General features: G+C 62.6%; 60 protein-coding genes (1 of these 60 cut by a window edge). 48 read left to right on the top strand and 12 right to left on the bottom strand.

Annotation, left to right across the window (positions count from 1 at the left end; genetic code table 11):
* From HH800_RS11670 to HH800_RS11655, 4 genes are all read right to left on the bottom strand, one after another.
* On the bottom strand, nt 1-590 hold the beginning of the coding sequence (locus tag HH800_RS11670) for a TonB-dependent receptor (protein WP_169861183.1). The gene continues 2,014 nt to the left of window position 1, outside the view; only the first 590 of its 2,604 coding nucleotides appear in the window; it begins with the start codon at nt 588-590; the stop codon falls past the left edge of the window.
* A gap of 98 nt (nt 591-688) precedes the next feature.
* Nucleotides 689-1,753 (bottom strand): FecR family protein, encoded by a 1,065-nt coding sequence (locus tag HH800_RS11665; RefSeq protein ID WP_169861182.1) that lies wholly within the window; start codon nt 1,751-1,753, stop codon nt 689-691.
* Nucleotides 1,746-2,294 (bottom strand): RNA polymerase sigma factor, encoded by a 549-nt coding sequence (locus tag HH800_RS11660; RefSeq protein ID WP_169863309.1) that lies wholly within the window; start codon nt 2,292-2,294, stop codon nt 1,746-1,748. The genes HH800_RS11665 and HH800_RS11660 overlap by 8 nt, the downstream gene beginning before the upstream one ends.
* A 277-nt stretch (nt 2,295-2,571) precedes the next feature.
* Nucleotides 2,572-2,967 (bottom strand): hypothetical protein, encoded by a 396-nt coding sequence (locus tag HH800_RS11655; protein WP_169861181.1) that lies wholly within the window; start codon nt 2,965-2,967, stop codon nt 2,572-2,574.
* Nucleotides 2,968-3,360: 393 nt separating this feature from the next.
* Here HH800_RS11655 and HH800_RS11650 point away from each other — a divergent pair, with 393 nt between their 5' ends.
* The 9 genes from HH800_RS11650 (at nt 3,361) to HH800_RS11610 (ending at nt 15,853) form a co-directional block, all read left to right on the top strand.
* Nucleotides 3,361-3,981 carry a hypothetical protein gene (locus HH800_RS11650; protein WP_169861180.1) on the top strand — a complete coding sequence of 207 codons (621 nt, stop codon included), beginning with the start codon at nt 3,361-3,363 and terminating at the stop codon, nt 3,979-3,981.
* Nucleotides 3,982-4,157: 176 nt separating this feature from the next.
* Nucleotides 4,158-5,096, top strand: coding sequence for a DUF7146 domain-containing protein (locus HH800_RS11645; protein ID WP_169861179.1), 939 nt, complete (start codon nt 4,158-4,160; stop codon nt 5,094-5,096).
* Between the two features lie 33 nt (nt 5,097-5,129).
* Nucleotides 5,130-7,121, top strand: coding sequence for a ParB/RepB/Spo0J family partition protein (locus HH800_RS11640; RefSeq protein ID WP_169861178.1), 1,992 nt, complete (start codon nt 5,130-5,132; stop codon nt 7,119-7,121).
* Between the two features lie 94 nt (nt 7,122-7,215).
* Nucleotides 7,216-7,584, top strand: a complete 369-nt coding sequence (locus tag HH800_RS11635) for a hypothetical protein (protein ID WP_169861177.1) — start codon at nt 7,216-7,218, stop codon at nt 7,582-7,584.
* Nucleotides 7,585-7,690: 106 nt separating this feature from the next.
* Nucleotides 7,691-9,979 (top strand): strawberry notch-like NTP hydrolase domain-containing protein, encoded by a 2,289-nt coding sequence (locus tag HH800_RS11630; RefSeq protein WP_419248222.1) that lies wholly within the window; start codon nt 7,691-7,693, stop codon nt 9,977-9,979.
* A gap of 104 nt (nt 9,980-10,083) precedes the next feature.
* A complete protein-coding gene (locus HH800_RS11625; protein WP_008832423.1) occupies nt 10,084-11,316 on the top strand; it encodes a site-specific integrase in 1,233 nt (410 codons plus the stop codon).
* On the top strand, nt 11,313-12,668 hold the full coding sequence (locus HH800_RS11620) for a tyrosine-type recombinase/integrase (protein ID WP_008832422.1): 1,356 nt from the start codon (nt 11,313-11,315) through the stop codon (nt 12,666-12,668). Before HH800_RS11625 ends, HH800_RS11620 begins: the two co-directional genes overlap by 4 nt.
* On the top strand, nt 12,665-13,669 hold the full coding sequence (locus HH800_RS11615) for a site-specific integrase (RefSeq protein ID WP_169861176.1): 1,005 nt from the start codon (nt 12,665-12,667) through the stop codon (nt 13,667-13,669). Before HH800_RS11620 ends, HH800_RS11615 begins: the two co-directional genes overlap by 4 nt.
* A 165-nt stretch (nt 13,670-13,834) precedes the next feature.
* Nucleotides 13,835-15,853, top strand: coding sequence for a strawberry notch C-terminal domain-containing protein (locus HH800_RS11610; protein WP_419248227.1), 2,019 nt, complete (start codon nt 13,835-13,837; stop codon nt 15,851-15,853).
* 67 nt (nt 15,854-15,920) lie between these two features.
* Here the strand turns inward: HH800_RS11610 and HH800_RS11605 are convergent, their stop codons facing one another.
* Complete coding sequence (locus tag HH800_RS11605; protein ID WP_169861175.1) at nt 15,921-16,883, bottom strand: MucR family transcriptional regulator; 963 nt, start codon at nt 16,881-16,883, stop codon at nt 15,921-15,923.
* Between the two features lie 164 nt (nt 16,884-17,047).
* On the opposite strand from HH800_RS11605, the gene HH800_RS11600 reads away from it, so the two are divergent.
* From HH800_RS11600 to HH800_RS11560, 9 genes are all read left to right on the top strand, one after another.
* On the top strand, nt 17,048-17,551 hold the full coding sequence (locus tag HH800_RS11600; RefSeq protein ID WP_169861174.1) for a hypothetical protein: 504 nt from the start codon (nt 17,048-17,050) through the stop codon (nt 17,549-17,551).
* Nucleotides 17,548-18,147, top strand: a complete 600-nt coding sequence (locus HH800_RS11595) for a hypothetical protein (RefSeq protein WP_169861173.1) — start codon at nt 17,548-17,550, stop codon at nt 18,145-18,147. The genes HH800_RS11600 and HH800_RS11595 overlap by 4 nt, the downstream gene beginning before the upstream one ends.
* Before the next feature lie 51 nt (nt 18,148-18,198).
* Nucleotides 18,199-18,903 (top strand): hypothetical protein, encoded by a 705-nt coding sequence (locus tag HH800_RS11590; RefSeq protein ID WP_169861172.1) that lies wholly within the window; start codon nt 18,199-18,201, stop codon nt 18,901-18,903.
* Between the two features lie 3 nt (nt 18,904-18,906).
* Nucleotides 18,907-19,182: a hypothetical protein gene (locus HH800_RS11585; RefSeq protein ID WP_169861171.1), complete on the top strand. Its 276-nt coding sequence runs from the start codon at nt 18,907-18,909 to the stop codon at nt 19,180-19,182.
* Between the two features lie 55 nt (nt 19,183-19,237).
* A complete protein-coding gene (locus tag HH800_RS11580) occupies nt 19,238-19,552 on the top strand; it encodes a hypothetical protein (protein WP_169861170.1) in 315 nt (104 codons plus the stop codon).
* Between the two features lie 11 nt (nt 19,553-19,563).
* Nucleotides 19,564-20,601 carry a DUF7221 family queuine tRNA-ribosyltransferase-like protein gene (locus HH800_RS11575; RefSeq protein WP_169861169.1) on the top strand — a complete coding sequence of 346 codons (1,038 nt, stop codon included), beginning with the start codon at nt 19,564-19,566 and terminating at the stop codon, nt 20,599-20,601.
* A 48-nt stretch (nt 20,602-20,649) separates the two neighbouring features.
* Nucleotides 20,650-20,898: a hypothetical protein gene (locus tag HH800_RS11570; RefSeq protein WP_169861168.1), complete on the top strand. Its 249-nt coding sequence runs from the start codon at nt 20,650-20,652 to the stop codon at nt 20,896-20,898.
* A gap of 98 nt (nt 20,899-20,996) precedes the next feature.
* The gene (locus HH800_RS11565; protein WP_169861167.1) at nt 20,997-21,275 is read left to right on the top strand and encodes an antitoxin of toxin-antitoxin stability system; all 279 of its coding nucleotides are present in this window, start codon (nt 20,997-20,999) and stop codon (nt 21,273-21,275) included.
* Nucleotides 21,272-21,556: a type II toxin-antitoxin system RelE/ParE family toxin gene (locus HH800_RS11560; protein ID WP_169861166.1), complete on the top strand. Its 285-nt coding sequence runs from the start codon at nt 21,272-21,274 to the stop codon at nt 21,554-21,556. The genes HH800_RS11565 and HH800_RS11560 overlap by 4 nt, the downstream gene beginning before the upstream one ends.
* Before the next feature lie 85 nt (nt 21,557-21,641).
* Here HH800_RS11560 and HH800_RS11555 read toward each other — a convergent pair whose 3' ends face one another.
* Entirely contained in the window at nt 21,642-22,523 is an 882-nt protein-coding gene (locus HH800_RS11555; RefSeq protein ID WP_169861165.1) for an AraC family transcriptional regulator, read from the bottom strand.
* Nucleotides 22,524-22,980: 457 nt separating this feature from the next.
* Between HH800_RS11555 and HH800_RS11550 the strand changes: the two genes are divergently transcribed.
* From HH800_RS11550 to HH800_RS11475, 16 genes are all read left to right on the top strand, one after another.
* Entirely contained in the window at nt 22,981-24,177 is a 1,197-nt protein-coding gene (locus HH800_RS11550) for a DUF932 domain-containing protein (protein ID WP_169861164.1), read from the top strand.
* 10 nt (nt 24,178-24,187) lie between these two features.
* The gene (locus HH800_RS11545) at nt 24,188-24,805 is read left to right on the top strand and encodes a hypothetical protein (RefSeq protein WP_169859721.1); all 618 of its coding nucleotides are present in this window, start codon (nt 24,188-24,190) and stop codon (nt 24,803-24,805) included.
* A gap of 101 nt (nt 24,806-24,906) precedes the next feature.
* Nucleotides 24,907-25,113 (top strand): hypothetical protein, encoded by a 207-nt coding sequence (locus HH800_RS11540; RefSeq protein WP_169861163.1) that lies wholly within the window; start codon nt 24,907-24,909, stop codon nt 25,111-25,113.
* Nucleotides 25,114-25,187: 74 nt separating this feature from the next.
* Nucleotides 25,188-26,060, top strand: coding sequence for a hypothetical protein (locus HH800_RS11535; protein WP_169861162.1), 873 nt, complete (start codon nt 25,188-25,190; stop codon nt 26,058-26,060).
* A gap of 77 nt (nt 26,061-26,137) precedes the next feature.
* On the top strand, nt 26,138-26,632 hold the full coding sequence (locus tag HH800_RS11530) for a sigma factor-like helix-turn-helix DNA-binding protein (protein WP_169861161.1): 495 nt from the start codon (nt 26,138-26,140) through the stop codon (nt 26,630-26,632).
* A gap of 55 nt (nt 26,633-26,687) precedes the next feature.
* Entirely contained in the window at nt 26,688-27,374 is a 687-nt protein-coding gene (locus HH800_RS11525) for a hypothetical protein (protein ID WP_169861160.1), read from the top strand.
* An 11-nt stretch (nt 27,375-27,385) separates the two neighbouring features.
* Entirely contained in the window at nt 27,386-27,898 is a 513-nt protein-coding gene (locus HH800_RS11520) for a hypothetical protein (protein ID WP_235682097.1), read from the top strand.
* A gap of 93 nt (nt 27,899-27,991) precedes the next feature.
* Nucleotides 27,992-29,077, top strand: a complete 1,086-nt coding sequence (locus tag HH800_RS11515) for a phosphoadenosine phosphosulfate reductase family protein (protein WP_235682096.1) — start codon at nt 27,992-27,994, stop codon at nt 29,075-29,077.
* 110 nt (nt 29,078-29,187) lie between these two features.
* Nucleotides 29,188-29,649, top strand: coding sequence for a hypothetical protein (locus tag HH800_RS11510; RefSeq protein ID WP_169861158.1), 462 nt, complete (start codon nt 29,188-29,190; stop codon nt 29,647-29,649).
* Between the two features lie 17 nt (nt 29,650-29,666).
* Nucleotides 29,667-29,987, top strand: coding sequence for a hypothetical protein (locus tag HH800_RS11505; RefSeq protein WP_169861157.1), 321 nt, complete (start codon nt 29,667-29,669; stop codon nt 29,985-29,987).
* Nucleotides 29,988-30,036: 49 nt separating this feature from the next.
* On the top strand, nt 30,037-31,704 hold the full coding sequence (locus tag HH800_RS11500) for an ATP-binding protein (RefSeq protein ID WP_169861156.1): 1,668 nt from the start codon (nt 30,037-30,039) through the stop codon (nt 31,702-31,704).
* A gap of 47 nt (nt 31,705-31,751) precedes the next feature.
* Nucleotides 31,752-32,096 carry a hypothetical protein gene (locus tag HH800_RS11495; protein ID WP_169861155.1) on the top strand — a complete coding sequence of 115 codons (345 nt, stop codon included), beginning with the start codon at nt 31,752-31,754 and terminating at the stop codon, nt 32,094-32,096.
* Nucleotides 32,093-32,299: a hypothetical protein gene (locus tag HH800_RS11490; RefSeq protein WP_235682095.1), complete on the top strand. Its 207-nt coding sequence runs from the start codon at nt 32,093-32,095 to the stop codon at nt 32,297-32,299. Before HH800_RS11495 ends, HH800_RS11490 begins: the two co-directional genes overlap by 4 nt.
* Before the next feature lie 51 nt (nt 32,300-32,350).
* Entirely contained in the window at nt 32,351-32,707 is a 357-nt protein-coding gene (locus tag HH800_RS11485) for a hypothetical protein (protein ID WP_169861154.1), read from the top strand.
* A gap of 139 nt (nt 32,708-32,846) precedes the next feature.
* A complete protein-coding gene (locus tag HH800_RS11480) occupies nt 32,847-33,815 on the top strand; it encodes a hypothetical protein (protein WP_169863304.1) in 969 nt (322 codons plus the stop codon).
* The gene (locus HH800_RS11475; protein ID WP_235682093.1) at nt 33,812-34,381 is read left to right on the top strand and encodes a hypothetical protein; all 570 of its coding nucleotides are present in this window, start codon (nt 33,812-33,814) and stop codon (nt 34,379-34,381) included. The genes HH800_RS11480 and HH800_RS11475 overlap by 4 nt, the downstream gene beginning before the upstream one ends.
* A gap of 93 nt (nt 34,382-34,474) precedes the next feature.
* Here the strand turns inward: HH800_RS11475 and HH800_RS11470 are convergent, their stop codons facing one another.
* Complete coding sequence (locus HH800_RS11470) at nt 34,475-34,870, bottom strand: hypothetical protein (RefSeq protein ID WP_169861153.1); 396 nt, start codon at nt 34,868-34,870, stop codon at nt 34,475-34,477.
* A gap of 143 nt (nt 34,871-35,013) precedes the next feature.
* On the opposite strand from HH800_RS11470, the gene HH800_RS11465 reads away from it, so the two are divergent.
* Nucleotides 35,014-35,217, top strand: a complete 204-nt coding sequence (locus HH800_RS11465; RefSeq protein WP_169861152.1) for a DUF5818 domain-containing protein — start codon at nt 35,014-35,016, stop codon at nt 35,215-35,217.
* 133 nt (nt 35,218-35,350) lie between these two features.
* On the opposite strand, the gene HH800_RS11460 is transcribed toward HH800_RS11465, so the two are convergent.
* Nucleotides 35,351-35,569, bottom strand: coding sequence for a hypothetical protein (locus HH800_RS11460; RefSeq protein ID WP_169861151.1), 219 nt, complete (start codon nt 35,567-35,569; stop codon nt 35,351-35,353).
* Between the two features lie 166 nt (nt 35,570-35,735).
* On the opposite strand from HH800_RS11460, the gene HH800_RS11455 reads away from it, so the two are divergent.
* The 6 genes from HH800_RS11455 (at nt 35,736) to HH800_RS11430 (ending at nt 41,308) form a co-directional block, all read left to right on the top strand.
* The gene (locus HH800_RS11455; RefSeq protein ID WP_169861150.1) at nt 35,736-35,999 is read left to right on the top strand and encodes a helix-turn-helix domain-containing protein; all 264 of its coding nucleotides are present in this window, start codon (nt 35,736-35,738) and stop codon (nt 35,997-35,999) included.
* A 21-nt stretch (nt 36,000-36,020) separates the two neighbouring features.
* Entirely contained in the window at nt 36,021-36,329 is a 309-nt protein-coding gene (locus HH800_RS11450; RefSeq protein WP_169861149.1) for an alkylphosphonate utilization protein, read from the top strand.
* Complete coding sequence (locus HH800_RS11445; protein ID WP_169861148.1) at nt 36,329-36,631, top strand: DUF167 domain-containing protein; 303 nt, start codon at nt 36,329-36,331, stop codon at nt 36,629-36,631. Before HH800_RS11450 ends, HH800_RS11445 begins: the two co-directional genes overlap by 1 nt.
* Nucleotides 36,632-36,638: 7 nt before the next feature.
* A complete protein-coding gene (locus HH800_RS11440) occupies nt 36,639-37,376 on the top strand; it encodes a YoaK family protein (RefSeq protein WP_169861147.1) in 738 nt (245 codons plus the stop codon).
* Between the two features lie 69 nt (nt 37,377-37,445).
* Nucleotides 37,446-38,960, top strand: coding sequence for a hypothetical protein (locus HH800_RS11435; RefSeq protein WP_169861146.1), 1,515 nt, complete (start codon nt 37,446-37,448; stop codon nt 38,958-38,960).
* The gene (locus tag HH800_RS11430; RefSeq protein ID WP_169861145.1) at nt 38,957-41,308 is read left to right on the top strand and encodes a hypothetical protein; all 2,352 of its coding nucleotides are present in this window, start codon (nt 38,957-38,959) and stop codon (nt 41,306-41,308) included. The genes HH800_RS11435 and HH800_RS11430 overlap by 4 nt, the downstream gene beginning before the upstream one ends.
* Here HH800_RS11430 and HH800_RS11425 read toward each other — a convergent pair.
* From HH800_RS11425 to HH800_RS11415, 3 genes are all read right to left on the bottom strand, one after another.
* The gene (locus HH800_RS11425; RefSeq protein WP_169861144.1) at nt 41,246-42,316 is read right to left on the bottom strand and encodes a hypothetical protein; all 1,071 of its coding nucleotides are present in this window, start codon (nt 42,314-42,316) and stop codon (nt 41,246-41,248) included. The two genes, HH800_RS11430 and HH800_RS11425, sit on opposite strands and share 63 nt — an antisense overlap.
* A gap of 157 nt (nt 42,317-42,473) precedes the next feature.
* The gene (locus tag HH800_RS11420) at nt 42,474-44,003 is read right to left on the bottom strand and encodes an MBL fold metallo-hydrolase (protein WP_169861143.1); all 1,530 of its coding nucleotides are present in this window, start codon (nt 44,001-44,003) and stop codon (nt 42,474-42,476) included.
* 303 nt (nt 44,004-44,306) lie between these two features.
* Nucleotides 44,307-44,975 (bottom strand): hypothetical protein, encoded by a 669-nt coding sequence (locus HH800_RS11415; protein WP_169861142.1) that lies wholly within the window; start codon nt 44,973-44,975, stop codon nt 44,307-44,309.
* Between the two features lie 135 nt (nt 44,976-45,110).
* Between HH800_RS11415 and HH800_RS11410 the strand changes: the two genes are divergently transcribed.
* The 4 genes from HH800_RS11410 (at nt 45,111) to HH800_RS11395 (ending at nt 48,953) form a co-directional block, all read left to right on the top strand.
* Entirely contained in the window at nt 45,111-45,650 is a 540-nt protein-coding gene (locus HH800_RS11410; protein ID WP_169861141.1) for a hypothetical protein, read from the top strand.
* Nucleotides 45,647-46,552: a DUF4238 domain-containing protein gene (locus tag HH800_RS11405; protein ID WP_169861140.1), complete on the top strand. Its 906-nt coding sequence runs from the start codon at nt 45,647-45,649 to the stop codon at nt 46,550-46,552. The genes HH800_RS11410 and HH800_RS11405 overlap by 4 nt, the downstream gene beginning before the upstream one ends.
* A gap of 814 nt (nt 46,553-47,366) precedes the next feature.
* Nucleotides 47,367-47,858: a DUF736 domain-containing protein gene (locus HH800_RS11400; RefSeq protein ID WP_169861139.1), complete on the top strand. Its 492-nt coding sequence runs from the start codon at nt 47,367-47,369 to the stop codon at nt 47,856-47,858.
* Nucleotides 47,859-47,939: 81 nt separating this feature from the next.
* Nucleotides 47,940-48,953 carry a DUF2493 domain-containing protein gene (locus HH800_RS11395; RefSeq protein WP_169861138.1) on the top strand — a complete coding sequence of 338 codons (1,014 nt, stop codon included), beginning with the start codon at nt 47,940-47,942 and terminating at the stop codon, nt 48,951-48,953.
* A 149-nt stretch (nt 48,954-49,102) separates the two neighbouring features.
* Here HH800_RS11395 and HH800_RS11390 read toward each other — a convergent pair whose 3' ends face one another.
* Complete coding sequence (locus tag HH800_RS11390; RefSeq protein ID WP_169861137.1) at nt 49,103-49,429, bottom strand: hypothetical protein; 327 nt, start codon at nt 49,427-49,429, stop codon at nt 49,103-49,105.
* 466 nt (nt 49,430-49,895) lie between these two features.
* Between HH800_RS11390 and HH800_RS11385 the strand changes: the two genes are divergently transcribed.
* The 3 genes from HH800_RS11385 to mobF are packed head-to-tail and all read left to right on the top strand — an operon-like array spanning nt 49,896 to nt 55,212.
* Nucleotides 49,896-50,198: a hypothetical protein gene (locus tag HH800_RS11385; RefSeq protein WP_025291971.1), complete on the top strand. Its 303-nt coding sequence runs from the start codon at nt 49,896-49,898 to the stop codon at nt 50,196-50,198.
* Nucleotides 50,195-52,243, top strand: coding sequence for a type IV secretion system DNA-binding domain-containing protein (locus HH800_RS11380; protein ID WP_066044456.1), 2,049 nt, complete (start codon nt 50,195-50,197; stop codon nt 52,241-52,243). Before HH800_RS11385 ends, HH800_RS11380 begins: the two co-directional genes overlap by 4 nt.
* Nucleotides 52,240-55,212: a MobF family relaxase gene (gene mobF, locus HH800_RS11375; RefSeq protein ID WP_066044454.1), complete on the top strand. Its 2,973-nt coding sequence runs from the start codon at nt 52,240-52,242 to the stop codon at nt 55,210-55,212. The genes HH800_RS11380 and mobF overlap by 4 nt, the downstream gene beginning before the upstream one ends.
* Nucleotides 55,213-56,173: the final 961 nt, after the last annotated feature.

The following is a 56,173-nucleotide window of genomic DNA, read 5'->3' as shown; positions in this document are numbered from 1 at the left end:
CGCAAATTCAGCGTGGAAGATGAGGTGACGTTTTCGGATTCGCCCTGACCACCTCCGGCTACGCCCGGATTCTGCCCACCAGAATAATTTTGCACAAGGCTACGAGCAAAAGAGCCCAGGTCGGAAATGCCGCGACTTTCGATCTCGCGTCTGGACGATACCGCAACCGGCGAAACCGGCTCACCACCACGAATTCTCGATCCGGTTACCACAATCTCACTCTGAGCCGCCGGACGATCCGTTAGATCCCCCGACGGCTCCGATCGCCCCCGAATGATGATGACATCCTTCCGGAACTGCGCGAGGAGATCGGAACCCTCCAGCAGCGCCCGAACGGCTTCATCAGCGCTGTAGGCACCGTGCAGCGCTGGGGCACGCCGTCCCATTATCGCCTCAGAAGTGAAGATGATCTCCTTGCCCGATTGCCGGCTGACGGTTTTGAGGGCTTCTCCAAGGTCGCCGGCCTCGATCCTATATTCGGCGCGGCGTTGCTCCTGGGCGAGTGCGGCGGCGCCCGGAACAAGCGTACCAATCGCCACCGCAGCAAGGAGTGCACAACGAAACCGTGACCGAGACCGCATCTGAACCATTCTTGCCCCCTTTGAAATTCCCGACAATCTGGCGGGAGTTTCAGGGAGCATCGCAACAAAACTGCAATCTACGGGGTAGGGGGTAAAAAAATCTCCGACTATCGCTTACGCAGAGTGATTTCGTCCGATCTGGTTCGTTCGACATCCAGATCGAACAACACCGCTAGGCGGTCCGCGACCTGATCGGCATTGTCCACGCGGAAACGCCCGCTGACCCTAAGAGCGCCAAGGCCAGGGTCCGCCAATCGGATCGAGGTTGCAGAATCCCTGTTCGCTTCGGCAACGACAGCGGACAATGGCGTGCGCTCATATTCCCGGATCAACGGTTGGTCCGGCTTGAGGACGACGGGTTCTACTACGGCTTTGCTCGTAATGCCCGGGAGCACCACCGACGTTATCGCCGCGAAGCTCAGCACTTCGCCGGGCTCCAGTCTCGCCACTGCGGCCACAGTGCCGCCGCCCTTCGCACCCTGCGGGCGCTCGACGTCAACCGCGCCTCGCAACAGGCGTACCGTGACGCGCTTGTCCCTGCCAAGAATGACATCGAACACCGTGCCACGCGCCGTCACGCTGCCGCCGCCCGCCAATACAATGAAAGGACGGCCTTCATGCGCAACCTCGAAACGCGCACGGCCGCGCTCGAGCCTCAGTTCGCGCCTGCTCTTGCTGAAGTCGGTCGCCAATTCGCTGCCTTCATCGAGCTCGACAACCGATCCGTCAGCGAGGCGAATGTTCCGCCGTCCGCCCACCACCGTATCGTAGAGGCCCCGTTCGGTGGCGGTGTGGACGTCCAACTGCGCCACCTGCGGCGTCCTACCTGCTGAACCGCGCAACTCACTGTTCGCAAACCATCCACCGGCTCCGAGCGCAAGAAGGAGGCTGGCTGCAATGGCCGTCCATTTCCAATAATGGCGCCCCGGCTCATTGTCGTTGGCCTCGGCCTCGATCTCTTCCCGCTGGCTGGCCAGGAAACGCCCCAATGCGAAGATTTCGCCCGCACGCTCATAGGCGTCGCGGTGCGAGGCGCCAAGCGAAAGCCAGTGTTCAAACTGGGGGCGATAGCTGTCCGCGTCGGGACCCCGCATCCGCGCGAACCATAGCGACCCTTCGCGGGTCAACTGATCAATACGAGGCAGGCCCTCGGGCTGTTCCTTCTCAGCCATTGGAATTGCCAATGCTCTTGCCAATGCGCACAATGGCCTCCGCCACATGCCACTCCACAGTTCGGATACTGATGCTCAGCTGCTCCGCTATCTGCCTATATCCGAGTTCTTCCGCACGATGTAACAAATATACCTCTTTTGTCCTGGGCGGGAGGCTATCGACAGCCAGGCGATAACGCTCCCGCATTTGGTTCAACTCCGCCGTTGCGTCTGGCCCGGCAATTTCCTGGCCTGCTGCGCAGGCCACGGGGTCCGGAGACCGGGTCTTGGCCCAGGCTCGCACGCGGTCAGCGAGGAGATGCCGTACGATCCCATGGAGATAGGCGCCGGGATTGTCCCAGGCGGTCGCCGATCGCGATGCTGCCAGCCTCGTGAAGGCCTCCTGTACCATGTCGTCCCGATCGTCCTCGAGCCATATCCGCCGTCGGAGAAAGGAACGCAGCTTCGGTGCTTCCTCGCGATATACGGCCACGAACTGTTGTTCCTCGTATATGACGGCCGCGGGCGCGCATGCGCCCTCGCTTTGCTGCGCCCTGTACATAAACTCAGGCGCACCGGACGAGATCGAAAGGCGCCGACGCGCGGCCGCAGCTTTGAACGGAAGACGGCATGATAGAACCACCCAAGGGTGGCGGGCAATATTGTCCAATAATTGCGCTCAACCGGTCTGGATGAGCCCATCATCATGCCTGGAAGGATTATCCTGCAGCCGGGCCCCAGCCATTTCCCGCACCGCACCAGAATTGTGCATTGCATTTTCGCCTGTTGCAAGGCGTAAACGGCGGGTGCCCTGCCACTGAGATGCAGCGGCCCAATCCTCACCTCTCAAGTCGAGGATGGATGGGCAGGACGGCGGCAATCTCCACCAGTCGATCGAAGAAGCGATCGAGCATCTCGCTCGTTTCCTCTCTGAGTTCGACAATGATCCTGCGCCCGTCGGTTGGATCACGCCGAAGGTCCACGAAGCCACGTTCTGCGAGACGATGGACGATCCGTTGGGAGTTTCGCTCCGACGCGCTTGACGTGCCTGTAAGCGATGTCAGCGATCGAGGCTGGACGCTTCTGCGGGCATAGAGATCGAGCAGCATCTCGAAAGCAGGGATCGTGAACAGCTCCTTGCCGAACTCGTCGGCGCGCAGCTGCTGTACCTCCTCGGTCAATCCAATCATGCTGCAACGGCTGACCGTCGTCGTTATTCGTCGCCCCTCGATCATTGCGCGCCCTCCTGTGCCCAGGGCCGTGCGGATCGTAGCGGACAGGTTTTCAATCGGCTGCGAGTGAACATAGAACGCTCCTTTCTCATGCGAGAAGGAAACTCATGTCGAGCCGCTCATATTGTAAGTTCTTGCGTGTAAATGCCGTACAAGGGTCTTTGGTCCATTTTGGATGATAATATGTGGTTCAATAGCAACCGGGACCGCGACCAATCGCATTGGACAGATAATCAATGACTTCTTCATATCTTGGCATCGATCGTTGATCCGCACAAAAACAAGAGCGCATCGGTCCGCAATCGCCGTCGACTATAGTCCGTGAACCGGGGTGCCTGTTGTTTGACGCTTCATCCCCTATCAGATCTCTCGACTGTTCAAACTTGGAGCCGCGCCTTGATCGAAATCGATCCCCTCATGTTGGAGATGGCTGGCAGGCGGCCCGTTTTCTGCTCTGAAGCCGACTTCCAGCACGAATTGGCGATGGAGATTCGGCGACTGAATCCTCATCAGAAAATCAGACTGGAATATCCGCTCGGCGACGGTCTGCGCGGCGCGATCGATGTGCTGCTGCAAGGGGAGCGGCCCTTTGCCCTGGAGCTTAAATATCTCTGCAAGGGCCTCGTCATCGATATCGAAGGTGAGACGTTCACCCTCCGTCAGCAGAGCGCCCACGACATCCGTCGTCACGACGTCTGCAAAGACGTCTCCCGGATGGAAGCCTTCGCGAAGCGGACAGGGTATGGCGCTGCAGTCCTGGTGCTGACCAACGACCCCGCCTATTGGCTCCCCCGGTCCCGGGCGGACACCGTGGATGCAGCGTTCGACATTGCCGAGGCAAGGGAACTTGCCGGCCTGCTCCAATGGAGCGCGCTCGCCGGTCAGGGGACTATCAAGGGACGCGAAGCACCCTTGCAACTGACTGGTCGATATCCGCTGGCATGGCGCGATTATTCGGTTCTCGGCGGCACCGCAGGGACATTTCGCTACCTCTGGATACCAGTACCGGCACGATAACGCGCCAAAATCTGAGACCAACCGCAACGTCGCGGCCACTGGGGAGGAGGGGAGTGGGTGGAAATTGGTTGGGCGATCTGCGGGTCGCCCCTCCAGTGCTTGCCCGTCTCTCCCCATCTGCCGTTCTTCACGTCCGATGAAACCACCGGCGGGCAGCCTATCTTCGGGACACACCCATGGCTCGTACCATCAGCAAATATAACCTGGAACTCGAGGCGATCGGGTCCGATATCGTGAAGCGTCTGGGGGGCATCTGGAAGCCGGGCGGCGCGATGTGCCGTTGTCCGGCGCATGCCGATCGCAGTCCCAGCCTCTCTGTCCGCGTGGGTGACCATGCGTTGCTCTTCAAATGCTTCGCGGGTTGCGATTCCCGCGATGTCATCAATGAGATTCTGCGCCTCGAGGAGAAAGCGCTGCACCATGTGGATAAAGCATCTCAGGCCTCGGAACGAATGCCGACGGACCTGTGGCGCCGCCACCAGGCACTGCGGATATGGGATGAAGCCAGGCCGCTGATTGGCACCCCCGCTGAAATCTATCTGCGCCGCAGGCGAATAGCGCTGCTGCCCCGCGCCTTGCGCTTCCACCCCCGAACACCTCTCGGCCAGGGTGCTGACGTCGAATTCCGGCCTGCCATGATCGCGGCTCTTCACGACGGCGGTCTTCACGATGAGGGTCGCTTCATCGCCATCCAGCGAACCTTCTTCGATCGGGACGATGCGCGGCGCGCCCGCGATCTCGCCGACCCGCGGATGACGCTCGGCCGTCCCGAGCGCGCAGCCGTAATGCTGGGCACAGCGACGTCGATCCTTGGGCTCGCGGAAGGGGTCGAGACTGCGATCTCCGCGATGATCCTGTTCGGGATTCCGGTCTGGGCCACACTTGGCAGCGAACGACTCCATCAAATCGCGATCCCCGACCGCGTCAGGCGCCTGGTTCTCTTCCCCGACAATGACGTCGCCGGCGAGATCGGCGTCGCCCACGCGCTCGAAAGCTACGCGATGCCCGGTCGCGACATCGACATCGAGTTCCCGCCGGCTGGCTTCAAGGACTGGAACGACGTGCTCCGGATGGGAGGGGAGGGAGGGGGGGAGTGGTGGCGGAAAGTGGCCTGATGGTCAGGCTGTCCCCGCCAGGAGACTACCACAATGACGCAACTTCCCATCCTCGTCACAGCGGCGAACCTCGCCAAGTCGCCGAGCAACGTCCGAACTGTCGGCGATCCCGTCGCCGATGCCCAGCTTGAGGCGAACATTGCCGTCAAGGGCGTCCGCCAGAATCTGATCGGCGTGCCCGTGTCGCGCAAAAAGGGCCACTACCGCATCATCGCGGGCGGACGACGCCTCGACGCGGTCCATCGCCTGATCGAGAAGGGCGTGTTCGCTGCCGACTATCAGCTGGCGGTCCTCGTTCTGGGCAATGCCAAGGACGCGATCGAGACCAGCCTGGAAGAGAATTTCTTCAACCTCACGATGAACCCGGCCGATACCTGCCGGGCCTTCCAGGACATCATCGAGAGCGAGAAGAAAACCCCCGAGGACGTCGCCAAGCGCTTCGGCCTCACCGAGCGGTTCGTGCGCAGTCGGCTCCGTCTTGCCGATCTCGCCGATCCGATCTTCGAAGCGCTGCGCAACGGCGAAATCACGCTGAATGTCGCCGTCGCCTATGCCAGCAACAGTGACCGTACCAAGCAGGCTGAGATATTCGAACTGCTCAAGGACGGCTACTACCGGGCCAACGTCAACGAGATCAAACGTCAGCTCGTTGAGGACACCTATGTCGGCAGCGATCCCAAGGCCCTTCTGGTCGGGCGCGATGCCTATATCGAGGCAGGCGGCCGGGTCGATCTCGACCTTTTCACCGACTCGACGACCGAGCGCTGGATCGACGGCGATCTCCTCAACCGTCTCGTGGCTGACAAGCTCGCTGCCGCCGCGGAAGCCCTGCGCGAACGTGAGGGGCTGGCGGAAGTCCGCATCATTCCCTCGACCCATGTCACCTATAACGACACCTGGGACCTGCGCCCGCTCAAGGGCGACACCCCCGAGCTTACGGCGGAACAGCAGGCGCGTCTTGAGGAACTCGAAGCCGAGATCGAGGCCGCCAACGAAGCCTGGGAAGACGCCGATGAAGACGGGCAGGTCGAACAGGCCAACCGCGTCGAGGTGCTCGAAGCCGAATATCGCGCGATCGAGAAGCCCGCACCGATCATCTCCGAGGAGCAGAAAGCGGGGGCGCTTGCCTATGTCGTCATCGGTCATGACGGCCAGCCGCGCCTTCACGAGCAGCTCTACGTCGCCCCCGTCGAAGAGCCTGACGAGGACGAACAGGGCGATCAGGTGGAGGGTGAGGACGACAGTGACGATGTCGTCGCCGGCCCGGGCAAGTCCGCCTACAGCCAGCGGCTCAGCCTGGAACTGGCCGAGATGAAGAGCGAATTGCTGCGTGTCCATATCGCCAGCGATCCGCGCTTTGCGCTCGACCTCGGCACCTTCTGGATGGTCGACAAGGCGACCCGCCATTCGGGCGGCTTCGATCTTGCGACCGAACTCAAGGCCGACAAGCCCTACTCCGGGCTCACCGGCTACCAGAGCGGGACGCTTGCCGCAGAGGAATGGGGCAAGATCGACGAGGCGCTCGATCGCAGCTGGACCGAGGCTGGCGAGGTCTGCCAGCGCTACGATGCTTTCTGCGCGCTTCCCGATGAGGCTCGTGCCGCCTGGCTCGCCTGGGCCATCGCCCGGACGCTCCACGCGGTTGTCGCGGGCAAGACGGGCGAGGCCATGATCGACCATCTCGGCACCAAGCTCGAAATCGATGTGGCGGCCTGGTGGCGTCCGACCGCGAACAACTATTTCGATCGCCTGAGCAGCAAGGCCGCCATCCTTACCCACCTCGAAGAGATTGGGGGCAAGGAACTGTCGAGCCGCTACGGTGCGTCGAAGAAGCATGACCTCGCGACCTCGGCCGAGAAGATCTTCGGTGGGTCCGTCCCCATCGAGGCTGAACTGCGCGAAGCGGCTGTCGCCTGGGTGCCCGATGTCATGCGTTTCGGCACGCCCGCGACCGCGCCCGAACCGGCGCCTGCGAACGATGAGAGCGTCACTGACCCGGGTGACGAACTCCAGCAGGCCGCCTGATCCAACGCTCCTGGGACCGCGGCCTCGTGTTGCGGTCCCTTTTTTTTGTCCACTTGCGCCTCGAGTGGCGAACGCAAGTTCAAGGAGCCAGGCCATGGCCGATATCACCCAGCTTCCCGTCATGACCGCGCGAGATGCCGAAGCTGTGGGCTTTGCGCGCTTCAACGATGTACCGACCTTCCCGATCGATATTCCCGACGGAAACTTCACGATCAGCGTACGCACCAGCGATGGACGCCGCATCACCTTCTTCTTCGGCGAGTATGAGCGCGGCGCACCGCCGAGCTTCATCGACATCCAGTATCACGACAATGGCACGACCATTCCTAATGCGAATGGCGGCACCTCGCCCAGCTTCGACATGCTGACGATCGGGCAGGGCGGCCGTCATGCCTATGACAGTAGGCACCATCCGTCGGAAGAGAAACCGTCGATTGCCGTGATCCTCCTTAGATCATCATAGGGTGACGCCTCCTTCTTTCCTTCTGCCACCAACTCAGGGCCTGGCCTCGCGCCATGGCCCTTTTTCATGCTGGCCGCAGGCCCGGAGGGAAGGGGGAGGGGGATGAATGGGCCGCGATGGTCCTGATCCAATCCGGAGTTCTGCCATGTCTGTTCCCCTGCTCGCGCTCGCGCAACCCGACGAGCCCGAAAATTCCAAGACCACACGCTTGTTCGACGTCGCGACCCGATTGGCCGACCTGCTTAGACGCGGTCACTCCATCCGGCGCCAGGACCTCAGGCGCCTGCTGGAGGAAGCCTTCAGTGCCTCCGACGCGACCGGTAGCTGGTCGATGCGCGACGCCTATGACGCGCTCGAGGCCGCACAGGTCATCCTCCTCAAATTCCCGGACGGCTGGACCGGCAACAGTCTGGCCGGCGCTGATGCGTTCGCCTCGCTTCGGCGCTTCGAACGCGCTCTCCCGACCCAGACCTATCGCAGCGAGCATCAGGTCGAAATGCAGCAGTTCAGTACGCCGATCTCGCTCGCTTGGCTTGCCGCACAGGCCGCGCGCATCCGCCCGGATGATCAGGTGCTCGAACCCTCTGCCGGCACCGGCATGCTGGCAGCGCACGCGGTTCGGATCGGCGCCGCGCTGATCCTCAACGAGCGCGATCCCGGTCGAGCCGCGCTGCTCGGCAAGTTGCTTGGCGAGCCTGTCACGACACAAGACGCCGAATTCATCAACGACCTGCTACCTGCCGGCCAGTCGCCAAGCGTCGTGCTGATGAACCCGCCTTTCAGCCGGAGTGAGGGTCGAGGCAAGGACCGTTTCGCGGGCGCCCGTCATCTGCGTTCCGCGCTGCTGCGCCTGGCACCGGGCGGGCGCTGCGTCGCGATCATGCCACCCAACTTCGCAGCGGACGGCACCGCCGCCACCGGCTATGCTATGGTTTGCGAGACAGCGAACCCGCGTGTCGAAATCACCATCCTCGGTAACCCTTATGCCAAGCATGGCACAAGCATTCCCGTCCGGCTGATCATCTTCGACAAAGGCTGGGCGGGGCCGACGGAACGCTTGACCGCCCAATCCATCGAGGAGGCCGAGGCCCTGGTCGCTGCCGTTCCGCCGCGCCTTGTCGTTCCTGAGCCGGAGCCCCCGGCGCCGGCCGTCATTCCCTTGCGTCCGCGTCGTGCCATGATGTCGTCGCCGTCCACGATCTTCGGCGGCATCCAGAAGCGCGCGCTGGTTGCGCCCGACCGCATCGCGGCGGACGGAAGTGCCAGGCCCGTAGATTATACGATCCGCGCCGCGCCGCTGCCAGCGGGCGATCCTGTCGGGCATTATGCGCCCTGGCGGCCAGCACGCATCGAAATCGCTGACGCCCAACCCCACCCTGACCAACTGGTGGAGTCAGTCGCCATGGCATCTGTACTGCCGCCCGCACCCAGCTATCGTCCGATGTTCCAGCCACAGGCCATCGCCGCTTTGTCGGATGCCCAGCTCGAGACCATCATTCATGCCGGCGAAGCCTGTGAGCGCGATCTCAAGGGGACCTTCTCGCCCAACAAGGCGGGCGACCAGCTCCACGAGGATACGGACGGCGCCGTTTACCGGACGGGCTTCTTCATCGCTGACGGCACCGGTGTCGGCAAAGGCCGTGAGGGCGCGGGCATCATCCTCGACCAGTGGAACCGCGGCCGCCGCCGGGCGATCTGGATTTCCCGCAGTTCGGCGTTGATCGAGGACGCCAGGCGGGATTGGAGCGCGCTGGGAGGCGTGCCGATCGATATTCAGCCGCTCGATGCGTTTCCCCTCGGCGAACCCGTCGGCATGGCCAGCGGGATCGTCTTCCTCACCTATGCGACGCTTCGCTCCCAGCGCCATGACCGCGAATCGCGCCTGCAGCAATTGCTCGACTGGGCGGGTGCCGATTTCGACGGCGTCATTCTGCTCGACGAATCGCATGCGCTCGGCAACGCCGCCGGCACCGAAACGGAGTTTGGCGCGGCCAAGGGGTCCGAACAGGGCCTTGCCGGGGTCCGCCTGCAAATCGCGCTGCCGCGTGCCCGGGTCATCTACGTCTCCGCGACCGGCGCGACCAAGCCGGAAAATCTGAGCTACACCGCACGGCTCGGCCTCTGGGGACCAGGCACCGCCTTCCGGGACCGGGACGCTTTCCTCGCCGCGATGGAAGAGGGGGGTATTGCGGCGATGGAAATCGTCGCGCGCGATACCAAGGCCATGGGCCTCTACACGGCGCGCGCGCTCAGCTTCGCCGGCGTCGAATATGACCCGCTCGAGCATAAGCTGACATCCGCCCAAATCGAGATCTACGACGCCTATGCCGACGCCTGGGGTATCTTATGCGCAGCTGCGCATAAGATTGCTTATCACGAGGTCGCGATAATGTGAAGGAACGCGGCAGCGACGTGGATTCTCCTAATGCGGGGCGATGTTGCTGCGCATTATTTTGATTGCGAACCTCGGCGGTCTCTGGACCAGCTGAGGATAAAAGCATGTTGAAATTGCACGACGAGTTGATCGCCGAACTCTCGAATTTGCTCACGACGCAGAATTATAACCCGGTGGTCGTAGCGAACCATCGCCTGTACGCCCGCGCGTTTCTCGATTATCTGGCCGAGTGCGGCGTGCAGGTGGAAACTGTGACGCTGGCGCAGGTCGATCAGTATCTTGCCTATGCAGTTCAGGATTTCGAAGCCCAGTACGGGCGGCCTCCCTGTGCGCGCTGGCAGATGTTGCCCCGCACATCGATCAACAAACTGCTCCGGCTTGCCCAAGGCAAATGGCCGCCCGAGCCAGAGATGACCGAACCGGAAACCGCGTATCGGCAGGCGATCTGCTGCGAATACGAGGCATGGCTGCGCGACGAGCGCGGTCTGGCGAGCGCTTCCATCTCGGCGCTTCTGTGGGAGGCACGGAACTTCCTGCGATGGCAGTTCGAACGGGGCGGGGCCGCCAGCCTCGACACCTTGAGCATCGGGGAGGTCGATCTCTACATGGACATGCGCGCCCCTGGATTACGGCGCAAATCATTGGCCGATGTCGCTGAGCGGCTCCGGTCGGTGGTGCGGTATCTGCATCGGACGAGGCGCATCCCGATGGATCTCACGCCGCACATCATCGGCCCCATGCTCTACGCCTATGAAGACGTGCCCTCGACGCTGGACAGGCGCCAAATCGCCGCGGTGCTGGCGGCGACGAAGAAGGATGGATCGCCGCGGGGACTGCGCGATTTTGCGGTACTTCAACTGCTTGCCACATATGGGTTGCGCGAAGGTGAGATCTGTCGCCTTCGGCTTGAAGACGTGAACTGGCGCGGAGAAGCCCTGCGTATCCGTCACACCAAGACCAATGCGTACTCCTACTTGCCGCTATTGGCGCCCGTTGGTGAGGCGCTCCTCGACTATCTGCGTAATGGGCGCCCCCAGGTTGAGGGGCGGGAAATCTTCATCCGGTCCTGCGCGCCCTATATCGCAATGACAAACCTGTATGGCATGATCCGCGGGCGGTTGTCAGCCGCTGGCGTCGAGCCGCCGGGAAAGCGAGGAGCGCATGTCTTTCGCCACGCGCGGGCGGTCGAAATGCTGCGGGCGTCGGTCCCGCAAAAGATCATCGGCGACGTGCTCGGACATCGATCCACCGAATCCACCAACGCCTATCTCAAGCTGGCGACAGATGATCTCCGAGCCGTGGCGCTCGACGTGCCCGGATCGGAGGTGCTGCCATGAGCGCCTGGCACGATCCCGATCGCACGGTCATCGACGCCTTCCTGGAAAAATCGCAGTTCCGGCAGGGAAGCAGGCCGACTTATCGCTGGTTCCTTCGCAGCTTCGAGAATGTAGCCCAGCGTCATCCGGCGGTCGACCGGCAGATGCTCGAAGTCTGGCTGAAGGAAATGGAAAAACGTTGGCGAATGCCGACGCTGCTCAACCAGGTCTGCATTGTCGATCGCTTCCTCGACCACCTCGTCGAAATCGGGCTGATCGCAGATAATCCCGTTGCCGTGCTTCGCCGTCAATACAACGTCAAACAAAGCAAGCCGATCTGGCGAGCGCTGGCTTCCGCAAATCCCGACGGAGCCCTGGCCGCATTGCGACGCCCCGCGCCCTTCGGCAGCTCGCTGGGGGACTTCATGCGTGAGCATGTCGCGTTGATGCGGAGCCGGGGGTATCAGTATGAGACTCAGGCTCACTGGTTATTGCGGTTCGATCGGTTCCTCCAGGCGACCCCGGAACTGACAGGGGCATCGCTTGAGACGATGCTGGCGCGCTGGGCAACTGCCAAGCTGACCCGCAATCACGCGGCTGAATGCCAGAAGCTCGGGCGCCTCCTGACTAAGGCGCGGTATCGCCTTGATCCCAGCATCCCACCGAAACGCTTCAACGCCCGTCCCGAGCGGGAAGTGGCACGAGAGCATCGACGACCGCACATCTTCAGCCCGGCCGACGTTCGGCAGATGCTCGACGTTGCCCGCTCCTATCCGTCGCCGGACGCGCCGCTGCGGCCGATGGTTCTCTACACCATGGTGGTTCTGGCCTATTGTGCCGGACTGCGCCGTAGTGAACTCGCCGGGCTCGATCTGGGTGACGTCGATCTTCAATCAGACACGATCACAGTGCGGGAAACGAAGTTCTACAAGACCAGGATATTGCCGCTAACCGGCAGCGTCATGGCCGAATTACGGGCCTATATCGATGCAAGGCGGCGCGCTGGCGCCCCACAGGATCCTCGGTCCGGGCTCTTCTGGCACGAGCACTTCAATGATCGCTATACCCCGGTGACGGTCTCAACGATGATCACCAACGTCATGCGCCGTGCCGGGTTCAAGGCCCCGACCGGGCGGACAGGGCCGCGTGTTCATGACCTGCGCCACTCGATGGTCGTGAACCGGATCCTTCAATGGTATCGATCCGGCGTCAATCCGCAGGACAAACTGCGCTTCCTCTCCACCTACATGGGCCACCGGGACATCAACTCCACGCTGGTCTACATCACCGTCACGCAGGACCTGCTGCAGGAAGCAAGCGAGCGGTTCCGGACCGTCGGCGCCCGATGCCTCACGATGGAGGCGCGGTCATGACGAAGGGCAATCTCTTCCCCGCATTGTTGCGGGCGTTCTTTCAGGAATGGTTGGCTGAGCAACGCAGTGCATCTGTCCATACGATCCGGTCTTACCGCGACACCTGGCGGTTGTTGCTTCGGTTCATCGCGGAGCGAAAGGGCGGCGGGGTCGCGCGGATCATGCTGGCCGACGTCTCGGTCGGAGAGGTTCGCGCGTTCCTCCACCACACCGAGCATGGGCGCAGGGGCACGATCGGTACACGCAACTGCCGGCTCGCCGCGATCCGCAGCTTCTTCAGCTTCGTGGCTGACAAGGATCCCGAATACATCGCGCAATGCGCCGAGGTCCTGACCGTCCCGCTCAAGCGGGAGCCTACCGTTGCACCCTGCTATCTCGAGCCGGAGGAGGTCGAAGCGATCCTTGCTCAGCCCGACCGGTCGACAATCGAGGGAATGCGCGACCACGTGCTACTCTCGTTCCTATATAACAGCGGCGCGCGCATCCAGGAGGCCCTCGACCTCTGTCCCGAGGCGATCCGGTTCGACGCACCGAACTTCGTGCGTCTTTACGGCAAGGGTCGCAAGGAACGTATCTGTCCACTCTGGCCGGAAACCGTGACGTTGCTCAGGAAGTTGTTGGAACGTCACCCGCGCGCGCCAGATCAGCGGATCTTCGTCAATCGATATGGTGAGCCGCTGGGCGCCTCGGGAGTGCGGTTCAAACTCGCCTCCTATGTAGGAAAGGCGTCAGAAACCGTGCCGTCGCTTCGGTCCAAAAATGTGACGCCGCACAGCTTCCGGCACGCGACTGCCGTTCACCTTGTCGCTGCCGGGGTCGACATCACCGTCATCCGCAGTTGGCTGGGACACGTCAGCCTCGATACGACCAACCACTACGCACAGGCCAATCTGGAGACCAAACGAAAGGCGCTCGAGCAGGTAGGGGCGCCGGCGGCGAGCAACGTGCCACCTTCGTGGAAACGAGAAGCCAGCCTGATGGAGTGGCTCGATGCCTTGTGAAATAATGTGAAGGACGTGGCGAAATGCTCAGCAGCTTTGCGGGCCTTCGCCACGTTCCTGCGCATTATCGCGACCTCGCGATAAGCTGTCATACATCGCAACGTCGATGCCGCGTTGAAAGCCGCCAATATCGTCGATCGCGCCTCGGGTCGAACCCTGAACGCCATGGCGAAGGGATCGGCGCTGAGCCGGTTCGAAAGCTCCAAGCAGCGCTTCTGGTCGGCATTGCTCATCTCGATGAAGATGCCGACGGTCTTCGATGCGATCGAAACCGAAATCTCGGCCGGCAATGTCGCCGTCGTCCAACTCGTCAGCACTGCCGAGGGGATCCTCGACAGGCGGCTTGCCGAACTCTCGCCTGAAGAACGTGCCCATCTCGACCTGGAGCTCTCGCCGCGGGCGACCATGATCGACTACCTCAAAAACGCCTTCCCGACCCAGCAGATGCGCGTTTTCTCCACCAGCGACGGATCGCTCCGGTCAGAACCGATGCGCGACGAAGCGGGCAATATGGTCGAATGCGCCGAAGCCATTGCGGCGCGCGACGCGCTGATCGAGGAACTTTGCGCGATGCCGCCGGTCCCGGCCGCCCTCGATGCATTGCTTTCGCATTTCGGGACCGCAAAAGTCGCCGAGGTTACCGGCCGATCGCGCCGCATCATCATCGGCAGCGACGGTGCTCAAAAACTCGAACGGCGCGGCGCACGCGCCAATCTCTCAGAGACCCAGGCGTTCATGGATGGACAGAAGCCGATCCTGGTCTTCTCAGACGCCGGTGGCACGGGCCGTTCCTATCATGCCGATCTGGCCTGCAAGACAGCCGACAAGCGCCGCGTCCATTTCCTGCTGGAACCGGGCTGGCGCGCTGATGTCGCGATCCAGGGTCTGGGGCGCACCCATCGCACCAATCAGAGCGTGCCGCCTGTGTTCCGGCCGGTGACGACCGACTGCAAGGGCGAACGACGCTTCATCTCGACCATCGCGCGCCGTCTCGACAGTCTGGGGGCGCTCACACGCGGCCAGCGCCAGACAGGCGGCCAGAACCTGTTCGATCCGGCAGACAATCTGGAAAGCGATTACGCCCGGGAAGCTCTCACCCAATGGTATCATCTTCTCCATGGGAACAAGCTGTCGAGCGTGAACATGGAGAGCTTCCAGGCCATGACCGGTCTCAAGCTCAGAGACGAGGATGGCACGCTCCTCGAGAAACTGCCGCCGATCCAGCGCTGGCTCAACCGCATTCTCGCGCTCAGGATCGCAACCCAGAATGCGATCTTCGATGAATATATGGGGCTGATCCAGGCGCGCATCGATGCGGCGCGCGAGGCCGGCACGCTTGACGTCGGGGTCGAGACCATCCGAGCCGAGCAGATCATCACAAGGTCTGAGCAGACTCTACGCACCGATCCGGTGACCGGCGCCGAGACCAGATTGCTCCGGCTCGAACTCCATTTGCGCCCGCGGGTCATGCACTGGAAGCGGCTGATGCAGATCTGGGACGGCACGCGCGAAATCGCGTATCTCTGGAACAGCAGGTCCAAGCGCGTCGCTCTCAAGGTGCCGTCCTGGTCGATCACCGACGAGGAAGGGCGCATCGTGCCCATGTGCCAGCTTGTTCGTCCGACCGGCGGGACGCGCATGCAGGAGATAGCGATGTGGGCCAGCCTCTGGAAGGAGATCGACCGCGACGAGTTCCAGAAGCTTTGGGAAACCGAAGCAGTCGAGGCTGAGGCCAAGGTCGATATCGAGACCGTCAACGTAGCAACGGGCCTCCTCCTGCCGGTTTGGCATCGGCTTCCTCAGGATGATGTCCGCGTCTGGCGGATCGATGATGGCCAGGGGATTTCGATCATCGGCCGCCTGATCCCACCGGCGGCGATGGCGGAACTGCAATCAGCCTTCGGTCTCGACGGCACGGTCGAACTGACCGCTGCCGAACTTGGCGCCGCGGCGCAAAAGGGGACGGGGGTTGCCATCCCAGGCCTGGGCGGTGCGACATTGGCAACCGCGCTCGTCAACGGCTCGCGCCGGCTTGAAATTCGCAATTACCGGCCGGAAGACCGCGAGCGATTGAAGGCACATGGTGTGTTCAGCGAGGTCATTCAGTACAAGACCCGGCTATTCATTCCGCTCGACCGGTCGAGCGAGATCATCGAGGCAATCCTGGCGATGTCGCGGATCTGATCCCACCTGAAATCTGATCGGCCCGTGAAAAGCGGTCCGGGCACCTCGCGCGCCCGGACCGCATCGATCAGCCTGCCGCGGGCGTGGTCTCCGGCGCCAGTTCTGCAGGTGGAACCGCCTCGGTGTCTGTCTTTTCTGCCCGAATGCGCTTCGGCTTCGGTGCTGCATCCGCGCCTGCGACGGGAGCCTTTGCGGCAGCGTCTTTGGTGACCTTGCGCTTGGGTTTTGCCGCTACCGACTTCGGTTTGACAGCGAGAGCCTTGGGCGAGCGGCCTTCCGGCGCGGGCTCTGCTGGGGGCGTCTCAGCAACAGCAGGGTTGGGCGCCTCGGAAACCGGGGGTGCAGGCGCATCCGCGGCGACGGGCGCAGGAGCTGCCTTACGCTTAGGCTTCTTGGCCGCCGCCTTCGGTTTGACGTCGACAGTTTTGGCACGCGGGCGACGTGCCGGCGCGGGCTTTACCGGTGCCGGGTCGACAACGACAGGCTCGGGCGCTTCGGCAACCGGGGGTGCCGGCACTTCCTCGGTAACGGGCGCAGGCGAGTTCTTGCGCTTGCCGCCGAGGCCCAGCTTCAGTGCGACCTCCCTGCGGGCCGCCGAATATCCTTGCGCGACCATCGGATAGTCCGCTGGAAGGCCGTAGCGGCCACGATATTCCGCAGGCGTCAATCCCTGCGCCGCCAGATGTCGCTTGAGCGTCTTGTAGGGCTTACCATCGATCAAGCTCAGTATGTGATCGGGCGAACCCAGACTTTCCTCAATGGAGACCTTGGGCTTGTATTCCTGCGCGGCGACCGGCGTCTCCGGAACAATCTCTTCTGTCACTGGAGCGGCGACTGGCACATCCGGGGCAACTTCTTCAGCTACTGGAGCGGCGACCGGCGCCGCTACAGGCGCGTCACCCAGCAGCGCACGCCTTGTCCCCTCCACCAGCGCCGGCAATTCGCCGCTCGGCACGGTGTTATTCGCGAAATATGCGCTGAGCAACGTCACCGTCAAAGACATGACGCCCGAATCTTCGGTCTCGGCCATGTAACATCCTTCTTCTTGCTGGGATCACGGGTCTTGAACCAGGCGCAGTTGCGCAAGTGTAAACGACTTCGTGCCTCCATTCGGCGGCCAAGTCAAAGGGAGGGGAGGAGGAGGCAAGTGGGTGGCGCGGCAATTGGGCTGCCCACTATCTTCATGGAGACGCCATGGCCGACCACTTCATCCAGGGCTCATTCGCCTTCACCTGCTCCAACGCCGAAGCCGCACTCATCGAAGAGGCATGGCAGCTTGCCGCCGATCTCATGGGGGATTTCGAACCCGCTCCTATCAGCGATGAATTGCTGGCAGCATTTCCGCCGACGATTGGCGATAAACCGCTGAGCGGATTTACCGCGATCTTCGACGATGCAAACTTCCCCGACTTTGGCGCGGACATTCGGGTGGCGAATTCCATCGAAGATCCGAAGACCTGCACGGTCACCATCTACAGCACGATCGACTTCCAGCCGTGGCCGATCGCCGGACTAATCCAGCGTTGCTGCCAATCGTCACTGGCTGTCGCTCCGGTCGGGTTCGACTGGAGCTTCACCTGTACCAAGCCCTATCTCGATAGCTTCGGCGGAGGATGGTGCGCGGTTTTCCCGGACCGGATCGAAATTGAGTTCACGCGGGAAGCACTCTCGAAAGCGCTTGATGGTGTAATATCATGAGCCGCCGCAGTCACTGGGACGACAATCCCGACCATCCTGTCGGCGACTGGAAAACCGAAGTCGCGAATGACGATACCCGTCTTGGCTATCTCGACTGGGTTGAAGCCCGGTCGGAATTGCTCGCCTCCGAGAATAGCCCGCGCACGACCGAAACTCCACCGCGTCGTGACGCCGTTCGCATCCGTGCAACCGATCGGCTTGGCAACATCGCCTATATCTATCGTGAAGCGAACCGCCCGATGCGATGCACACTCGCCAATGGCGTGACCGCAGCGCTTTTCTACGCCGGCATCACGACCGACGAGATGACGTGTCGCTTCGCGCTCGATGATTGCGAAACCGCCGACCAGGCGCTTGCGATTGTTCGGCGCTACGGGTCGCTCGACTATGGCTATTGCCATGCCGGCCCGCCACCGGGCTGGGATAGCGCACCAGCGACCCCACCCGCACTTCATCTGCTCGCAGTCCTGCTTGGCGAGATCGACCGACTGGCGATCATCATGCCGGAGATCGTGAACCAGATCGACGAGGACGCCGTGAAACGCGCCCGCGCCTTCATCGCGATGGAATTGCCCCCAGGATCCCGCGAGGCCTGACAACTGCCGGCCACCGCGTTGGCCGTCAAACCCTTACCACGGAGAAAGACCATGACCGACGTTTCGACGCCGGGCGCGTCCGCGCGCCTGTACAGCCAGACCCCGTTCGACGAACGGGGCAATTTCCATTATCAGGGCGACCTTCACCGACCCGGCGACAACCTCGCGACGCTCGCCGCGCGCATCGAAGGTCACCTCAAGACCAAATTCCCCGACACGCGCTTCGCGATCAGGACGGAACAGCTTGGTCGCGGCCGCAAGATCATTGCGGAAATCCTCGACGCGCCAGCGGACCTGACCGCACGTGACGCGCAGAACGACGTCTTCGTCGCGGTGCGCGACCAGATGGAGCGCTTCGGCTTCACCCGCTCCAATGTCTATCAGGACCTCCACAACTGTTCCTTCTACTGCGAGGCACGGATCGGTCAGGCCTATTGGGCAGCATTGTCCGCACGTCGCGGACCAAAGAACCCTGTCGACGCCAAGGTTTCCCTTGCCGCGTTCAAGAAGCAGGTCAGGGCCGGGGACAGCCTGAAGTTGGTCGATGCACCAGCCGGACACCGTGCACTTGGGACGACAAGGGCAATCACACAGGTTCGCTCAGGGGATCTCATTCTCGAGGGTCGCTCCTATCTGAGCTTTCCGCGCGCCTCCGCCTTTGCCTGCGACGGAAGGCTCGTGCGGATTTCGAATGGCTCTGAATATGACCCGGATTCGCATCTGCTCTATGAGTGGCTGCGCCGAGACGCCGCCTGAGCCATGGCCTTCATCGTCAAGGGAACGGCTGTCTGCAACAAGCCGGGCTGCGGCAAATGCTGGGACGTCGATCCCGTATTGCTTGTCCCATGCCCGGATTGCCAGGCGCCCGTCGGCGTCGGCTGCCGGCGCCCGAGCGGCCACGGCGGTCCTTTCGTCGAACTCCATGCCACACGCGACCTGCTCGCCGACCGCGAGGGCAAATATGGCCCGTGCCCCTTAGGCATATGCGGCCTTGCTGCCCGTGACCGGCAGTCGAGCCTGCCGCTCTTCGACTGAGTGCAGGCCCACGAAGCGCTGAGTTCTGTCTCTTCCATCATCTTGGGAGCAAAAGATGCCCGACACTCTCTTCCATCAATTTGTCGATAGCGAAGGATGGAGCGAAGCCACCCAGGTTGACCTTCTCCTGCGCTATATCGGCGCGCAAGACGACTTGGCCGCCTTTGAGGACTTTCTTGCCCAATGCCGCGACACCGAGCCGGGCGGCGTGAGCGACCCGGCGGATCGCTTCATGTGGGAGGTCGCCGAACGCCTCCGCAATCCCGGTCTCACCCTCAACACGGCATTCCAGTCTTTTTGCGCCAACGCCTTCGACCTGCTTACACCGAGCCAGGCGGCCGAACGCTGGTGCTGCTGGTCGGTCGCATAGCGAGATTCCCCATGGCGATCGACATCATGGTCGGGCTCCCGCATCTCGGCGATGGGATCATTCTCAACCGCGCGGTAGACATGCGGGTGCCCGCGCTGGTTTCGGCCAATGCGCTGTCGCGATGGAGCCGCCGCAAGGGTTGGCCGGAATGGCAAGGCTGGAACCTCGGCCAGCTCGCTAATGCCCGGCGACTGGCCAGCCTATCACTCGATTCGGCGGGGTTCGTCGCCATGGCGCGCTATGGCGGATTTCCCTGGGCGACCACCGACTATCTGGCGCTCGCCGCCAGCTATCCGTTCCGCTGGTTTGCCAGCATGGACTATTGCGTCGAACCCGAAATCGCCCGCGACCGGGAGGAAGTGCTCGACCGCATATCGCGCACCATCCGCGCCAACTTCGACTGTCGGTCCGGCGCGCGCGATCTCGGCATCGAACACCGTCTGATGCCGGTGATCCAGGGAAGGCGGCCCGACGACTATGAGCGCTGCCTCGATGGCCTCGCGCTCGACTATGGCCGCACGCCATTGATCGGCGTGGGCAGCATGTGCCGTCGCGAAGTCTCGGGTCCCGAGGGCCTCATCGCCGTCTTCGATCACCTCGACCGCATTCTGCCGAAGGGGGTCATGTTGCACGGTTTCGGGGTCAAGGGCACCGCGCTTTCCCACCTGAAAGGGATCGAGCACCGGATCGCCTCGATCGACAGCCAGGCCTACGGCCAGGCCGCAAGACATGACGCCTTGGCGCGCGGCGTCGCGAAAACCGACACTCTTGTGGCGCAGCACATGCAGGCATGGACGGCCAACCAGTTCGCGCGCCTTCGCGGAGACGCAGTGCCCCGCCAGTCGGAGTTGTTCCTACCCCGAACCGACCCCCTTCCGGCCGACCCCTGGGAACAGGCCATCGCCCAGGCGCGCGCCGAGATCCGCACTCTCGTCGAGGACGGCGACATCGGCCATGAGGACGTGACGACGCTCTGGGTCGAGCAATGGGCGGCCGACATCTACCGAGGGGGGGGGGGAAGCGTAACGGAATCCGAAAGCACGAACTAAACAGCGCACTATGTCCTGACGGGGCTTACTTCCTTCGTTGCGGTCCGCTTGTCGGCGACCGTGATCGCGGCGCAGTTACGGAGCGACCTCGACCCGGTCTCCGCAGCAATCACGTTTCTGCACCCGATAGCGCTGGCAAATGCTTATCCAACCGGCAGGCCGATGGCGCTCGCCATCGTTAGAGCGTGTCATCAGGATGTTGCACGTGCAGACTGGATGATGGCCGCGGGCAGGTTCCGCATTCGTGGAATGTTCGATCGAGCTTGGAAAACAGGGAAAACCCAGCGCACCGGCTAACACACCATAAACGGCAGCCTGCCCGCGCGCCTGTCGCTCCATTGCCTAAAAGATGATGACGATGTATATACGATGTCATTATAAACGGAGTGGCGATCATGGCCAAGGAAGCTGTTTTTACAATGAAGCTGGAAGCCGATCTGCGAGCAGATTTCATGGCCGAGACGGATGCCTTGCATCGACCGGCATCGCAGGTCGTCCGGGAACTCATGCGGGAATTTGTCGATCAGCAAAGGCTGAAGCGTGAACATAGCGCGTTCGTTGAGCGGAAGGTGGCTCTCGCTCGCACGTCGATGCAGGCAGGCCGAGGCTATGGCAATGATGAGGTTGAAGCGGAGTTTGCTAGCCGGCGCGCACGCGTAACCGATCAAGCGTGAAGATTCTGTGGACGCCGGAGGCGCATCAGGACCGTGCGGACATATGGGACTATCTTTTTCCACGCAATGCAGCCGCCGCAGCCCGGATCGATGGCCTGTTTAGTGAAGCTGTCGCCCAGCTGATCGATTTCCCCATGTTGGGCCATGAGGGCGAAGTACCCGGAACCCGCGAACTTACGCCGCACAGCAGCTATCGGTTGGTCTATGAGATCTACGGTGACACCATTTGGATTCTCACCGTCATTCATACCAAACGCCAATGGCCGCCGCTGCGCGGCTAAAGGCTCATCGGCGGGAATGGCCTGTTTGTCGTCGTCAAGGCGGCATTGTTCGGCTGCACAAAGGAACAATGCCGCCCCGCCCAAGCTATTTCAGCGGTAGGAACAACTCCGCAACCGCCTCATGTTCCGGCACTTCAGGAAAGAACGCGATGCGCTGACAGTAAAGCGGGAAATCGCGAGCTTCCTCTCCGCTGGCAGGCAACCAGTCACGGTAAAGGTGCAAGGCGGCAAGTTCCAGATTGTCGGTGTTGCCGACGACGCGCAGCACCGCACAGCGTCCGCCAGGGATGAGGCCAGTCTCGATCTTCTCGCCATGCGCCTCTATCGGTCGATCAGTACCTACGCACAGGTCCATGCGGTATTCGGCCGGGGGCGTCGTGCGCGGATCGGAGTGGAAGACGTTGAAGGTCGGACTGGCCTTCGGCGACAGCCCGGTTGCTTTGCGCCAAGCGATGAACCGCTGGATGGTCGCGCCGATCGTCACCGGGTCGCCGCAATGCTCCATGATCACAACGGGCGTCGGGGCTACGTCGCGGATCGTCACATCGTCAAAAGTGTAAGTGGCTTGCATAAACTTGCTCCTTGCGTTGTTGAGAGGCCCGAAGGCCGCAAGCCACGGCTCCCAATCGGCAGCCTTTCTGAACGACGATGGTGACTGCCCGAACCGTTGCCGGAAGGCGCGGGCAAAGGCATCCGGCGCATAATAACCGGCATCCATCGCTATATCCGTGACGCTCTGATCATCCCTGTAGGCTAGCTGGTAGGATGCCCGTTTCATGCGGGAAAGCTGGATATATCGATGCACAGACAGCCCGAAGGTCGCCGTGAACTGCCGGTGGAAGTGATATTTCGAGAAGGCCGCAACGGCGCTCACCGCATTCAGGTCCAGATCTTCGTCTAGATGCTGGGCGATGTGATCCAGCACTCGCTGCATCCGTGCATGATAGTTATGAAGCGCCGCCTTCATCGTTCTATCCTCCGTGGCAGCGCCAACTAAGCGCTCCCGGGTGCGACGCGCTCGACCGATCTTGCGGTTCTAGCCTAGCCTGCCAGCATTCCCCATCGCTCTTTCCTGAAACTGGCGGTTCTCATAGAGAAACTGGGAAATCCTGAGAGACGAAAATCACATGAATCGCGCGAGGCTGCGGGAAAGAACCGCGGCGACCCGGCGGCGCGCGGTGTTGCGTGGCCACCATGAGCTCCCGACCATTCGAAAATCACTGTCGGATTGCAAAAGTGCACGACAACTTCACGGACAGCGTTTTCATTAACTGGGCATCGCTAGCCAGGCTCACTACGTCACGCGAGATCAGTGATCGCCCCTGCGGCGATCCGAGACAGCACGCGCCGGGATGGAGGGAAGGGGGTGGGGAAGGGTTGGCCGGTCCGAAACGGATCGGGCCTTTCCAACCAGGAGATGTCCCATGGCAACGCTTGCCCAGCATATCGACGCGCCCCAGGTCTCGGGCGCCTACAAGGTCGACATATCCCGCGGTCGCAACATCGGACGGGTCTCATCCGAATGGTATTCGCGTCCCGACGACGAGAAATTCCTCTCCCTCGACGACCTCTATGAGAATGTACGCCGTCGCGCTGACCGCGCGCGCACACGTGTCGTCGAAAGCCGCGACGTCCGCGTCGAGGCAAGCATGGACAATGCCGAGCGCCTCAGCCTCATCATCCCCGGCGAAGCCGAACCGATCGCCCCCACCAACTGGTCGTTCGGCCAGCTTTCCAGCCTGGTTGGGGCTCCCGCCTCCTATCTGCGCAACCTTCCGGCAGCGCTCGCCGGCATCAATCTCCAGCATGGCCTCCTGAGCCATCGTGGCGAGCAGGTGAAACTTCTCAAGACCCATGAAGGCCGCGCCGAACTGCGGGCTGTCACCGGACCCGATTACGGGCGGATCTGGGACCATGAACTGGTCGCGGCCGTCATGAAGATCGCGGGCAACGGCGTCTCCGATACCCGCTGGAAGGTCCCGGGCGTGCTCGACTGGCGATCGATGCGCTATAACCCCTATGTCGACGTCACGCGCGAGACGACGACCCTCTATGCGTCGGATCGCGACGTTTTCCTGTTTTTGGTCGATGACACGCATCCGATCGAAGCCGGCAAGCTACCGAACGGCGAACCCGATCTCTTCTTCCGCGGCTTCTATTGCTGGAACTCAGAAGTCGGCTCCAAGACATTGGGAATTGCGACTTTTTATCTCCGCGCCGTTTGCATGAATCGTAACCTTTGGGGCGTTGAGAATTTCGAGGAGATCTCGATCCGCCACTCGAAATTCGCCGCCAACCGCTTCGCCCATGAAGCGGCGCCCGCGCTTGAGACCTTCGCCGACTCTTCGGCCAGGAGCTTCATCGAAGGCATAAAGACCGCACGCGGTCGCATCGTCGCACGCTCCGACGAGGATCGCGACTCCTTCCTGCGCAAGAACGGCTTCTCCAAGACCGACACCGCGAAGATCATCCAGTCGGTGATCGCCGAAGAAGGCCATCCGCCCGCCAGCCTGTTCGATTTCGTGCAGGGCATCACCGCGCACGCCCGCGCCAAATCCAACCAGGACACGCGGCTCGAAATCGAAGGCAAGGCACGCAAACTCTTCGCCAAGGCCAACTGAGGAGGACGCCATGCCAAGCTTCACGATCGAAAGCACCTACCGGCTGCCGGTCTTCCGGCACCGGACCTATGAGGCGGCCACCCCCGAAGATGCCTGCCGGCTCGCCATCGCGGACGAGGACTGGACCGTTCACAAGGAGGACTATGAGAATAGCGGAGCCACTTATCTGACCGGTATCTGGCCCGGCGTGGATAGTGCCTACATCGCTCCCGCCCTGGCGTTGCCGCCCGGTTTCACCGAGGGCGAATGTCCGCCGCCGACGACCGGGACGCAATCGGTCGCACCCGTAGCGGCTCCGCTCATGCCGCGCTGCCGCCATTGCGGGAGCGCGGATATCTGCCGGGACGCGAACGCCATGTGGGACGATGCCGCCCAGACATGGTCACTGTTCGCAACCTATGACAGCCAGACCTGCCAGCGGTGCGGCGCGGACAGCAACAATCTCGCCCTCTGGGTTCCGGTCGCCGAGGCTGATTCGGCTACCGCTTTCCTATGGGAAGTGATCCAGGTGCTGGAAACCACGTCCCTTGCGTCGGACGCCGAGTTTCAGCGCTTCTGCACCGAGAGTCATGGCCAGCTGACGGCTGATGAAGCCGCCACCCGATGGCGGAGCGCCGCAGCCGCCTGACCATCCGGTCCGACCACCGGGCCGGCCTTCAATACCCGCTCACCCCAAGGCGGCTTCGACCCAGGTCGGAGCCGCCCTTTTCATATCGAAAGGATCTGATCATGCACGCATCCGCCCAGGTCGAAATGCAGACCTTCACCGTCACCGTTGAATTCTCCACCGGCGGCGAACCCTATGCCACCGAGACTTACACGGTCGAGGCAACCGACTGGTATCGCGCCCAGCGCGACGCGATCGAGATGTCGGTCTCCAGTCCTTACGACAATTCCCGCATCCCCGAACTCACGCGCCGCGTGATCGCACAATAGGCGGCCCCGGCTCTCTCCCGCCACCGATCACGGCACGGCGGGAGGAGTCACGGCTACAACCGGAGTTGCCGCTCATGATCACCACCAGAAGCCAGCGCTGGCGCGATCGGCGCTGCCACTGGGTACCTGGCGCCACCGAGATCGATCCCCGGCGCTTCGCCGTGGATATCATCGATACCGTCAAGCAGGCCGCCCCCTTCGTCCGCCAGCACCATTATGCCGCCTCAATGCCGGTCACACGCCTGTCGGTCGGTCTCTTCCGAAACGGCGCCGGCGGGCGATCCGATCTGGTCGGTGTTTGCGTCTTCGCCCACCCGGTCAACAATGCCAGCGTCCCCAAATCGGCGGGACTTTCCGATCCGCGCAGCGCCTGCGACCTCGGGCGCCTCGTGCTGCTCGACGACACCGGCGGCAACGCCGAAACCTGGATGCTCTCGCGCGCCTTCAAACTGCTACGCCGCGAGAAGCCGGAGATCGTGTCCGTCATCTCCTACGCCGATCCCATCCGTCGCACCGACGCGCAAGGCCAGATGTTCATGCCTGGCCATGTCGGTACACTCTATTGCGTGATGGGCAGCCGCTATACCGGCCGCTCGTCGGCGCGTATCGACCTCATCCTCCCCAACGGCCAGCCGATCTCGAGCCGGGCGATCTCGAAGATCCGTAATGACGAATGCGGCCAGCGCTATGCGGCCGAGCAGTTGGTTGCGGCCGGTGCCCGGGCCCGTCGTTCGGGCGAAGATCCCGCGCACTGGCTCGCCGATCTTGAACGCTCCGGCTTCCTGCGCCGCCAGAAGCACCCGGGCAACCATGTCTATCTGTTCCCGCTCACCAAAGCGGCACGGATCGCAGCACGGACAGTGCCAAGCCTGCCTTATCCCGTTCTCGATCGCGCCGCGCTCACCAGTGACGTGACGGCGCTCCCGCTACTTGCCCGAGCAGCCTGAGCCAAGCGGTCGCAACCGGAGCGAAGGGGGAACGGGAATGGGTGCCGATCAGGAATCGGCTCAACGGAGACCCTACCATGTCCGACCATGACGCCCGCGCCCTCCTTGTCGAGGCACTCGATTTCTTCAACGACCATCCCCGCTTCAGCCTGCGACGCGACCGGCGTCGGACGAGCTACGAACTCGCCGCGCGGATCGACGCTTTCCTCATGTCCGACAAGGCTGCTCTCCCTATCGTGGCTGCCGCGCGCCAACGCTGGGCTACCACCCACGGCTTGCGGGTCGATCCCGACGAACAGACCGTCCAGCGCGATGGCGACGGCTATTGGGTGCGCGCATGGGTCCGCGTGGATGTGGCCGCTCCACCCGAAATCCGCGCTGCGCCGATCGACCGATACGCCCGCGCGGTCGCCGCGCTGCCGGAGATCACGCGTCAGGTTCTCCTGGCGGATTTCCTCGGCGACGAGGATTTCACCGCAATCGCGGCCCGTCTCGGCATCACCACACCGGAGGTCGAGCAGCATATCGCCGATGCACTCGCCGCCATCGCCCAGGCGCTCGACCGCGCCTGATCGGACGCTCGGGCCGCCCGTTCGCCCATCCGGCACATCTCCAAGGAGACAATCCATGACCCATATGACAAGGGACGATTTCGCGCGCCTGCTGGCGCGGGCACGCACGGTCATCGCCGACGCTGCCCCGTCGGCCCATATTCTCTGCAACGAATTGGCGCAGGCCGAGCGGCTCGTGCAAGATCACGTTGTCCCCTGGCCGGCCGACATCCACGCCGCGTTCATCGACCATCGTCACGGAGGCGATCTCTACGCCGCCTTCACCCGCGAGGCGCTCATGGCCGAGGTCGCCTCATTCAGCCGTGAATGGTGGCCAGAGATTCGCGACAGGCGCGATCCCTCGACGCTCTCCGACGAAGAGGCCGCTTCGATCTATTTCGACGCGCACGAAGAGGAATATCTCTGGACAGACCGCATCTCAATCGAGGCACCCGCGGTCGACTCATCTCATGCACTGCGTGTCGGTCGCCATCTCGTGATCAGCACCAGCCATATCCGCCCCGCCACCGCGGACCTTCTCGACCAATGGGCGCCCATGATCCCCGAATCCCGCCCGCTCGGTGTCGCTGAGGCCGGCTATGGCTGGTTCGTTCTCACCGATCCGCTCGACGGCCTCGAGCGCGAAATGGTCCCGAACGAGCTTTGGGCCGCCATCGAGTTCGCGCGCGCACAAGGCTGCCGTTGGCTTCTTCTCGATCGTGATGCGGATTGCGTCGACAGTCTCGAAACGTTCGAGTGGTGAGGGACGCCGCCATGACCCGCCGCTCCTCCCGGGCCGAGGTCCGCAATCCGGTCCTCGGCCTTCCCGCCGCGCGCCTCATCCGGGCTATGCCCGCCAATATCCGCGCCCTGCTCGCCGTGTTGCTGCTCGACATTGCCACCGATGCGCGCCGCCGTAGCCGAACGAGCTGGGAAACCCGCAAGGTGTTCGTCGCTGCTTACTGGGCGACCGTCGCCGTCTATGCCGGACATGTTGCCCGCGTCCTTGGCGGGGCCGGGCGGCAAGCTGCTTCGCGCAAGCCCTTTCGCGTTATTCAGCGCGGCTTTCCAGAGCTTGCCGCGGCGAACTGGGCGAACGCCTCCGATCTCTATTGCGAGCGCCGGGACCAATCGGGTCTGGGCGCCAGCATGTTCCCCGAGGCTATGCTCCTGATCGCTGAAACGCCCGTGGGGCGGATCAGCTATAACGGCCGGATCTGGCTGCCCGGCGAATGGGAGCCCGACGCAAAGCCTCTCTACGACAACAGAGTGCCTGCCGACCGCTGACCGGCGCGCGGTCGCGCCGATCCACCGCACCTTAGGAGAACCAGCATGGGCGCAGCTTTTGCGCGCGGCTTTCTCGCCGCGCCTGCCGATCCTTTGCCCGCTATCGACGATACGGTGTTGGCGGCTGTCAGGCGGGGTGCCTGGTTCGCCTTCAATCTTTCAGGCGGTAAGGATTCCACCGCGTCGGCCCATGCCGCCATCGCGCTGCTCGACGCCTTGGGCCATCCCCGCCACCGCCGGATCGCAATACACGCGGACCTCGGCCGGGCGGAATGGCGGTCGACCCCGGCTATGGTTGCAGCGATCGCGGACAGACTGGGGATTCCCCTGCTGGTTGTCAGCCGATCGGCAGGCGACATGGTCGCACGTTGGGAGCAGCGGTTCCTTTCCGGCAAGCGCCGTTACGAGGCGCTCGAGACCTATAATCTCATCGGTCCATGGTCATCGGCATCTCTGCGTTTCTGCACGTCCGAACTCAAGGTCCAGGTGATCGGCCCCGAACTGGCGCGCCGCTATCGGGGTGAAACTATCGTTTCGGTCATCGGCCTGCGCCGCGACGAAAGCCCGAGCCGACGATCGACGCCGATCTCCCGAAGCGACGAACGCTTCGCGAAGCCAGGCAACGCCGCCGGCACCAACATGCTCAACTGGCATCCGGCGGTCGACTGGAGTGCCGACGATGTGTTCGGGATTCATGAGCGCCACGGGCTGCCGTTGCACGAAGCCTATGTCCGCTACCGCACGACGCGCCTGTCCTGCGCCTTCTGCGTGCTTGGATCCGCGCACGATCTGGCTGCCTCCGCCGAAGCTCCCGGCAATCTCGATCTCTACCGCCATCTCGTGGCGATTGAGCTGGACTCGACCTTCTCCTTCCAGCCCCAACGATGGCTCGCCGATGTTGCACCCCAATTGCTGTCAGCCGCACGTCTTCGCGAGGTCGCCCGCGTCAAAGTTCGATCCCATGAGCGCCGGACGCTCGAAGCGGCAATGCCGCCGGAACTGCGGTACGTAAAAGGCTGGCCACCACGCATGCCGAGCCTCGCCGAGGCTGCGCTGATCGCCAAGGCGCGCGCGCCGATCCTCGCCCATCACGGCCTCGCTGACCACTTTCCTGACGCGGCTGCGGTCCAGGCGCGCTTCGCACACCTCCTCGCCATCAAGGCCGAACGGACCCGTTAGCGAGCCGGAGGGGAGGACTTCTCTTGAAGGTACGTCGGGCGAGTTTCGCTCGAGCGCCTCCTTGCTGCCGAACGCGCAGCCCCCTGCCTCCACCATCGAAAGAACAGCCAATGGACGTCATCGTCTCTCGGTCCCGCATCCCGGGCACCGCCTCGACCTATCACTATCGCGCTCTCGTGCCACTGGCCGAAGTGGCGCTCGAGCGGCGCCCGCGCTGCGTCGTCATCCAGGCCCGAATCGGCAATGGACGGGCGCCATCAACCCGCATCGCCGACGTCGTAGCACCCGCCACCTGGTATGAGCGTGAGTTGGCCACCCCCTTGGGCCTCGCGGCGCGCCTCAACCTGGTAGCGCGGCGAATCGAGGCGCTTATCATCCGCACGGTCTTTCCAGAGATGACCGCACGGCTGACCCCGCTGATGCTCGCCCTCGATTTCGACCCTGGCGAGGCCAGCTACCGCGTCGCCGTCGCCGATCTGAACGAAGCGTTCGACCGGTTCGCGCCAGGCATCGACATGCTGATGGCAGCCGACCTCGGCCTCTATCAGGGGTGCGACCTGCGCGCCGCCTGACATCGAAAGGACCCCTCATGGGACACTATTCCGAAGGCAGCCTCGAGACCGCCGCCTGCCTCTGGGAGTCGGTTCTGGCCCTGCGCAGCAGGCCGATCACGGATCCCGATGCGATCGGCCTCGCTCTCGCGATCGGCAAAGCGTTCGATGCGCTCGGCACCGCTGCGCTGCGGCTGACTGTGGTTGGCTGGACCGATGCCGTCGAAGCGTCCTGGCGCGAGGTCGAGAACGACTATCCGCTCTGCTTCGACTGGGATTTCGTGCCTGCCTGGATCATCGACCACATCGACTGGTCTGATCCATTTCACCCCGCCGTAATGCAAAGGGGAGGGGGATGAGGGGCTGTGCGGCGGGGAATTGGTCTCCGCCAGACAGGAGCCACATCCCATGTCCTTCCCCGCCACCATCCGGCCCGAGGTCGGCCAGTCGCTCATTACCAAGGTCTCGCGCCTGTTCAACGGTACGCTCGGCGATGTGCTGCTGGAGCTTTTCCAGAACGCCCGCCGTGCCGGTGCGCGCGCGATCCATGTCGCGGTTTACAATCTTCCCGCCGGCACTGCGCTGTCCATCTACGATGACGGCTGCGGTATCGACGATCCCGCCAACCTCCTGACGCTCGGCGACTCAGGATGGCAGCAAGATATCCGCGCCCGCGAGGATCCAGCCGGCATGGGCGTGTTCAGCCTCGCCGGACGCGACGTCGTTGTCCGCTCATGGTCTCGAGCGGCGGGGCGGGGGTGGGCGGTCCATATTCCGGCCGATGGCTGGGAAGGGGCTGTCCCGCTCGCGATAGAGCCATGCGGGATCGTGCGCGGCACCGAAATCCAGATCATGTTGCCCGCCGCCTGGGAAGAGCAGCTTCGGTCGACATTGCATCTCGCAGCCCGGTATTTCCCGCTACCGGTTCATTTCGAGGGCGCACGACTTCCGTATGAAGACTTTCTCGCCGGCGCCGCACATATCGAATTATGGGAAGGCTGTCGCATCGGCATCTTCCACGACGGCACGACCGAGGCAGTCCACACCCCCCGGATCAATTTCCATGGCGTGACTGTCGCCTCCCGGCTTCCCACGCTGAGCGAAATCGAGAGTCCCCATAACTGGCGGGTGCGGGTCGATATCGTCGACGCGCCTGCGCTACAGCTCGTGCTCCCCGCGCGCAAGGAAATGGTCGAGAACGAGGCACTGTCCCGGCTCAGGGAAGCGGCCGAGGTCGCGCTTTACCAAGCCATCGCCTGTGAAGCGTCTCATCGCCTTCCCTATAAAGCATGGGCCAGAGCCAGGGAACTTGGTGTCTTTCTCCCCGAAGCGGAAGCATCCCTCAATAGCTGGGTCCCTACCGTCGCTGACACAGCCAATCGATATCAGGGAACGGCCGTCCGGTCAGGGCCGATGATCATCATGACCGACCATGAACCAGATATCGAGCAGGCGCTCGCCCGCGCGCTCGACAGGGCCTCGCCCCTTGAAGGCAAACTCGTGCAGGAAAATCGCGATTTCGTGGGCTATCGCTGGTACGACACACTGTCACGTCTCCTGTCCTGCAGCTTCGTCGTTCAGCGCGGTGGCATCTCCCATCGTTATGCCGATGACGTCGCGCTGCCGGACGATTTTGACTCCGGGTCCGTCGAGGCGCTCTCCGCCGAGATCCTTCTGCGGCCCGGCGGCCCGTCACCTTGCGAACCCACCCTATACCGCATCCCCACGGACATGCTGGTCTGCAACAATAGCTGCTGGACGCTCGACGAGGCGACCATCCTGTTCGACGGGGAGGCCGATGTGCAGCCGGACGGGCTTGCCGACCTGCTATATGCCAGCCTGTTCTGTTATTCCGACGACTGCGAGCGCGACAGCTGGGATACGCAATCGCTTGCATTCGAGCATGAAGCCCGAAATCTCGCCAACCTGCTGCTGCTTGGCGAGGACGAGGCCCTGCTCGCCCGATTGCGTGAGGCAGTCTTCGAGCACGTCCAGTGGCTCATTCCGGGCGGCCGCAGCCTGACCATCTCCGCCGACAGGAACAGGCTCTCGCTCGCACTCGATCAAGCGGCCTGAGCCCCATCGCCCGAGACTCACCCAAGCCCTCGTGAGGGAGCGTTCCCATGCGCCATGCCGCACTCTTTGTCTGCTCGACCGCCCATCTCCCGGTGGCCGAGCGTCGTCACATCGATCACCTGATCGCCGTCGCGCCGCGCGGGACGGATGGACGTGTCGAAGTCGGTCATCCCGATCTGGTGATCGAACCCTATGCCTATGGCTTCTTCGTCCACACCTGCGTCGTCGGGTGCGGCGGGGAAGCGCCCGACATCAGCCCGGAGTTCTGGGCAATCCTGAAGGCGGCATTCGATAGGGATGCCTCCTGGGTCCTGTTCGACCGCGACGAGCCGGCCTGGTCGCAACTGCCCACCTTTCCCGACCCCGACCTTCCCGAGGAGCACCAGTCATGACCAGCGCCTGCTCGATGCAACCCTGTTCGTCCAAGCGCGCCGCGCTTGCATCCTTCGATCATGCCTACGCCGTTGCCATCCGAATGCGGCATGCGACCGGCCACCCTCAATTCGTGCTGCGCACCGGCGATCCGCTCCAGCCCTTTCGCGTCTCCAGCACCGGGCCGCAACGCCACCATGCGCTGATGACGCTCGTCGCCTGATCCGGCGCCTGCATCTGCCGGAAACGACTGTGTTTGATGAGGAACACTTCCATGACCAACGAGATATCGCGCCAGCCCAAAGCCGAGGCGCCCGGCACCCCTCCACCTGTCATCCAATTTCTCAGCCTCACCGAGGATGAGTTCGTGGACCGATTCCGGCCCGTGCCCAATCATCTGCTCGCGACCGCGGGATTCGACTTCGGCCGGGGCGGGTGTCTTTTCGAAGCCTCCGACCCGGACCTCGCCTTCCTCCGCGCGCAACCCATGGCAAATGTCTGGACCGTGATCGACGGCGACGAATGCCTCGAAATCACCGACGGCATGCACACCGTCAATCGCCTCGGCTATATCCTGACCGAGCAGCCATGTCCCCCCGACACGATGGTCAGCGTCCCGCTCGACTTCTGAGCGACCACGCGCCGCGACTCTCGTGGCCTCGGGAACCCCGCCATCGTCGTATGGCGGCCGCCCGGCATCCGGGATCGGCTACCACACCAGCACAGCGACGCTCCTTCGGGGCTCCCGAACTCCTTCCCGGAGATCAGCCATGTACGACCTGAAACGTCCGCCCATCGCGGCGGCGAACGACGACGCCTGCCTGGCTGCGCTGCCGGGCGGCCCTGTCATTGCCGCCTGGGGCATGGGCGTCGACAGCACAGCGATGATCATCGAATGGGTCTCGCGGGGGCTGCCCCTGTCCGCAGTGCTCACAGCCGACACCGGCGTCGAGCGCGAGGAGACCTATGCCTTCCTGCCGATCTTCCAGCGCTGGATGGACCGGCGCCATATCGAGCATCATGTCGTGCGCTATGTGCCCAAGCGCTTCAAGCACTGGCCGCCTTACTTCTCGCTGCTCGAAAACTGCCTGACCAATGCGACCTTGCCGTCGATCAGCTTCGGCCGCCACAGTTGCAGTCAAAAATGGAAAATACAGCCCCAAGATCAATGGGTTAAAGAATGGGAGCCAGCGCAGAGAATATGGGCTCAGGGCGGTAAGGTTGTCAAGCTCATCGGCTATGACAACTCGCCCGCCGACAGCCGCCGCTATGCCCATCGCGAGGGCCATATCAGCGACCTTTACGACTATCATTACCCCTTACGCGCCTGGGGCTGGGATCGCGACGCCTGCATCGCGCGGATCCGAGCCGAAGGTCTACCCGTACCGATCAAATCCGCCTGCTGGCTCTGCCTGGCACAGAAAAGCAGCGAGCTGATGAGCCTCCCGCGCTGGTGTCTCCGTCTGATCATATTGGTCGAGGCTCGCGCCGCACCACGCCTTGTGACGGTCGAGGGTCTGTGGCGGACGTCGACACGTGAGCGTCCCGGCTCGATGACCCGGTTCATCCGCGAACGCGCTCTGCTCCCTGCTTCGGAAATAGACGCCATCATTGCCGGCGCTCCGGTTGATCTGATCGATTTCCAAAGCGTCGCGGCCCAGATCCCACTCGCCGAACGTCCGACGATGCGGGACTGGATTGATCGCTTCAATGCGGGTGTCGAGCGTCTGGCGGCATGACGATCCCGTCAATCTGTCTGCGACTGTTGTTGACTGCCCAGCAACATCGCCGAAAAACTGCCTCGATGCGACTTATCGACGAACTGGCAGCAAAGAGGCTCTATTATCATCGGCCCCTCCCGACATTGCCGGATATCCTGCTGATCGATATCCCACTTCGCTTTTCCGGCGGAGGTCTGGCACTCGGCCGCTATTATCCGGTCATCCTCGAAAGCCTCGCGGAGGTGCACGAGTTCGAGGCATATCTGTGTGAGCCGCGGATGACCCTTGTAGCGCCTGCTCTTCTCGACCGGCGACCGTCTGGCCTACGCACCAGCGACATCATCTTCGCTCGTTATGAGCCCCAGATACCGGACTGGCCCTGGTTGCTCATCTGCTTCTGGCCGCAATCCTACACCGATATGGTGCCGCCCTCGGCCGACACCTTCGCGCGGGGCAGCTATACTATCGATGCCTATGCCACCGAGGGAGAACTCACGGACGCGGAGCTGAAACTCCTCGCCACGCTCGGCCCCGACCAAGCCCGCATCGTTCGCTCGGTGGCCACCCGCCTGGGAAACGCCTGAACGTCATGCATCGCGCCCGCCGCAACGTCATCGCATGCGGGCATCTCGAAGACGAAACGCGGCAAAGGCTCGATTGTACCGGTGAGGGCCGCGTCAGTGGCGATAGCCGAGCACGGCCGCGATCGGCCGCGCCATGTCGGCCCGACGCCTCATCAGATCGGCGAGCCAGGCGAGATGCGCCGCTGCGTCCGCCAATGGCAATTCGCAAACTTCGCCGAACAGCTCATGCTGATAGGCAAGGTCGCGATGCAAAATGTCACGCAGCCGAACGCGGGCAGGGCTATCCTCTTCCTCGATCCCCGCATTCGCCTCCCGGGCGGCATCGAGAAACGCCTCGGCCATCTCCTGCGCCTCATAATAGCCACCGTCCAGGCCCTCGCCCGCTGCAAGACTAGCCAGCCTGCGGCGAACCAGCGGCAGGTCAGGATCGACCGCCGCATCGTCCAAGGGCAAGTTATAGTCATAGCTGCAGAGATAAGCGCGGATCATGGCGTGGCTCCTCAGCATGTCTGAGAACATAAAATGAACAAGATTGCAAGCCCGAGCGCGCCTATGCCATGCGAGGGCAATGTCTGTTCCGTATTTTTCGCCGATTCCCCCTTTGGCAGTCTCCAGCCTGGAGGCGCTCGCCCATGACTGACAGCAAGGCGCCGCTGCGATTGCATGGGATATTGCGCCTCAACGAGCGCGGCCCCTTTCTGGAGGTCGACGAGGGGCCTCTCTGGCGCCTTCAGACAGACTCCGATCTTCGGACGCATCAGGATCGGCGGGTTCGGGTCGAGGCCTGGCAGCGCGGAGCGAGCATCCTCGAACTGCTGTGGATCGGTCCGGCCTGACGGTCGGATGATCACGGCAAGAGCCGAACTATGCTTCAGATCAGGCCCGACCTGCAATCGCCCCTGAAATCACAAGCTGGCACCCAACGCACAGGAAAAGCGCCTGGGTCGTTCGCGATGTGAATCGGAAACCTTAGCCACCGCATCGCTGCTGGGATGTCGATTGATCACTGCCTGCGAACAGATCGCGCTCCCATCTGGCCAGCTCCGCAGCGTTGAGCGCCTCAAGCTGACAAAGACGATCGATCTCTTCCCGTCCAAGCGACTGCCGTGCGCTTCCTTCCCGGACGAAATCCTTCAACATCATATTTTGAAGGAGAAGAAATCCCCTGAATCGCTTGCCCGTCTTCATCGCGCCATCATCTGCCGAGTGCCGTCAAATCCGCCGAACCGCGTCATTCTCATGTGCATCGCAAGATCGAACCCGGCATATCTGATTTTCGAGTGGTTGCCATGTAGCATATGTATAGTGATACGGTGAGATTGAAATATGATGGATAATACATCATAGACACCGCATGATCACATCACAGCAGATGCGCGCCGCCCGCGCGTTGCTCAGCATTGACCAGAAACGGCTGGCGGAACTGGCGGGCGTATCGCTTCCCACGATCCAGCGCATGGAAGCGTCGGACGGGCAGGTGCGAGGGGTCGTGGAAACGCTGGTCAAGGTCGTCTCCGCGCTTGAACGCGCGGGTGTCGAGTTGATCGGCGAAAATGCACCCAGTCAGACCGGGGGACGCGGTGTGCGCTTGCGCCAGGCTGCGGCAGCCCAAGGATGACTAACCAACGGACAGGGACAGATGACCGATAGCAGCGATGACTATGTCTATGACGAAGAAAGCGGCGAATGGCTGCCGGCTTCCGAACTTGCCCAGCGCCAACGCGACGCTGCTCAGCTCGAGGTCCGCGATGCCGTCGGCAACCTTCTCGCCGACGGCGATCAGGTGACGCTGATCAAGGATCTCGACGTCAAAGGCGCGGGTCAGACGCTCAAGCGCGGAACGCTAATCAAGTCCATCCGCCTGACCGGCGACGCCCAGGAAATCGATTGCAAGTTCGACGGTATCAAGGGCCTCGTGCTGCGTGCCGAGTTCGTCCGCAAGCGCTGATGGCGCGGCGCCGGATCCCGATGCCCTCCGCCACTGAAATCCGCGAACTGGCGGATGACGATGGACGGCTCGCACTACGCGCCACGCCGAACGCCTCGGCTGACGCGATCCTTCTGCCGTCGGACGCCGGGTCATTGGAACTTCTGGTACGAACCACGGCGACAGCCGAGGGCGGCAAGGCCAATGATGCGATCCTGCGCCTTCTAGCCCACGCTCTGGGCCAGCCGGTCTCTTCGATCGAACTTCTTCGCGGCGAAACTGCGCGCACCAAGCTTGTGCGTATCGGCCCGCCGCGCGGATGATCATGCTATGCTGATTGCCCAAGGGGATGCGCGCGACAGCCGGTTGGACCGCAACCTGGCCTTCGCGCTCGCGGCGGTGGCGGGCGGCCTCAATGCGGCGACATTTCACGAGGTCGGCTTCTTCTCGGCCAACATGACCGGAAATGTGTCCGCCCTCTCCAGCCTGCTCGCGATGGGGCAGTGGCGACAGGGTCTTGGCTATCTCACCATTGTCCTGTCCTTCATCACCGGTTCCCTGGTTTCGACGCTCGCGATCAGCTCAGGCCTGCGGCGTGGGATCGACACCATCTACGCACGCGTCATCCTGATCGAAGCCGCTCTTCTCGCCGCGCTCGGTCTCGCACGCATGGCGCTCGATCGCTCCGCCGGCGTGCCCATGCTGATCGTCGGCCTCGCATTTCTGATGGGGCAGCAGAACGCCATCGTCACACATATTTCGAACGCGCGCGTGCGCACCACCCATGTGTCGGGCATGGCCACCGATATCGGCATCGGGCTTGCTCGGCTGCTCGATATCCTTCGCGGCAAAGCTGACCCCGCAGAACATGGGGAGATCATGACCCGTTTGAACCTTCATACGGGCACGGTGCTGTCCTTCCTCCTCGGCGGGATCGCCGGGGTGCTGGCCTGGCGCATCGTCGGCGATCTCTGTTTCGTGTTGGCGGGCCTCGTTCTCGCAGCCGTCGCGGCAACCTCCGTGCAACGCGCTGCCCAGATCATCTCGCGAAATGACCAGCTCGATTGATCACCATTGCTTCATTACTCATTACTATGGTGAAATAAGGCCGCTGGCCCGGACAGTCAAAGAGGGCCAATGAACCTGCTGCCACAATGGACCGAAAAGGCCGACAAGCGCGGGCTCGACCCACTCGGCATGCAGAATAGTGGCGTGCTGCTCTATCAGTCGCTGCTCCCCGGCATCAGCAACGTCACCCTGCGCATGCGCTACTATGGCTATTATTGCTGGATCAGCGAAACCTATGCCCGTCGGGGCGCGACCAGCGACTTCGAGGCCTGGCGCAACTGGGTGCGCCGCGCCGAGGCGCTCTATGCCCTCGTCTCAGCACGAGCCGGCGAAACCGGGGTCGGCGGCATCGAATGGGCCAATCGCCGCCTTGCGGCCGCAGGACGTGTCATCGACTTCGAGGCGGCTGCCTCGACCGATCCGGCGCAGGAACGCTATCTTCGCCAGTCGCTCGGTGTCTTCGGCGGCGCTTATTACAGCCAGATGGCCGAAATGAACCTCTTCACCGAGAACCGGCACGGCATCCAGGTCGCCACCAAGGATCTCGGCCGTCGCGCAGCCTCCCTGTTTGCCGACGCCATCGGGCCGGACCTCGCCAGGCTGCTGCGACAGAAGATCACCGACGCCAAGGTGAGCCTCCGCGAACTCGACCGCCTTCAACCCATCGCGCCTTCGGAAATCCCCGAGGAAAGCGAGGAGCGGACCTTCTACGAAACATTGCTCTTTGCCCGGTCCGGCGACGAGGGCAAGACCGGACCGAGCCGCGCCGCGTCTCTGGGCCTCATCCTCGAAACCGCCTACGCGCACGAGGAATGGCCAGGCCCCGACCAAGTCCGCTGGCATCTCTTCGATCCACCCGAACAGGCCCTTCCTCTTCGGTTGGAGACCCAGCGACTCGCCTGGGAAGCCTATCAATGCCAGGACATGATGCAGGTGGCATGCGCCGCGCTGCTTGGCTGGGGCATAGCGATCATCAACGCCGAGCCACAAGGCAGGTCGCTTGCCGAGATCCGCGCGGATGTCGTCGCCCATCTGGAGAGGCTGGAGGACCCCGATCCGAATTCAAGTTGGCGCGTGCTGCGTCTCGGGGTCGACTCGCAGAGCTTCGCCTATGCCGATGCGTGGGACCAACTCACCGGCGCACGCGGTGCGGCTGCAGACAAGGCCGTCAGCGCACTGCGCCTGATCGCTGCGCTCCACCAGAGGCTCCTTGACCGGCCCGATCTCGCCGGCGCCGCGGCGCAAGGTCTGCCCGATCGCGGGGTGGCCCATTCACTGCGCACAGAAATATCCTGGCTGGAAGGCAGGGAAGGGGAGAGCATCGTCCCTCTCATCGCCGACTATATGATCGAGCGCGTCATCAGGCGACACAGCCATGTCGCCATGCAAAAGCTGCGGCGACAACGCGATTACACGTTCCTGTACGAGCAGCGCGAAGGGCGCTTCGTCTATCTGGCCGCCTATCAGCCGGTCGCCACGACCCCGCGCCTGGCATCCGCAATCCAGTTTCTCGCCGACATCCATCTCCTCGACGACGACGGCCTGACACCACACGGTCTGGCGGCGCGGGATGCCGGTCAATGAAACTCCCCGATCGTCTGGGCCGCCGCAGCGGTCGCCCTTTCCATAGTGCGATCGCCACCAGCTTCGCCTTGGAATTCTCCGCGGTCGAGGAAATCCTGCTGCCACAGCTCATGGCCAGCGGCGCCGCGAACCTCCTTCTTCTGACCGATGCCCGCATGACCGCGCTCGCGCTCTCTGACGGCGCCACCCTTCCTGTCGCGCTCGGCCGCGACTATGCGCTCTACAGCCCGCCCGCCGCAGATGGCATTTTCCACCCGAAAATCATCCTGCAGATCGGCCGGGAAAGCGCCCGGGCTTTCGTCAGTTCCGCCAACCTCACCGCATCGGGCCTTGCCGGAAACGCCGAGGTCGTGGTCGAGATCGAATGCAAGAACGAGCACCGCCCCGAGCGCGAGATCATTCGTGCCATCTGGCACTATCTCAACGCACTGGTGCCCACCGCCAGTTCTCCAGCGCGCGATGCACTGCGCTGGGCGCACGAACGCGCGTCCTGGCTCGCTGGCCCGGCGACGGATAGGGCCCACGAGCTGGACGACGGGACCGCCATCGCTTTCCTCCACAGCCCCGGCGACACGGGAATAGCAGACCGATTCGTGTCGCTGGTCGATGGCGCGAAGGTCCAGACCCTGATGGTGATCAGCCCCTATTGGGACCATGACCTTGCTGCGCTGGCCGATCTCGCTCAGCGCCTCTCCCCCAACCGGATCATCCTGCCGATCGACCGCAATCATCATGAATTCCCGGTCGATGCGCCTTTTGCCAGAAAGGCGAGGATCGTCGATCTCCACTGGCCATCCCGACGCTTCACTCACGCCAAGATCATCATCGCTTCGACCGCGCAGCACGACCATATCCTGTTCGGCAGCTCCAATTGCACACGCGCCGCGCTCGGAACGGCAGGGGCTGCAGGTGCTAACGCCGAAGCCTGCATCTACCGAAGGGTTCCGTCCGGCACGGCACGACAAGCCCTGGACCTCGACCGCTGGATCGACGCGGAACCCATCAAGCTTTCCGACCTGTCGCCACCAGTCGTGACGTCCCCTATCCCGCTCGATACGATCGAAGCCCGACAACCCGGTACGTTCGAACTCGACCAGGGCCAGCTCTTCTGGACACCGGCACGCGCGGATACAGGGACCGGAGACATTGAGTTGCTCGATCGGTCGGAGCGCCTGATCGAGACCATCCCGGTGCCATCCTTCATCCAGGCCGACGGCCGGCGAAGCGCGCCGGTCGATCCCGCATTGCACAGATCCTTGTTCTTCGCCCGCCTTGTCACCGGCGACGTCATCTCGACCCTCGCGCACATCACCCACCGTGCGATATTACGCGCCCGACGCCGGGAGGCCGCGACCGGCAGCGTGGCCCGCGCGCTCGCGCCTTTCACCGATGGCACGGATTTCGATCTCTGGATGCATCAGGCATTCGAGACCCTCGTGCGCGCGGACTTCGAGTCCGTGACCCAGCCGCGCGCCCTGTCAGCCGCCCGGCCGCAGGAGCGCAAAAGCGCGGACGAGCCGGCGGCGCCCGTCCGCTTAAGCTATGAGGAGTTCACCCAGGCACGCTCTGGCGCTGGCCGTTCGGGCGGCGAGGGCGATAACAGTCTTGCCGGCACCTATAGCGACACGATTCGCGACTTCCTCAATCTGCTCTCCGGTCGAGGACCTGGAACGGACCAACCTGACGACGACGATGCGGCTTTTGATGACCCGTCTGACGAACAGGCCGACACCGACCATGAAGACGACCCGGCTGATGACAAGATTGAACCGCGCGACACCGACAAGCCATCTGTTGCGCCTGCGCCCGTCGACGCCAAGCTCTATGAGCGGCATATTCTGGGCTATACCGAGGATCTGGAAGCCGGCGAGGAGGCGCTCGGCTCCAGCGACGTGCTGCGCCTGCGCTACTGGATATTGTTCCTCCTCTACAAGGCCCGGTGCCCTGACCTGCCGAAGGGGCTGGACACATCCAGTGCCCTCCTTGGATGGCCACGCTTCGTCGTGCGCGTCCTTGTCGCCTTTTTCTGCGGCGGGAAGCCCGCGATACGGCGCGTCATGCTCGCACGCGATTTCGAGGCGATGCCGGTCGATTTCATGGAATGCTGGATCACCATATTGTGGAGCCTGGAGGCGATCGAAAAACTGCTGGCGAACCAACGCAAGGACCGGGAGTTCCTCAAATATATTCCCGAGCTGCGCCGACGCGTGGTGTCCCTGCTCGGCCTGAGATCCGACGAACTTAATGGGGAGACCGCAACCGCGATTCGCGCCGGACTTGACCAGTCAATCGGCGTCAGGCTCGGCCTTGGTAGCCTCGCCGTTCGGCTCGACACGCCCCAGCCATAATGGCAGCCTGCTATTCTTGAAGTCCCAGTTCCCAAGCGGCGCAAACCATTCAGGCACCGCCTCGCCATGGAGCTGGATCACCTGATCGCCATCGAGCGTCTGCGCGGCATAATAGCGGCTGAAAATCCGGCTTGCCCAGCCGATCCCGTCAAAGCCCTGGTCCGATGGTTCCTCAGGCTGCGCGACGAACTCGACTCCGGCGATTTCGCCACCATCCATCCGCGCGATCGGCTCATCCACGGTCCAATCGCCAAACAGGAAAAGGACCTGCGCCAGCCTGCGATCGCGAGGATCGGTGAGTTCCATGTCCCCGCTATACATGCGCGCCGCGCCGATCATGAACTCCGCCAACCCCTCCGGGCTCAACGTCCTTGGCATTTTTCTGTCGGCGTCAAGCACCAGGCGAAGCGGCGGCCGCGTCATGATGATCACCTCGCCAAGCCTGCCGAACTCATTCGCCATCACAGCGTCCTGCATGGTCACACGCAGGCCGCCGTCCGGACGGCGAAAACGCTCAGGAGAAATGACGGTCCAGATGTTCCAGAGCGACCAGAAGATCGCCAGCTTGAGCGGCGTGCCGACCATGTCGGCATAGGATTGCAGCGAGTTAAGGTAAGCCGCCGACATCGATGTGCACTGCTTGAACGGCTTGCTGCGGCGCACATTCTTAACCTCGACAAGCCATTGCTCGCCATCGTCGAGAACGACCCGAAAGTCGGGCGCACGCGCCTTCGCAGCGCCATGCACGCGGCCGATATCCTCAGTCTTCAACATCCGATAGCGCCCGAGGGTCACAACTGTCGCTTCGAACAGCCGTTCGGTCCGCGAGCCATGGATCAGCGTCGCGTCGGATAGCGCCGTTTCGAGCCTCGGTCGGGCATCCGCCATGAACCTGTCGATGAGTGTCCGGTCGTTGAGCGCTATTCCTTCCCGCTGCGCGAAGGCGGCCAGAGATGCCAGCAGATCGAATGCCTTCGGCTGGGGATGTTCAGGGCTATCCTTGCTCACAGGCTACTCCAGGTCGAACCTGGTTCGACATCGGGCGGGTTCATATATTGCCGGAATCCAGCCAGATTCTCACCCTAAGATCTTCAGCATCGGGGAAAACCGGATCGTCTCGGCAATATCACGACGAGAGACATAGCGCCGGGAAAAGGCGCAATGCCTAGTCCAATTCATTCGGGGGACAGAAAAGGATCATCGCTTCCTCGAGCCTTGAGCTTCGCGCGCTGCTAACCTGGTGGAAGCTCTTGCCAGCATCTTCAACAGCCTTCCGTAGCTTCGGGGCCGGATGCTCCCAATCGTCCCTTACGGGGTCCGCCGCAGCGAAATAAATGTCCGCGTCACCGATAAGCCGCTTGTAATTGCTGTTGTGAATGGAGCCATGGTGCGGAAACATGAAGGTCGAAACTGCATCCAACAGTTCAGCATAATGACTCTCAAAGGCTTCCACATTAGCAGCCTTACGCAGCGGAGCATCACCCGTCCCAAGCCAGCCAATCTTCGCTTGAGGCTGGGGGGAGAGACCGGGGCAAATCACGGTTGCGCCGACGCGAGATGGTTCCGCGGGGCCTGAGTAGAGCGACAGGCTTGTTGCATTCTTGTTGCCAAACGCACGGCGATAGGCTTCGCCAAGGACTGCTGCCTGCTCGGTTATCAGCTTTTGGCGTTCCTCTGAATCGCGGATACGCTGACGAAAGGTCCCATCATCCCAGCCGAGAAGCGTTTCAGCGATCTCCGCGAAGAGTTCCTTCGCGTCTTCGTCCGCATGTTGCACATATGGAAGAAACCGCCAGGCGATTTGCAGGTCCTTCTCTACTGAACCTTCAACGTCGATCACACCGTTGCGAACATAGAAGCTGTCGCGCCCGGTGCTTCGAACTTCAACAGCTTCGTCGCCGAGCGGTCCCAGCTTCCACGGCAAATCTTCGGAACCGCCGCCGATCGGATCGGCAAGTGGCGCATCAGGTCCTGGACCGTCGTCGCTTCCCATAAGCAAGATTCGATCTGCGCCGAGATTCTTGAACGTTCCCACGGTGTCGACAACGAGATTTTTGAAGAATTCCGGGACCGGCTCGTATCGAGCAGCCGCTCGAGCGAAAGCGACCACTTTCTCAAGATCGTCCACATACGGAATGACTACCGTAGCAACCTTGAGTTTCCCGTCTCCGATAAGGGCCGGAATGCCTGAAATATGATCGCCATCAAAATGAGAGAGGAACAGAAAATCAAGCTGCCGACTGCCACTCCTACGAAGAAAATACGATATCTCAGCTTCCACATGCTTGAGAGGATGTGACCCGCAGTCATAGATGTAGAGGAAGTCTGCCCTGGCAAGCTCTTTTCGTTCTGCCCATTCTTCAAAGAGGGTGCGGCTAGCTGCCAAGCGCGTCAGCCCACCAACGTGGAAACCTCCCTGGCCTACGGCAAATTGGATTCTGTGATGCCCGAGGATTATGCCGTTCATAATGCGGCTCCAAGCCTCGCTGTCATCTCGGCTCAGCCGACTGGACCGGTTTCGAAAAGCTCGGTGCAGGCACTCCAAAAACTCACCAGGATTTTCGGAGATCCAGCACTCATAGCGCCGCCTACCTTCAACCAAATCAAGCACGGCCTGTTGTGCCACTGGGAATTGGCGCCATTTTGCAACCTCATGGTCGGCAGCAATGCTCTCCCGAAGGCGGGCAGCACGCATGCTCTGCGGATCATCTGCTTGGGCGCGTTCAAGTTCCAGAAGATCACGGACATGGGCGCACATGCGCTTCCACCGCTTGATTTGCAGCCCCCGCGGACATTTAGGTAAATGATTCCACCCGCTCAAGGCGATCTCCCCGTTTTCGTTGCAGCGCCGCCCATCTGGACCAATGTCCACTTACTTGGATGCCCACACGTTACCGAACTATTTCCTGACGGCCCGGAATTGCTCATTCGAACATCCGGAAGGGATAAACGCACGAAGATACGCACCGCCAAGTCCCCATCTCCGCCATGAGCGCCATCAGACTGGGGCGGTGCCGTCTCCAAAATTCGCACTGAGATACTGTCCATAAGGCGGGTTCGTCACCGCCAGGGGCAGGGGATCGGCCAGGCCCCAGAACCTCGTGGTGGCCCAGATATAGCGCCCAAGGTCCGCCTCCCGAACACGGACATGCTCACTTGCCACCGCCGTTCCGGGGAGGAGATCATGATAGTCGACGGCGTGCTCATCCCACAGGTCAGGGGCGAGCGCACGCAGCCTATCGCAGGACCGCCCCTCACCATGGCGCACGACATTGGCGACCACGAACATCTGCGTCAGCGCATCCCCAAGACCCTCGACCGAAAGATCGATGCTGGCCTGCTCGGCACAGCCCGCAAGCAGTGGCTCAAAGCCGGTGAGCCTGCTCATGTCGGCAATACCCGCATCCTGCGTCGCGCGCGCCCAGCGGCTCATTTGCCGCTCGAACAGACCGGCGAGGGTAAGGACAAACGCCTTGGCCGCCTCGTTGGAGGTATAATTGTCGACCTGCGCTGCAGCCCGATCCAGAAACTGGTCAAGGCTATCAGCCTCTCCGGTCTCCAGCACCGCGTGGGACGGCAACTTCTCCATGACCGGCAGGATCACGCGGTCGAAGAACCGACCAAGATTGGCCTGAAAGATCCTTGGTAACTGCTCCACCGTCGACACTCTCGGTATCCCCTTCCACGGTTCCTTGCGCCCCGAAGGGTGAAGCTTTCCCGCATCCTTGCAAGTCATCATAGCCTCGCTGTGCTGACGCCGATGCGATACAGTTGCATGGAGTTAAAGACACAGGGGGAATGCGTGACGACTGCCAAAGGCGATGCTCACCGGAAATCTTCGAGGAAACCCTATAACGAACGCACCGACCTTGAGAAACTCCAGTCACAATGGACCAAATTATCCGGGCTTCATGGGCGCGATGAACCCTCCGCGGCGATCGTGCGCTGCGCCACGGCTGCGGAAATCGCCGCGAATTATGCCGTGCGCACGGAGTGGGGCAAAAAGACCCAGTTCGATGCCGCCATCGTCGACCAGTTCCTCCGATGGGCAAATGGTCTCCCGCTGAAGGTCGAGCGCCTGTTCGTACCCGTTTTCTTCGCGACCCCCCGGACAAGCCCAACCGCACGCGCCCTGATCAGCTCGGCGGGCAAGATCAACACCGTCCGCAATGCCGTCGTCCACCAAGGTTCCTTCAGCAACAAGGATGAGGCCGAGGCGGTGATTGCGGAGGCCAAGACCTTCATCAACATGATCGTCGGGCTCTCGATCGACGGTTTCGATATCGACGCACAGGCCGCATCGGTCAGGACCACGGTCCCTGCCGAGGGAACGCCTGAATGACCGCCGGGAAGCCCAAGCGGCACCATTATGTGCCCCAATTCTATCTCCGTCGCTTCGCCTGCCCGGACGATGCGAACAAGGTTCGCGTGGTCGAACGGCATGGCGATATCCTCGCGATCGACCGCAAATCCATCGACCGCATCGGCTATGAGGACGCCCTCCACGACTATGTCGACGACGGGGTGGCCGGCTCTATCGAAGGCCCGATCAACCATATGATCGAGACGCCCTTCTCCAACAGTCTGACCTGGACAAAGATCGCCGATGGCGCCTGCACCAGCCTCAGCGAAGATGACAAGATCCCGATCTATGGTTTCGCCCGTCACCTCCAGCGTCGCAATCTCGAGACCTTGCGCTTCATCGAGACCGAGTCCGCCCGCTTCGCAGACGGTGACCTCGATGCCGACCTGAGCGAGGAGGAGCGCGAGATGCACGCATGGATCGCAGCGTCCGCCGACAATGCCCATGCGCTCTTTCGGGAGGGCGCGATGGACACGAATATTCCCGAGGACGCCGACGCCATCAACGTCATGGTCTGCCATTCTCCGATCCCTTTGCGGACCTCAACCAACCCGACGCTGATGATCTCGGCGCCGGGCCATCAATCCATTTTCGGTGCCTTCTTCAACGAATTGCGAACCTGGTGGCTTACGCTCGATCGATATTGCGGCGCCTTCATCGTCGCTGGTGGTCCACCCGGCTTCAGCAATTTGCCCATGCCGGCAGACGCAGCCCGCATGATCAACCAGCACTATCTGGTCCAGCACGGCAACAGCCTGACGGTCCGCTACCTCCTCGCCAACGATCCCTATCTCGATGACGATCTTGTATGGGCCGGCTATGGCTTCGAGCGGTCAACGACCCACGGTGCCCGATGGCGCAAGCGTGTCACGGGGCAATGATCCGGCAACGGTGATCCAGCACATTGCTATAGGGTCCGCCTCCGGTTTGTCATGAAGGCCGGGCATTTCGGGATTGCACGCCGAGCGATTGACGACAGCATCGGCATGCCGAGGTCGGGCGGATGCCCGCTAAGGCGGGCACCGGGCTCTATCTCCGCTTCGCTCCGACCAAGCCCCTGCGGGTCTTGGCCCCTGACGGGGTAACGATCCCTTCCGCGTGGGTGCGGGGCAGGGGGAGGCGTTCTCCCCGAGGCGTCAGGATGGCCGGCACGACCACCGCATTGCAGGCTTCGCCTAAGGAATCGCGCTAGTCGCGCGATGCGGATCGTGGAGCCAGCAGACAAGCCATCGCCCCCGGAGCCGCCCTCGCAGGATCCGTGCGTTGCAGGACGGGTTTCGTCCGCAAGAATTGCGTCGGGACAAAGCTACGCTAGGCGAAAAGGGGCCGGCGATGTTTGTCTGTTTTCAACAGAAGCGCCGGCCCCTTTTCACCAAGCTTCGCTAGAGCCCCTCCCGTGCTTCTTGCGGACAAGAGCCCCGCCCTGCGCCTTCGGACCTGCGAAGGCGGCTCCGGGTGCGATGACTTGTCAGCCGGCCCACGCTCCCTTTCCATTCAAGCAGAACCGGCCGCAAGCGGCCGGTGCGTCTTCGTCATTTGTGGGCCGCTGACGCGGCCGTTCGATGCTCAGGCTCACCAGGTACGATGGATTTCTGTCAAGAAATCAATGACATGGAAGTAATGGAGGGGAGGGAGTAGGGTTCTGATGTGGCCGGGAAAGAGAAGCGAGCCACAGCACAGAGAAAGGATGAAGTCATGAAGATCGGTAGCTTCAAGTTTGACGAACGCGCCAGCGACATTATCGGCAAGATCGCCACTCGCGAAATGCGCTTTCCCTACCTCATCATGCGCCGCGTCGAGGATCGACAGAGCGACAGCGCCCCCGTCTATGAGATTTACGAGACGAACCGCGCTGGCGACGAAATCCAGATCGGCGTCGTCTGGGAACGCAAGATGCGCTCCAATGACGAGGTGTTCCTGTCCGGCATGGTGGACGATCCGAGCTTCCGCGAGCCGCTTCCCATCGCCCTGTTCGGGGACGAGACGAACGGCTTTGATGTCCAGTGGCGGCGCGAACGCGAGCGCGACAGCCAAGGCGGCGGCTTTGGTGGACGCTCGGGCAACGGCCAGCGGTCGGGCGGTTTCGGCGGACGGTCAGGCGGCGGTTTCTCCGGCGGCAGCACCGCAGGACCGGACGGCGGCTATACCGGCAACGGACGCAGCCTTGACGATGAGGTGCCCTTCTAAGCGGCACGAACAGACGGACCGGGGGAGCGCTGGAACGCTTCCCCGGCCCTGAACCGTCATCCCGTCACAAGGAACCAGCCCATGAGCAAGCCAACGGCCTTGCGCAGCGTTAGCAGCTTTGCCGACCTGCCGGAACTCTATGCCGAACTCACCGAGACACCCGATTTCGTGGCGTCCTTCGGCGACCCCTTACCCCTCACCATCATTGAACCCGACGAGCAACCGGGCGAATTTCTCATGCCCGACCCCCTCGCAGCGCAGGCGGAATGCGGCGGCATCATCGCCGCCATTTTCGACCTGCTAGGCGATACAAGGCTGGACCCGCTCGCCCCCGAACTCGCATGGGGCTTCGTCAACAGCTTCCATTTCGTGGCGAACAAGCTGGAAGGCCGCGAGGACAGGCTGGCCGATACCATCCGCGACATGGCCCGCCGTCTGGAACCGGGCGAGGTGTTCAACAAGGAACTGGAGGACACCCAGCTTGAATGCCAGTCGGTCGCGGAACAGCGCGCCGCCATGGAAGCCATGCGCGACTATGCGGCGGCAATGTATCGCGCCTATGCCGGTCGCCCATGGTCCCCCGCCAAGGGTTCGCGCGCGTCCCATGTCACCACCGCCAGCCAGATTTCGGCGCTCGATTTCCTGCGCGCAAGGTCCGAACGGCGGCGCGACCGATACGACCCACAAGGCCCCGTCGTCGTCGTTTCCGGCCCGCAGGACTGGCACGACTGGCGGACCATCTGGAACCGGCTCGACCAGATCAGGGCGCGCATTCCCCATATGGTGCTTGTCACCACCGGGCAACGCGCCGGAGTCGATGCAGCCGCAGCCGCATGGGCCGCACAGCGCGGCGTTATCTGCATCGCCTTCGGTCTCTATGGGCGCGGCAACGGAAAAGCCTTCAAGCGCAATCGCGACATTGCCGAGCTTATGCCGGTTGAAGCGCTCTTGTGCGAAGGGTCCGGCATCCAGTCGAGCCTCTATGACCTGTTCAACCCGGAGAAGGGCCACCGCGTCCCAACCCATGTTTTCATGCGGGCCGATCAGCAACCCGATGTGCCGATCAAGAAGAAGCGCCGCGTCATAGCGGCCTGATCGGGAAGCCACCAAGAGAAGGGCCGGGGCGGGCAACCGCTCCCGGCCCCTTGTCGTGCCTTTGGCACGAGCGGGGGAAACCCGAACGGTTTTCCCCGCGCCGCTCCTTTTGCCGGGCGTACCGCCCGCCAACGTCGCTCCCCTTTCCGCTAAGGATGCACAACCTTTGAGGCGTCATCACCACCAGCCGGGGGAACGACCGCGCGCTTACGGGTCGCCCCCGGAGACGGTTCCGCCTGGACGCCTTGTGCCGTCAGCCCCTTGAGCGCGGAAATCGCAGCGCTACCGCCAACCCGGATCGCTTGGCCGATCACATCGCGAAACTCTCGCTCGCTCAACCGTTCGACCGGCAATTCCGTCACCAGCTTCCCATATTGCGCGCGCAATCCACGCCGCACCGTCTCGGCTTCCCGCGCGAGATTCTGCTGATCGGCCTCGATCTTCGCGAGCCGCTCGCGTTCCGTCATCTTGGGCATTCTTAGACTCCTTGCTCAAGGAGGTCTGCCCGCCACCACCGATTATCCATCAAGGACCATCGCCATGCAATGCCTTCCCCGCATCGGGACCATGATTGCGCCACCACAGACACCCGGCTGGGGAAGCCCCCGCCAACAGGAATCGACGGGCGCAGCGGGCAAGCGCGCTGCGGAGGAGGGACGCACGCCGAAGGCGAGTGTAATGCACCCCACGCACGGGTGCTGCGGGCGCGAATCGCCCGAATTTCCGCCACTTTTAGTCGGCACAGAGCGGCTGTCGATCTGGCACTGATCGGCTGCCGGTGGCAGCCACGTCCTATCGCTTCTTACCCTAAGGGATTGATCTGCCTTGGCACTTAGTGGCTGCCAGCGGCAGTTTCGATAAATTGTTGAGATCGCGGTGTAATTCGGCTATAACGGCTGCGCTTCACCACATTGCTGGCGTGTCGGACAAGGAGTCCGCCGCTTGGCACGCATCACAATCCGCATAGACGATGACCTCTATGCGCGCCTTTCTGTCCAGGCGCGCAACGCAGGTCTCGGCGCCGCGACCTATTGCCGAGACATCCTCGAACGCTTCGAAGGCAGTGATCCTTCGGGCTATCATGCCCGCTTCGACGAACTCCACGCGACCGTCATCCAGGCGTTCGCGATCCTCGCTACGTCGGTCGGAGAGCGCTCGCCGGACATCCTCCAGAAGGGACTGGGTGAAGCGCGCCGGCTCCTCCGCGAAAGGGGGCTGCTCGATCCCGAGCAGGACCGGCCGTGAGCATCTTCCGCCATGACACGCTCGGCTCCTGGACGCGTGGCGGCCAGGCCATCGTCCACAATGTCCGCATGACCACCCAGGTCTTCTACCAGACCTTCCTCGCGGGGCTGGTGATCTGGATCGGCGGCATCATCTGGTACGCACTCGAAAAGTCGTCCGAATACGAACGCTTCGTGATGCTCAAGATCACCCAGGCCTATTTCATGGGTGATACGCTGCCCGGTAACGCGACACCGATCCTGTTCAAGACACCGGCCGGCAAACAATATTGGACCACTCCCAAGAGCCTCGTCAGTTCGGGCGTCGCCCATAAGACGCTAGCGGCGTTCGAGACCTATTTCCTCCATGGGGCGATGCTCTCCGGCCTCTTCGCCCTCGCCATGCTGGGGTGGGCCTGGTTCTACTTCACCCGTACCGGGAAGGGGCTCGGCTCCAACCAGTTCCTCCGCGGAGCCAGGTTCGGCACCGTGCGGCAGGTCCGCCGGGCGCTGTGGCGTCATGCCAAGGGCAGTTTCGACATCGGCGGCGTCAATGTGCCCGACGCTTTCGAACCGGAGCATATCCTGCTCTGCGGGGCCCCCGGTACCGGGAAGACGAACATCATCGTCAAGATGCTGGACGGCATCCGGAAGCAGAAACGCCGCGCCATCGTCTATGACACAGCCGGTACCTTCGTCGAGAAATTCTACCGGCCGGGGATCGACATCCTGCTCAACCCCCTCGATGCCCGGGCGGACTGCTGGTCCCCCTGGGTCGATGTCCCACGCGACTATCATTACGATCAGATCGCCGAGTCCACGATCCCCGACAAAACGGGCGATCCCTTCTGGGCCAAGGCCGCGCGCGGCACGCTGGTGGCCGTGATGAGGAAGCTCGCGCGGCAGGAGCGCACCCTCGTTTCGATCCTGCTCGATACGCTGCTCCGCTCCAAACTGAAGGACCTCGCAGCCTTCGCTGCCGGTACCGATGCAGCGGCATTCATTTCCACCGAGGGCGAGCGCACCAGCGCCGGCATCCAGGCCGAGCTCGCCTCGGTGATGCGCAGCTTTTCGTATCTCGATGACACCGCCGACGGCTTCTCGATCCGTGACTGGGTCGCCAACGAGAAGGATGACAGCTGGCTCTTCATCACCGTCAAGGCGGATCAACTTCCCTCGCTGCGTCCCCTGATCACGGTGTGGCTCGATATCGCCATCAGCGCGATCATGAGCATGACGCCCGATCGCAACCGGCGCCTCTACTGCGTCATCGACGAGCTGCCGACGCTCCAGCGTCTGCCTTCGCTCGGCGACTTCCTCGCCCGCGCTAGGAAGTATGGCGGCTGCGGCATACTGGGGTTCCAGAGCTATCCGCAGCTCGAGGCGACCTACGGCATCCAGGATGCCGCGGCGATCACTGGCTATTGCTCCACCTGGGTGGCGCTCAGGGCCAATGATACCCCGACCGCGAAGCATGTCAGCGAGAACCTCGGTCAGGTCGAACAGGTCGAGGCCAATGAGGGCATGTCCTACGGCGTCAACGACATGCGCGACGGCGTGAACCTCTCTCGCATGCAGGTGACGCGGCCGCTAGTCATGCACACCGAGGTCACCAACCTGCCTAATCTCATGGGCTATTTGCGGTTTGGTCGCAGCCTTCCGGTGGTCCGGTTCGAGGACAGCTACAACAAGGTTGCCTCCGTCGCCGAGGCGTTCGAGGAGCGCGGCACCGCCCCTATTCGAATGGCTGTACCGGAGCCATCCGTGCCTCCGGCACCGGCGGCTCCGACACCACCAGCCAAACCGAAAGCGCCCCCCGCGAAAAGGCGGCGTGCTGCCTCAACTGAGGTCGGAGAAGAGCTGCCTCTCGTGCCGCCTAAAGAGGGCCCGGATCCGTCGACCCCGCCCACCAATGATGAGCCGGCGCCTCCTCCGGCTGACACAATTGAGGAAAGGAGGGTGATCGGCCCGACACCTCCGCTCGAGCTCTTCGGTAAGCCAGCCGGTTTCCGCCTCAGCCAGCACGGCCGTCATGACGGCGCCCGCAACACAGCGAGGCCGGCATGATCAATCCGATCCGCCTTAAGGGCAAACCCGCCAACATCGCCCGCTATTACACGGTTGGCGATTACTACACCAAAGGCTCCGAAGAGCATTCCGAATGGGGTGGCAAGATCGCCGCCGAGCTCGGCTTGGAAGGCAATGTCGACCCCTCCGTCTTCAAGGAACTGCTCGCGGGCAAGGTCGGTGATCAGCAACTGGGTCGTCGCCGGAAGGATGGGCAGATCCAGCATCATCCGGGATGGGACTTCGCCGTCAATGCTCCCAAATCGGTCTCGATCATGGCGCTGGTGGCGGGCGATGAGCGGGTCATCGAGGCGCATGAGCAAGCCGTCACGGTGGCGCTCTCGTATCTCGAAGAGCATGCGCTCATGCGCCACCGTGTCGACGGGGAAGTAACCGAGAAGACGACCGGGCGGCTTATCTGGGCGCGCTTCACCGAGCATGCCTCCAGGGAACTCGACCCCCATCTCCACACCCATGTCGTCGTCATGAACATTACCGACGAACAGGATGGCGCGAAGAAGGTCAGCCTCGAAACGCGCGCGATGTTCGCCGAGCAGATGACGGCTGGGCAGGTCTATCGGAACGAACTGGCACATCTCCTCCGCGAGCGCGGCTACGATGTCGAGTTTGACCCACGTCAGGGCCTCTTCGAGATCAGGGGCGTCCCCAAGGGCCTGATCACTGACATGTCGCAACGGGCCGAACAGATTGAGGCACATGCCAAGGAGCATGGCCTCCACGGGCAGGCGGAGCGGCAGAAGGCGTTCTATGCAACGCGTGGACCGAAGCAGAAAGTCTCGCTGGAGGAGCTTCACGAACGGTGGGACGGGCGGCTCGGTCAACATGCCGAAGCGGTGAAGGACACGCGTGCCGACGCCGAGAAAATCGGTGAGCGGCCAATCGAGGTCGACGCTTCGACCGCAGCGCGGGCAATGCTGTTCGGTATCCGCCAATCGGAAGGCAAAGAGGCAGTCAACAACCTCGGGCGGCTGTTGCAGACGGCTCTGGCCTCGCATGTCGGCGAGGTTCGCCTCTCCGATGTGCGGCCCGTTGTCGAGGAGCATCAGGAACGGGCCAAGCTCTTCGAAACTCGCCATCGCACCGGTGACGAGATCCATACCCGTGGTCGCACGACACGCAAGACGGCGCGCCTTGAAATCGCGCTGTCCGATCAATTGGCGCTCGCGCTCAACGACGCCCGGCCGTTGGCGTCAGTTGAGGCTTTGCGCGATGCCGGGATCGCTCGCGATCTGAAATCTGAGCAAAGAACTGCGCTCCTCCATATCGGCACCTCCGATCATAGGGTGGTCGCGGTGCATGGCGTTGCCGGCGCGGGTAAGTCGACGATTATTGGCGCCTTGCGTGAAGCTGTGGGCGAGGGGGCGACGCTGATCGCCCTCGCTCCCACCTCGTCCGCTGCCGCTGAACTGGGGCAAAAGGCCAGTATCGAATCGCGTACCGTGGCGAGCCTGCTTGCCACGGGCGGAGCCAAACTCGATGATAGCCATGTCCTGGTGGTTGACGAGGCCGGCCAACTTGGCAACCGTCAGGCGATCCGACTGCTCGAAATCAGCCGTGCCACTGGAGCCCGCCTGATCCTGCTAGGCGATACCCGCCAGACGGGTGCGATTGAGCAGGGCAAGCCCTTCTGGTTGATGATGCGGCTGGGCATGCCCAAGGCGGAACTCAAGGATCCGATTCGGCAGGAAGCCGACGGCATCACTAAGGCCGTCCGGCTTGCCCGTCTTCAGAATTATGATGGTTCGCTCGGCGCCTTGGACAACGTCATGACGGGCGAGGGCGGGGAGAAGCTGGCTGTCATGCTCGTGGCTGATTGGGTGCGGCTGACGCCCGACCAGCGCGACAAGACCAACATCCTCGTTCTCGACAATGCCAGCCGTCTCATCGTCAACACGAAGATCCGCGAGTCCCTCAAGACGGAGGGCGCGATCGCGGCCGAGGACGCCCGACTGTCGATACTGTCGCCGTCGGGCATGACAGACCAGGAGAAGCATTTCGCGCGCTTCTATACCCGCGGCCAGGTCGTGACGTTTTCGCGCGACAATGTCGGATTGGGGATCGCACGCGAAGCCGAGTACAGGGTGGTCGGGGTAGGGCGAGATGCTCGCGGCCGTCAGACGGTCAATCTGGTCGACGAGCATGGTCGGACGATCGAATGGGATCCCCGCCTCGGTCGGGCATCCCAGATCAATGTGTTCCAGGAGGAGAAGCGGGACCTTGCCGCTGGCGATCGCATCCAGTGGCGCCTGGTCAACAAGGTTCTGGAACTCAAGAATGCCGAGCGGGGCACCGTGGAGCGTCTTGACGGTGCCGTTGCTAAGATACGCTGGGACCGGGACGGGCGAAGCCAGGAAGTCGATCTCTCCCGGTACAAAAATTGGGATCACGGCTACGGCGAGACCGTCTACTCAGCCCAGTCCAAGACCTATGATCGGGTCTATGTCCTGGCACCGGTCAACTCCCCGCTGGTCACGGGCCAGAACTATTACACCGCGATCACCCGCGCGCGATTCGGAGCAAGTCTCTGGACGGAGAATCGGGAACGACTCGTCGAGAAGCTGAAGCTGCGGTCCGGCGAGAAAACGTCCTCGCTACAGGGGCTGGGACGAGTCGAGCGCGATAGCATCAAGGGCAGACAAGACCGTCACGGTGAGCGCTGGGACCGTTTGCGCGAGGAGCAGCACTCGGAGCGAGAAGCAAGGAAAGAAGGCCTAGCGGCTCAGCGTGATCCTGCCGCTCCGTCTCCTCCCAACGGGTTGGCCGAACGCATTGCACATCGCGCGCAGTCGACCGCCAGCTTTCTGGATCGATGGATCATCTCACTGCTCGATCGAAGTTCCCAGCGTGGGGATGCGACAGGTGAGCGTTCGGGAACGCCAACCCCGCAATCCGCAGCTGAATCGCAGCATACTTCCGCCCCTGATCATGGAGTTGGCCATGATCGTTAATCGGACGGTGCTTGTCCTTATGGCGTTCCCACTGCCGTTCGTGGCCACGGTAGCCTCCGCCCAAGCTGCTTCCTCCCAAGTGCCCGCGTATGAGGCGCAGCTGGGCCAATGTATTCGGGATGCAGCGGCCGGTCGAATGTGGCTCGAGCGAACCCTATGGGGATTGCGAGATCAGGAGGCGGGGTGGATCGGCGCAGAGGTGCGGAACACGAACGGCAGCCATGACCTGGGGCCTCTTCAGATCAATAGCTCCTGGGTTCCCAAGCTTGCGGCTCTCATAGGCAGACCTTCTAGCGATATCCGCTTCTGGTTGGTCAATGACCCATGTTTTAACGTCCAGGCCGCTCGCTGGATCTTCCTTTCCGGGCTCAGCGTCACAGGCGATTATTGGAAGGCTGTCGGGGTATATCACAGTCCAACGGCATGGCGCCAACGACGGTATGTCCTTTCCGTTTCGCGCCACCTCGAACGCCGCTTCGGCGCTCGTGTGTTCTCGGCCGCTTCCACGGCGGCACAGCGATGAGAAGGCTGAGGCTCGACACCACGGCCTATGGAGAGGTGAAACCTGCCGTAGACGACGCCCGGGAACACACACTGCCTGCTCACGCGGAACAGCGATCCGGACAGGACGATCGTTGGACGATCAGACGAAGCGCCTTGTCCCGGCAGCTCGTTTTGGACGCTCAGGAAATTTTCACGCGCAGATTGCAGAGGCCTGTCTCCGAGAACGAAGCAAGGAACATGCTCGGCAACCTTGCGGATTATGTCTGGATGCTGGTCCAATGGGAGGTATCCGCCGCTGACCCAACGGCGCAAGAGGAAGAAAAGAAACAGCCTGCGAGACCCCGTGGTCGACCAAAAAAATCCGATCCTATAAAACGGAAGCCGTCACGCCGAGGGCCCCCTACATAACCTGCCGCCTGCGGCAAGTTGGAGGGGAGAGAGGAGTGGGAGGTGCTCT

Origin of the sequence: Sphingobium yanoikuyae (assembly GCF_013001025.1) — a bacterium.
GTDB lineage: Bacteria > Pseudomonadota > Alphaproteobacteria > Sphingomonadales > Sphingomonadaceae > Sphingobium > Sphingobium yanoikuyae_A.
The sequence above is the reverse complement of the archived record's forward strand: the minus strand, read 5'-3'. Positions and strand labels throughout refer to the sequence as shown.

Excerpts from the sequence above, each read along its gene's own strand:
- HH800_RS11665 (WP_169861182.1), bottom strand. The coding sequence starts at position 1,753 with ATGGCTGAGAAGGAACAGCCCGAGGGCCTGCCTCGTATTGATCAGTTG.
- HH800_RS11660 (WP_169863309.1), bottom strand. The coding sequence starts at position 2,294 with ATGTACAGGGCGCAGCAAAGCGAGGGCGCATGCGCGCCCGCGGCCGTC.
- HH800_RS11655 (WP_169861181.1), bottom strand. The coding sequence starts at position 2,967 with ATGATCGAGGGGCGACGAATAACGACGACGGTCAGCCGTTGCAGCATG.
- HH800_RS11645 (WP_169861179.1), top strand. The coding sequence starts at position 4,158 with ATGGCTCGTACCATCAGCAAATATAACCTGGAACTCGAGGCGATCGGG.
- HH800_RS11640 (WP_169861178.1), top strand. The coding sequence starts at position 5,130 with ATGACGCAACTTCCCATCCTCGTCACAGCGGCGAACCTCGCCAAGTCG.
- HH800_RS11635 (WP_169861177.1), top strand. The coding sequence starts at position 7,216 with ATGGCCGATATCACCCAGCTTCCCGTCATGACCGCGCGAGATGCCGAA.
- HH800_RS11630 (WP_419248222.1), top strand. The coding sequence starts at position 7,691 with ATGGGCCGCGATGGTCCTGATCCAATCCGGAGTTCTGCCATGTCTGTT.
- HH800_RS11625 (WP_008832423.1), top strand. The coding sequence starts at position 10,084 with ATGTTGAAATTGCACGACGAGTTGATCGCCGAACTCTCGAATTTGCTC.
- HH800_RS11620 (WP_008832422.1), top strand. The coding sequence starts at position 11,313 with ATGAGCGCCTGGCACGATCCCGATCGCACGGTCATCGACGCCTTCCTG.
- HH800_RS11615 (WP_169861176.1), top strand. The coding sequence starts at position 12,665 with ATGACGAAGGGCAATCTCTTCCCCGCATTGTTGCGGGCGTTCTTTCAG.
- HH800_RS11610 (WP_419248227.1), top strand. The coding sequence starts at position 13,835 with ATGGCGAAGGGATCGGCGCTGAGCCGGTTCGAAAGCTCCAAGCAGCGC.
- HH800_RS11605 (WP_169861175.1), bottom strand. The coding sequence starts at position 16,883 with ATGGCCGAGACCGAAGATTCGGGCGTCATGTCTTTGACGGTGACGTTG.
- HH800_RS11600 (WP_169861174.1), top strand. The coding sequence starts at position 17,048 with ATGGCCGACCACTTCATCCAGGGCTCATTCGCCTTCACCTGCTCCAAC.
- HH800_RS11595 (WP_169861173.1), top strand. The coding sequence starts at position 17,548 with ATGAGCCGCCGCAGTCACTGGGACGACAATCCCGACCATCCTGTCGGC.
- HH800_RS11590 (WP_169861172.1), top strand. The coding sequence starts at position 18,199 with ATGACCGACGTTTCGACGCCGGGCGCGTCCGCGCGCCTGTACAGCCAG.
- HH800_RS11585 (WP_169861171.1), top strand. The coding sequence starts at position 18,907 with ATGGCCTTCATCGTCAAGGGAACGGCTGTCTGCAACAAGCCGGGCTGC.
- HH800_RS11580 (WP_169861170.1), top strand. The coding sequence starts at position 19,238 with ATGCCCGACACTCTCTTCCATCAATTTGTCGATAGCGAAGGATGGAGC.
- HH800_RS11575 (WP_169861169.1), top strand. The coding sequence starts at position 19,564 with ATGGCGATCGACATCATGGTCGGGCTCCCGCATCTCGGCGATGGGATC.
- HH800_RS11565 (WP_169861167.1), top strand. The coding sequence starts at position 20,997 with ATGGCCAAGGAAGCTGTTTTTACAATGAAGCTGGAAGCCGATCTGCGA.
- HH800_RS11555 (WP_169861165.1), bottom strand. The coding sequence starts at position 22,523 with ATGAAGGCGGCGCTTCATAACTATCATGCACGGATGCAGCGAGTGCTG.
- HH800_RS11550 (WP_169861164.1), top strand. The coding sequence starts at position 22,981 with ATGGCAACGCTTGCCCAGCATATCGACGCGCCCCAGGTCTCGGGCGCC.
- HH800_RS11545 (WP_169859721.1), top strand. The coding sequence starts at position 24,188 with ATGCCAAGCTTCACGATCGAAAGCACCTACCGGCTGCCGGTCTTCCGG.
- HH800_RS11540 (WP_169861163.1), top strand. The coding sequence starts at position 24,907 with ATGCACGCATCCGCCCAGGTCGAAATGCAGACCTTCACCGTCACCGTT.
- HH800_RS11535 (WP_169861162.1), top strand. The coding sequence starts at position 25,188 with ATGATCACCACCAGAAGCCAGCGCTGGCGCGATCGGCGCTGCCACTGG.
- HH800_RS11530 (WP_169861161.1), top strand. The coding sequence starts at position 26,138 with ATGTCCGACCATGACGCCCGCGCCCTCCTTGTCGAGGCACTCGATTTC.
- HH800_RS11525 (WP_169861160.1), top strand. The coding sequence starts at position 26,688 with ATGACCCATATGACAAGGGACGATTTCGCGCGCCTGCTGGCGCGGGCA.
- HH800_RS11520 (WP_235682097.1), top strand. The coding sequence starts at position 27,386 with ATGACCCGCCGCTCCTCCCGGGCCGAGGTCCGCAATCCGGTCCTCGGC.
- HH800_RS11510 (WP_169861158.1), top strand. The coding sequence starts at position 29,188 with ATGGACGTCATCGTCTCTCGGTCCCGCATCCCGGGCACCGCCTCGACC.
- HH800_RS11505 (WP_169861157.1), top strand. The coding sequence starts at position 29,667 with ATGGGACACTATTCCGAAGGCAGCCTCGAGACCGCCGCCTGCCTCTGG.
- HH800_RS11500 (WP_169861156.1), top strand. The coding sequence starts at position 30,037 with ATGTCCTTCCCCGCCACCATCCGGCCCGAGGTCGGCCAGTCGCTCATT.
- HH800_RS11495 (WP_169861155.1), top strand. The coding sequence starts at position 31,752 with ATGCGCCATGCCGCACTCTTTGTCTGCTCGACCGCCCATCTCCCGGTG.
- HH800_RS11490 (WP_235682095.1), top strand. The coding sequence starts at position 32,093 with ATGACCAGCGCCTGCTCGATGCAACCCTGTTCGTCCAAGCGCGCCGCG.
- HH800_RS11485 (WP_169861154.1), top strand. The coding sequence starts at position 32,351 with ATGACCAACGAGATATCGCGCCAGCCCAAAGCCGAGGCGCCCGGCACC.
- HH800_RS11480 (WP_169863304.1), top strand. The coding sequence starts at position 32,847 with ATGTACGACCTGAAACGTCCGCCCATCGCGGCGGCGAACGACGACGCC.
- HH800_RS11475 (WP_235682093.1), top strand. The coding sequence starts at position 33,812 with ATGACGATCCCGTCAATCTGTCTGCGACTGTTGTTGACTGCCCAGCAA.
- HH800_RS11470 (WP_169861153.1), bottom strand. The coding sequence starts at position 34,870 with ATGATCCGCGCTTATCTCTGCAGCTATGACTATAACTTGCCCTTGGAC.
- HH800_RS11465 (WP_169861152.1), top strand. The coding sequence starts at position 35,014 with ATGACTGACAGCAAGGCGCCGCTGCGATTGCATGGGATATTGCGCCTC.
- HH800_RS11460 (WP_169861151.1), bottom strand. The coding sequence starts at position 35,569 with ATGAAGACGGGCAAGCGATTCAGGGGATTTCTTCTCCTTCAAAATATG.
- HH800_RS11455 (WP_169861150.1), top strand. The coding sequence starts at position 35,736 with ATGATCACATCACAGCAGATGCGCGCCGCCCGCGCGTTGCTCAGCATT.
- HH800_RS11450 (WP_169861149.1), top strand. The coding sequence starts at position 36,021 with ATGACCGATAGCAGCGATGACTATGTCTATGACGAAGAAAGCGGCGAA.
- HH800_RS11445 (WP_169861148.1), top strand. The coding sequence starts at position 36,329 with ATGGCGCGGCGCCGGATCCCGATGCCCTCCGCCACTGAAATCCGCGAA.
- HH800_RS11440 (WP_169861147.1), top strand. The coding sequence starts at position 36,639 with ATGCTGATTGCCCAAGGGGATGCGCGCGACAGCCGGTTGGACCGCAAC.
- HH800_RS11435 (WP_169861146.1), top strand. The coding sequence starts at position 37,446 with ATGAACCTGCTGCCACAATGGACCGAAAAGGCCGACAAGCGCGGGCTC.
- HH800_RS11430 (WP_169861145.1), top strand. The coding sequence starts at position 38,957 with ATGAAACTCCCCGATCGTCTGGGCCGCCGCAGCGGTCGCCCTTTCCAT.
- HH800_RS11420 (WP_169861143.1), bottom strand. The coding sequence starts at position 44,003 with ATGCGTGCTGCCCGCCTTCGGGAGAGCATTGCTGCCGACCATGAGGTT.
- HH800_RS11405 (WP_169861140.1), top strand. The coding sequence starts at position 45,647 with ATGACCGCCGGGAAGCCCAAGCGGCACCATTATGTGCCCCAATTCTAT.
- HH800_RS11400 (WP_169861139.1), top strand. The coding sequence starts at position 47,367 with ATGAAGATCGGTAGCTTCAAGTTTGACGAACGCGCCAGCGACATTATC.
- HH800_RS11395 (WP_169861138.1), top strand. The coding sequence starts at position 47,940 with ATGAGCAAGCCAACGGCCTTGCGCAGCGTTAGCAGCTTTGCCGACCTG.
- HH800_RS11390 (WP_169861137.1), bottom strand. The coding sequence starts at position 49,429 with ATGCCCAAGATGACGGAACGCGAGCGGCTCGCGAAGATCGAGGCCGAT.
- mobF (WP_066044454.1), top strand. The coding sequence starts at position 52,240 with ATGATCAATCCGATCCGCCTTAAGGGCAAACCCGCCAACATCGCCCGC.